The following is a 54,714-nucleotide window of genomic DNA, read 5'->3' on the forward strand; positions in this document are numbered from 1 at the left end:
GCCTGCCGTTCATCCTCGCGCGCAGCGATCTCGTCGCGACCGTGCCGCACGCGATCGGCTTCGCCTACGTATCGGAACACGCGTCGATCACGCTGGTCGAACCGCCTTTGCCGTTGCCACGCTTCGACTTGCGCCAGCACTGGCATCGCAAGTTCCACAACGATCCGCGCGCGAGCTGGCTGCGCAGCGTCGTCGCGGAACTGTTCAACGATGCGAAGGACGAGTGGCCGAAGTAGCGCGTCGAAGCGGCTCCCCGATCGCACGCATATCCATGTCGGGCGTGGGGTCGCGAAACATGGAACAATGCCCCAAAGTGCGATGCGCGTTTTACTGGAACTGGAGCGAGGGATGACTACGAAGACAAATACACCCGCCGACACACCCACCCGTCCGACCCGCGAGGAAGCCGAAGACGCCGTGCGCGTGCTGCTGCGCTGGGCCGGCGACGATCCTCGGCGCGAAGGGCTGATCGATACGCCCTCGCGCGTCGTGCGTGCGTATGAGGAATTTTTCGCGGGCTATGACGTGGAGCCGCGCGACATTCTGGCCCGCACGTTTTCCGAAGTGGACGGCTACGACGAAATGATCGTGCTGAAGGACATCCGCTTCGAGAGCTATTGCGAGCATCACATGGTGCCCATCATCGGGCGCGCGCATGTCGCCTATTTGCCTGAACATCGCGTGGTCGGCATTTCGAAGCTGGCGCGGCTCGTCGATGCATTCGCCAAGCGTCTGCAGATTCAGGAAAAGATGACCGTGCAGATCGCCGATACGCTCAACGAAGTATTGCAGCCGAAGGGCGTCGGCGTGATTCTCGAAGCGTCGCATCAATGCATGTCGACGCGCGGCGTGCACAAGGCGGGCGTCGAGATGGTCACGTCGCGCATGCTCGGCACGTTCCGCTCGGACCCGTCGACGCGCCGCGAGTTTCTGTCGATCGTCAACAGCCCGACTTCGATGAGCGTCGCGAATACCTGAGCGGCTTGCAGAGCCTGTTCGTTCCAGCTTGCGTTCGGACGCGCCACTGGGGCGAAACATCGTAACGCTGAAAAGTCGAAACGCCGAAACAGCGTAACGTCGCGACGCGCGCCCTAACCCGCCGCGCGTCGCGCGCTCATCGGCCGGCCTTGCCCGAACGTCGCGAGCAACATGGCCACGAGCACGCACGCGACGCCCATCAACTGCGCGCGGCTGATCGGCTCGTGCAGCACGCCGGCCGCGAGCGCAAGCGTCGAGACGGGCACGAGCGCCGTCACGAGCCCCGCCTCCGCGCCGCTCACGCGCGCCGCGCCCGCGTACCACAGCACGAAGCCCAGCACCGTCGGCACCAGCGCGTAATAGACGACGCCCGCGAGCGCCGCCGTCAGGCTCGCGTCGAGCGGCAGACGCCACGGCGCTTCGAAGCATGCGGGCACGATGGCGACGAAAAATCCGATTCCGCTCATCAGCGCCGACAGCGGCAACGCGGCGACAGGCGTGCGCAGCTTGCGGTTGAGCAGAATGAAAAGCGCCTCGCAGACGACGGCCGCGAACACCAGCGCGTTGCCCGCGAGAGAATGCGCGCCGCGCGCCGCCGTCAGATCGTCGAGCCGCACGGTGCAGGCGAGCACGCCGCCCGTAGCGAGCACGATCGCGCCGAGCAGCGCGGGCGACGGCCGCTCGCCGAGCGCCAGCGCGGCCACGACCGCCGACACGGCCGGCAGCGTGCCGGCGATCACGCCCGCATCGGCGGCCGAAGCGAGCCGCATCCCGCCGATCAGGCAAACCGTATAGCCGACGCTTCCGGCTCCCGCCTGTGCAATCGCGAGCCATCTGTCGTGCGCATCGAGCCTCGGCCACGGTAGATTCCGCACGCGCATCATCGCGATGAAAATCGGAAACGCGATCGCAAAGCGCAGCGCAGTCGCCGAGAACGGCGGCAAGCCGCCCGCGATCGCCTTGCTGACGACGACCGTGCTGCCCACGCCGATCATCGCCAGCGCGCAAAAGAAGTAACCGACATAACGCGCATGCATGCCGCGTCTCCTCATATCGAATGATGCGAGGAGCGTATGGCGCACGCGAATGCGCGGTCTTGAACGTTATTGCAGAACCGTATGCAGAGCGATCTCGCGAGTCAGCGGACAGCGGCCGCGTAGCTCGCGGGCGTGATGCCGAGGAGCCGCACGAATGCGCGCGTCATGTGGCTCTGGTCCGAGAAACCGGCGCAGACCGCGGCATCCGCGAGCGCCGTTCCGCAGGCGATGAGCCGCCGCGCGAGCGCGACGCGCCGCTGCATCCGGTATGCGTGCGGCGGCAAGCCGACTTCATGCGCGAAGCTGCGCAGCAACTGGAAACGGCTCATGCCCGCTTCGGCGGCGAGGTCGGCGAGCGTCGCGGACGACGCCGGGTCGTCGTCGATGCGGCTTCTTGCCCGCGAGATCGGGCCGATGTGTTTGCGTTCAGGTGCGAGCGGCGTCGCGTGATAGCGGCCCACATGTGTGAACAGCGCGAGCAGCGCTTCTTCGCATGCGAAGTCGTCGAAGCCCGCGCGTTCGTTCGCCGCGCTCACAGCAATCGAGTACAGGCGAGTAAAGCACGCGGACAGTTGCGGATCGTTGAGCACTGGACGCGTCAGTTCCACTTCGCGCACGGGCGCATGCGCGCATTCGGCGAGCGTCGCGTACACGAGCGACGGCTCGAAGTACAGCATGCGCCACGCGCGTCCGTGTTCATCGAGCGGGCTGCCGTCGTGCACTTCGCCCGGATTGACCGTGATGACATCGTTCGTGCGCGCTTCGACGGGCCCGCGCCCGCTTGCCGAACGCTGCCCGCCCGCGACCACGACACCGATGCCAAAGCGATCGTGCGAGTGACGCGCGAACGCGTGCGTCGTGTGCGCGGCCGTCGCTTCGACACCGTCGAGCGCACAACGCAGCATCTGGACGCGTCCACGCGGCTTCATCGTTTCATTCGCTCATATCAAACGGACGCGGTTCGAATGGCTCGATCGATCGCGCGATCGAACATTCATCCATCAGCGGCGCCCTTCGTCGTTGCGCACGCGCTCGCCTTCGCGGATCTTGCCTTGCGACACGCTGCTGCCAGGCGGCACGCTATGCGTGAGCCACACGTTGCCGCCGATCACCGAGCCGCGCCCGATCGTCACGCGGCCGAGAATCGTCGCGCCCGCATAAATGACGACGTCGTCTTCGACGATCGGGTGGCGCGCGTTGCCCTTCACGAGCGTGCCGTCTTCATCTGCGGCAAAGCTTTTCGCGCCGAGCGTGACCGCCTGGTAGACACGCACACGCTCGCCGATGATCGCCGTTTCGCCGATCACGACGCCCGTGCCGTGGTCGATGAAAAAGCTCGGGCCGATTTGCGCGCCGGGGTGTATGTCGATGCCCGTCGCCGAATGCGCGATCTCGTTGATGAAGCGCGCGAGCAGCGGCACGCCGAGCCGATGCAGCGCATGCGCGAGCCGGTGATGCGTCATCGCCCAGACGCCCGGATAGCACAGCAGGATTTCCGTGATGTGCTGCGCGGCGGGGTCGCCAATGTAGGCGGCCTGAATATCGCTGACGAGCAGCGCTCGGATGGCGGGCAACTGCTTGCCGAAATCGCGCGCGACATTGAAGGCGCGCGCGCTCAATTCGGCGTCCGTGGTCTCGGCGTGCTCGGGCAGAAAGCGAAGCGCGCGGCGGATCTGTTCGGCGAGCAGGCGCAACGTGCTTTCGAGCGTATGGCCGACGTAGTAGTCGACGCTCTCGTCGGTCAGATCGGGCGCGCCGTAGTGCGTCGGGAAAAGCGCGGCGCGCAATCCGCCGACGATGTTGATTACGGCATCGCGTGAAGGCAGCTCGCGAATGCCGCGCGGATGGCGCGTGCGATGCAGCTCTTCACGCGACGCCCGCAAATCGGCGACGATCTGTTCGAGGCCCCAGTTATGAGAAGAAACATTTGACATGGCGAGGACATCGTTCGCGCACGAGGCGCGTTGAGAGTGAACTGTCCCCAGAGATTACCGCGTTTCGCCGCGTGCCGTGTGGCGCTGGTGCGCGTTGCATAAGGCATGCGTGATGCAGCACGGCTTGCGTCATGCGCGGCATCGCGCATCAAGTGATGTGCTGAACGGCGTGCAATGCAGTGTTAGACGGTCAGGCTGCTCGCGTCGATCCAGCGCACGGCCCAGTCACGCGCGTGCGCAATGGCAGCGGCTTCGTCGGTGAAACGGAGGTCAGTGGGGAAGAAACGGTTCGCGACCAGTTCGCCATCGCTGGAACGCGATACGACGACATACGGTTGCCATGTTCCATCGCCCGCGCGCGCCGGCGCGCAGTTAAGCAAGTAGCCACGATGTGTGAATGCAGCATCAACGTGCATGAGTCACCCGCCCCTGACTGCCCCATAGATGGTCCTTATGGTTCTCTCGCGAGTGCAGTGCCGTGGGCTGAAACAGTCCGCGAGGTCGCCGCGGTCATGCTGGGTGTTGCTGCGCTCGTCGAACAAGAATCATACTCTGTAGAAAATGGACGTCCACGAAAAAAATTAGCAAAAATTTGCCGGTCGCCCGAAACGCCGTCACGCGTGGTTCAACAGATAATCGTACGCTTACGCGGAACGGGTTTTGCTCCTATCCTATGTTTGGGACCACAAGCAAAGGAGGACACAACATGAGCCTCAATACACGCCCGGTGCCCGCGACGCAGTCCGGAACCGCAGCGGCGCGCAGCGCCGAAATGCATAACGACCGCACGCACGACAGCACCGTCGACACCGACAGCAAGAACCACGAAGCCGCGCGCATCGCGGGCGAGGCGCCCATCGGCCCCGACGAGATCACGACGAGCAACGCAACGCTCGTCAACAGCGTGCCCGATGATCCGTTCGCTGAACTGGCGGGGTTCGATAGCCGCATCGGCGGCAATCATCTGCTGCTCGCGCTGGAGCCGGGGTATCACGTGATCGACAAGGGCATGATCGCGCCCGAAACGGTCGAGCGCTTCGACGATCGCTTCCATCGGTCGTATTCGCATACGGGCGATCAGTTGCGCGGACGCATGCACTTCGCGCTCAACCATCAGCGGCCGACGCGGGTCATCGAACTCGAACGCGACGAGTAAGCGTCGTTCCGGGTGACGCGTCAACGCGTTGATGCGTCACCACCGTTTGCAAGCGTTCGCGTGGCTGGCGCGGCGCGCGTTTTTCTCGCGTTGGCGTTTCATTGGCGTTTCATTGCGTTTCAATCGCGCGTTAGCCGCTCACGCGGCGCTGGTCTGTGCGATGGCGTTTGCATGCTCTTGTGTAATCATCGCGCTTCGTTTCGCCATGCATTCGCGCACGCGCGATTCGAAACCGCTGGTTTCATGACCTCGTCGCTTAGACGCCTTTTTCGACGGCGTTTCGGTCCGCATAATCGGCGCATCTCTTTGACCTCACGGAGCAGCACATGGGCAAAGTCGTTGTGATCGGCGCAACGGGCACGCTGGGCCAGGCCGTCGCCGCCGCATTGAAGGCGCGTCACGAAGTGATCGAAGTGGGCGCGACGCGCGGCGCGCATCAAGTCGACGGCACGGACCCGGCGAGCATCGAACGTCTGTTTCAGAAGATCGGCAACGTCGATGCCGTGGTCACGGCGACGGGCAAAGTCCATTTCGGGCCGTTGACCGAGATGACGATCGAGCAGTTCTGGATCGGCCTGCGCGACAAGCTGATGGGACAGATCAATTTCGTGCTCGCCGCGCAAAAGTACGTGAACGACGGCGGCTCGTTCACGCTGACGAGCGGCATTCTCGCCGACGAGCCGATCAGCCAGGGCGTCAGCGCGACCACCGTGAACCTCGCGCTCGAAGGCTTCGTGCGCGGAGCGGCGATCGAGCTGCCGCGCGGCATCCGCATCAACGTCGTCAGTCCGACCGTGCTGACGGAATCGATGGAAAGTTACGCGCCGTTCTTCCGCGGATTCGAACCCGTCGACGCAAGCAAGGCCGCGCTGGGCTATCTGCGCAGCGTCGAAGGCGCGCAGACGGGGCGGGTTTATCGCGTCGGCTGTTGAGCCTGGGCTTGTTGAGCCTGGGCTGTTGAGCCTGGGCTGTTGAGCGTCGGCTATCGGACGCGGGCCGTCGCGTCCGGGCCGTCAAAGCTCGGCCAACGCGTGCCAGCCGACGCGTACAAACAAGCGGACGCGCCTACGCCCGCTGCTCCTTGACGCGCGACACGATCTGCGTCGGGCTCACGAACTGCAACGCGATCAACACCCAGATCAACGTGATCGCCATGTAGATCATCGCCATTGCGTCGATCGATTGCGGCGCGCGCACGCCCGTCGAAAACACCGCGTAGTACAACGCGACGACGAGCGTTTGCGTCGACGGCCCCGCTGTGAAGAACGTCAGCTCGAACATGCCGATCGTGCGCACCAGCACGAGCAGGCCCGCGGCGAGCATGCCGGGCACCAGCAACGGCAGCAGCACGTAGCGGAAATAGCGGAACGTATTCGCGCCGAAAATGCGCGCCGCCGATTCCAGATTCGGATCGATCTGTTCGATGAACGGCGTCATCACGAGAATGACGAACGGCAGCGCGGGCACGAGGTTCGCGAGTGTCACGCCGGCAAGCGTGCCCGCGAGCCCGATCTTGTACATCACGGTCGCCATCGGGATGCCGTATGTGACGGGCGGCACCATCAGCGGCAGCAGGAACACGAGCATCGCGAAACGCTTGCCGCGAAACTGCACGCGCGCAAGCGCGTATGCGGCGGGCACGCCGAGCAGGATCGACAACAGCACCACCGCGCCGACCACTTCGACCGTCACCCACAGCACGGCCGCGAGCTGAAAGTCGCTCCACGCCTGCGCATACCAATGCAGCGTGAAGCCCTGCGGCAGCAGCGTGCCGAACCAGCGCGTCGCGATCGAGTTGACGGCGACAGTCGCGATCAGCAGCACGATGTTCAGCAGAAAGAAAATCATCGCGCCCCAGACGAGCGCCTTGTACACGCGGTCGCGCAGACTGACGTGCGGTTTCATCGCTTTCACCGTTTGCCCCTGCGGCGCGGCGGGCCACGGATGCGCGACTTGACGATCGGTTGCCATCAGCCCTTACCTCCCGTCGCCGGTCCGCTGTAGAAGAAGCGGCGCGCGCCCAGCATCGCGGCGACGATCACGAGTTGCACGAATCCCATCACGATCGCAATCGCCGAAGCCAGCGAGTAATCGTAGTTTTCGAACGCGGCCTCGGCGGCGGCGATCGACATCACACGCGTCGGCCCGGCCGGTGCGCCGAGCAGCACCGCCGACGGAAACACCGAAAACGCCTGCACGAACGACAGACACGCCGCCATCGTCAGCCCCGGCACCAGCAGCGGCAGATAGATCTGCCGGAACTGTTGCCACGGATTCGCGCCGAGCGTCGCCGCAGCGCTCGCGAGTGTCGGATCGATGCCCGTCACGTACGACAATGTGAGCAGAAACGCGAATGGAAAGCCCGACACGATCAGCGAGATCAGCACGCCCCAGAAGTTGTGCGTGAGGCGCACTTCATCGGTATAGAGATGCAGCCCTTGCAGCGCCTGCGGAAACCAGCCGTTCGGGCCGAAGTACGTGAGCATGCCGTCGGCGATCAGCACGGTGCCGAGCGTGATGGGAATCACGAGCAGCGTGGTCACGAACTTCTGATACGGCGACGGACGGCGCAGCGCGAACGCGACAGGCACCGACACGCCGACATTGATCAGCGTCGCGGGCACGGCGAGCTTCAGCGTGACGAGGATCGTCGGCCACATCGACGTGTCGCTGAAGAACTTCGCGTAGTTCGCCCACATGCCGCCGCCTTCCATCGGACTGAACGACAGCGCGAGCCCATAGACGAACGGATAGACGAAGAGCGCAAGGATGAACAGCAAGGCGGGCGACACGAGCCACGCCTTGCCGTCGCGCGGCGCTACAAGCGCTCGCGAAGCGGCGGACGTCACCGTGCTCATGTCGGCTCTCCATCGTAGACCAGCGTGCGCGCCGGCGGCACGCGCAGCGTGATGCGCTCGCCCTCGGTGAATTCGCCCGCGACGCGCGCCCACAGTTCGCCGAATGCGCTCTTCACGCGAATGAGCGAATCGCGGCCGCCGTACTCGACGGTCGTGACCTGCGCATCGAACGCGTTCTGCGAACCGGGCGCGGCACGTTCCATGTCCTCGGGGCGCAGCGCAACGGAAACACGCTTGCTGCTGAAGCCGTCCATCGCCGTGCCGATGAGGCGCACGCCGTTTGCCTCGACGGCCACGCCTTCGCCCTGCGTGCCTTCGAGCGCGAACGGCAGCACGTTGCGATAGCCCATGAAGCGCGCGACGTGCAGATTCTTCGGACGTCCGTAGACTTCCTTCGGCGTCGCGACCTGCTGCACGACGCCCTCTCTCATCACGACGATGCGATCGGCCATCGACAGCGCTTCGTCCTGGTCGTGCGTCACGTAAATCGTCGCGCGATCCAGTTGCGTGTGAATGCGGCGAATCTCGGCGCGCATTTCGATGCGCAGCTTCGTGTCGAGATTCGACAACGGCTCGTCCATCAAAATGAGCGGCGGCTCGATCACGATCGCGCGCGCAATCGCGACGCGCTGCTGCTGGCCGCCCGACAGCTGGCCCGGCAGCTTCTTCTCGTGGCCGACCAGTTGCACGAGCTGAAGCGCTTCTCGCGCGCGCTTCGCCGTTTCCGCCTTCGCGACGCCGCGCATCTTGAGGCCGAAGCCGACGTTGTCGAGCACCGACATGTGAGGAAACAGCGCGTAGTTCTGGAACACCATGCCGAAGCCGCGCTTTTCGGGCGGCAGCACGTCGATACGTTTTTCGTCGAGCCAGATGCCGCCGCCCGACAGCGGTTGCAAGCCCGCGATGCAGTTGAGCGCCGTCGACTTGCCGCAGCCCGACGGCCCCAGCAACGCGATGAATTCGCCACGGCGGATATTCAGATCGAGACCCTGCAACGCGGCTACCGGCTGCCCTTCGGCATTGACGAAATTGCGGCAGACGGACTCGAGGCGCAACTGCTCAAATTGATGCTTCATGGTCGCTTCCCTACGATGTTGCATGGCAGTGCCGCGAAGCACGATCTGCTCGCGGCCTGCCGTCACAATCGTCACAATCGCCGATGCGCGCACTACATGCACTACATGCACTACATGCACCACATGCACCACATGCACGATACGCGCGCGCTGGCTGCTCCGCCTGGCGCGGTGACGGATACGCTATCGGGTCTTATTTCGTCTTCTGCGCGCCGACTTCGCGGTCCCACTTCTGGAACGCCGCCACCATCGCCGCCGCGCTCAACGGCAGCACGTGCGGACGTTCGGCGAGCAGTTTCGCGTATTCCGGACGGCCGAATTTCTTCAGCACTTCCTGGCTGTGCTCCGGCGCCTGCGCTTCCGTCACGCCCTTGATGGCCGGGCCCGGATAGAAGTAGCCGTCGTCATAGGTCATCGCCTGCTGCGCGGGCTCCAGCATGAAGTTCATCAGCTTGTAGAGCACGTCGAGCTTTTCCTTCGGCACGCCCTTCGGGATCACCATGTAGTGCGCGTCGTTCACCCACGTCATGTTGTCGAACGCCTGCACCTTGAATTCGGCCGGCACGATGCCGAGCGCGCGCGGATTGATGTCCCAGCCTGTCACCGTCACGGTCATGTCGCGCGTGCCTTCGCCCAGCTCCTTCATCACAGCCGACGTGCCGCCCGGATAGTAAGGAATGCAGTCGTTCAGCTGCTTGAGGAACGCCCACGTCTTGTCCCAGCCGTTGACGGGATCTTTCGGGTCTTTATCGCCGAGCACATACGGCAGACCCATCAGGAACGTGCGGCCCGGGCCGGAATTCGCAGGGCGCGCGTAGATCAGCTTGTTCGGATGCGCCTTGCACCACTGGAGCAGTTGCTCGGGCGTCTTCGGCGGATCGCTGACCTTCGCGGGGTTGTATTCGATCAGCGGACCGGCCGGCATGTACGCGACTTCGATACCGAAGCCTTGCGCGATGTCCTGCATCTTGCGCGGACCCGGCGCGTATTTGTCGAGCACGCCAGGCAGCGCGGCGTTCTGGTCGGGCAGCAGCTTGATCCACAGGTTCTGTTCGATGCCGGCGGCGAGCGCGTCGGTGCCCGTCAGCACAAGATCGATGTCCGAGCGGCCGGCCGCCTGCATCGCCTTGATCTTGCCGGGCAATTGCGGCGCGGGCGCGTTCGTGTACGTGATGTTGGAGACGAGATTCGGGTATCTGGCCTTGAAGGCCTCGAACCCTTTTTGCGTCAATTGAAGGTCGCCGGCCACGTCGACGATGTTGAGCGTGACAGCATCGGCCGCCCGCGCCGTTTGTGTGAACCCTGCGGCTGCGGCGCCGACAGCCACGCATAGACCTGCCAACCTCACTGACACCCTGCCAGAAAAAGTCATTTCGTCTCCTCGCCTCTTGGTATGGAACGTCCGCCGACCGGGAGGCGGCGGTGACGCGCTAAGGGCTGCTAGTCAATGAAACATAACGAAGGCGCGGGCATGATGTCAAGCAAATTCTGCCCGGCATCCTTCCTGACAAGACAGGCCTACAGAATCTTCAAATCCTTTTGTGACAACGATTTCAGGCGAATTGGCAAGCCTGGCCGTTCGTTATAGGGAGAACACTGACACACGACTTGTTAGGCAACTTTGAACAATCGGCCCGTTGTCGCGCAGTACGCCCGGTTGCGTCAGCCGCCGCGCACGCCTTGCGTGTTCACGTACAGCGAATAGAGTCCGTGGCTCGCGGCCATGAAAAGCCGGTTGCGATGCCGCCCGCCGAAGCACACGTTCGCGCAGCGCTCGGGCAACGCGATGTGCCCGAGCGCTTCGCCTTGCGGCGAGAACACGCGCACGCCGTCGAGTTCGTCGGTGCCCATGCCCCAGCCGCACCACAGGTTGCCGTGGATGTCGACGCGAAAGCCGTCCGGCGTGCCTTGCTGCGCGTCGATCAGCACGCGGTTGTTCGCGAGCGAGCGGCCGTCGCTGGCGACATCGAACGCGCGGATCGTGCGCGGCTTCGAGCGCGACTCGACGATGTACAGCACCGATTCGTCCGGCGAGAACGCGAGCCCGTTCGGCCCGATCACTTCGTCGCAGACCATCGTCACTTCGACCGTCTGGCCATCGACGCGATAGACGTTCTGCGGCAACTCGGCTTCCTGTTTTTCGCCCTCGTAGAAGCTGTCGATGCCGAACGACGGATCGGTAAACCAGATCGAGCCGTCCGACTTCACGACCACGTCGTTCGGCGAATTGAAGCGCTTGCCCTGGTAACGCTCGGCGATCACCGTGATCGAGCCGTCGTATTCGGTGCGCGTGACGCGCCGCGTCAGATGCTCGCAGGTGACGAGCCGCCCCTCGCGGTCGCGCGTATTGCCGTTCGCGTTGTTCGACGGCCGGCGAAACGGCGTGACCGCGCCCGTCTCTTCGTCCCAGCGGAGGATGCGGTTGTTCGGAATGTCGCTCCACAGCACGTAGCGGCCATCACCGAACCACACAGGCCCCTCCGACCAGCGCGCGCCCTGGTACAGGCACTCGACGGAAGCCGATGCGAGGCGTAACGCGTCGAAGCGGGGATCGAAACTGCGGATGGAAGGATCGGGATAGCGTCGGTGATTGGCGGGTTCGGTCATGGCGCTGTCGGTACGAAAGCCGGGCGTCGAATGCGATCGACGCCCGGTGTTCGGCGGTCTTTATGAGTTGATTGTTATTGGATGTGGCCGCGCGCTTACGCTTGCGCAGGCTTGCCGTCTTGCAAACGCCAGAGCTTCAGCGGATTCTCATCGCGCAGCGATTTCGGCAGCAGATCGGCGGGCAAATCCTGGTAGCAGACGGGACGCAGGAAGCGCTCGATGGCCGTCGCGCCGACCGACGTCGCGCGAGAATCGGACGTTGCCGGATACGGGCCGCCGTGCACCATCGCGTACGACACCTCGACGCCCGTCGGGAAGCCGTTTGCCAGAATGCGGCCGGCCTTGCGCTCGAGCGTCGGCAGCAGTTGCCGCGCGATGTCATAGTCGTCGGCTTCGAGGTGCAGCGTCGCCGTCAACTGGCCTTCAAGGTATTCCGCGACCTTCACCATTTCTTCGATGTCCGTGCAGGTCACGATCAGCGACGTCGGCCCGAAAATCTCGTCCTCCAGTTCCGTGGACGCGAGGAAGTGCATCGCTTCCGTCTGGAACAACGCAGGCAACGCCGCGCATGTCGCATCCGACGACGTGCCGCGCGCGATGCTCTGCACGCCGCGCTGCTCGGTGCGATGCGTGACGCCGTCCTGATACGCGTTCGCGATGCCCGGCGTCAGCATGGTCTGCGCGCTCTTCTGCGCAAGCGCCTTCGCGGCGGCGTCGATGAATACCTTCTTGTGCGGGCCTTCGAGAAGCAGCACGAGACCGGGGTTCGTGCAGAACTGGCCGACGCCGAGCGTCACCGATTCGACGAAGCCCGTCGCAATCTGCTCCGCGCGCTTCGCGAGCGCGCCGGGCAGCACGAACATCGGATTGATGCTGCTCATCTCTGCGAACACGGGGATCGGCTCGCGGCGCTTCTGCGCGAGATTCACGAGCGCGAGGCCGCCGCTGCGCGAGCCCGTGAAGCCGACCGCCCTGATCGCCGGATGCTGGACGAGCGCCTCGCCGATCTCGTTGCCCGCGCCGATCACGAGCGAGAAAACGCCTTCGTGCAGGCCGCAATCGGCGACAGCTTTCTGGATCGCGCGGCCAACCAGCTCGGACGTGCCGAGATGCGCCGGATGCGCCTTCACGACGACGGGGCAACCCGCCGCGAACGCCGACGCCGTGTCGCCGCCCGCGACCGAAAACGCGAGCGGAAAATTGCTCGCGCCGAATACGGCGACAGGGCCCACGGGAATCTTCTGCATGCGCAAGTCGGGGCGCGGCAGCGGCTTGCGATCCGGCTGCGCGGAATCGAGCGTCGCGGCCAGCAAGCGGCCTTCGCGCACCAGCGATGCGAACAGCTTCAGTTGCCCGACCGTGCGCGCGCGCTCGCCTTCGAGCCGCGCCTTCGGCAGCGCGGATTCGGCCTGCGCGCGCTCGATCAGCGCGTCGCCGAGCCCGAGAATGTTTTCCGCGATCGTCTCGATGAAATGCGCGCGCACTTCGAGCGACGTTTGACGATACGGGTCGAACGCGAGCGCGGCCAGCGCGCACGCGCGGTCCACCTCGACCGTGCCGCCCGCGCCGAACTCGGGTTCGATTTCCATGTTGCGCGCCGGGTCGAACGCGCGCAGCGTGCCTTTGGTGCCGCGCACCGCCGACCCGCCGATCAGCATGTCACCGGTAATCTGCATGTCCAGCTCCTGTCGATGGCCGCGCGACGCGGATCATGTCGCATCGCGCGGCCTGGAATCCAAATAGTGGGTGTGCGACGTCATGAATGGGCGGACGATTCCGCGAGTCGCCGCTCGAAGTCGAGCAAGGCCAGCGTCGCAGCTTCGATCTTCGCATGATGTTCGGACGGCGTCGAACTCAGCAACGGCAAAACAGGACCCATGTCCGCGAGCTTGGACAACGTGACCGCGTCGTGCAGCACGCGGATCAGCGAGATCTCGTCGCGCAGGGTTTCGAGCGGCATGAAGGCGTCGTAAAGACGCTGTGCTTCGCCGTCATCTATCGCTGTATTGGCGTTTTTCGCCTTCGCCGCGCGCAGCAAAGCCATCACCGAACGCGGCGCGATGCAGCCCGAGCCCGTCGTCCATGCGGCGAGACCGAACTGCCGCACATGCGCGAGCGCCGGCCGCTCGCCCATTCCTGAAATCACCTTCGACGGACTCACGTTTTGCAGCAGCCGGCGAAGGTAGTCGTCACGTGATGGATCGTCGCGCACGATCGCGTACTTCACAGCAATGAGCGTGCCGCGGTCGACGAGCCGCGCGAGGGTATCGACGCTCACGTAGCTCTCGCTCTTGATGTAGAGCGTGAGCGGAATGCCTGCGGTGTCGGCGATGCGCGTGAGCCCCGCCTCGACGCCTTCGGACGTCGTGAAACCCGTCAAGGGCAGGACCATCGCGGTTTGGTACGGCGTCTGCGCGAGAATGCGCGCCTGGTCGAGCATCTTCCCGTAGTCGGCGCCGATGGCGGGAATTACACGCGTCGCGGGACCGGCGAGCGCCGCGAGCATGTCCAGCAACTCCCGATACTCGCTGACGGCAACGTGATACAGGTTCGCGTTGCCGCCATAAAGCAGCGTGCGCACGCCGCCCGCCTCGATATGACGGATCAGCTTCTGGTTTTCGCCCGGATCGAGCGTCAGGTCGGCGCGGCGCGCAAGCGGCGGAACCGCCATCACGCTGGCGGAGAACTCGCTTTCGAGAATTGGGGACACGTTCATGGGGCGGCTCGCAGCAAAGACGATCACCCGAGCAAGTTAGCATTGTGCCGCCAATGTTGTCAAACAACTTGGGCCGCGCCGTGTTCCTGCGCATTGCGCCTGTAAACGAGTTTCATCCTACGAATAAGCGCCCGCATGCCGCGATCCAGACGCCGATTTCGAAAAATTCTGGTATGACAACGCGTCTGAAATAACGGCATGTTTGATTCAAACGTTTTGTAATCCATTCCGATTTAGACGTGTTCCGTATTTAATACCGACTCAACAATGTGCAAGCGTCTTTCAAATGACGCGCTTTAAAGAACGGCTGTTTGCCACGCCAGGAGCGGATTCCGCCACTTAATGCACTATTTCGCCAAGCCGGTTTAATTGGCTATCCCGGCAGGCTTCTTTTTGGAGCAAGAATGAAGAAAACACGAAATCGGCTATCGCCATTTCGCATTAAAAAGCTAATAATGGTGATAAATTGATGTGCCACGAGATGATGAGTATCCGCAGCATCGGCATGGCCAAAGCCCGCTCCGCTGCGAACCTCGAGAGATAGCACCTTGCCGCAACATTTCATTGAGCAGATGTCGCCTTTGCTGCAAGCGGAGAACGACGTCACCTGGTTCCGCGAAGTCGCCCGTCTCTCCGACGGGTGGGGCTTCGATCGCGTGCTGGTCGGGATCCTTCCGCGCCCGGGCATCCGGCTGGAGGACGCGTTCATTCGCAGCACGTATTCGCCGACCTGGCGGCAGTTCTACAACGCGCATGGTTTCGCGCACATCGATCCAACCGTTGCGCACTGCATGACGCGCTCGTCACCGCTGGTCTGGTCGCCTGACCTCTTTTCGACCTATCCGCAGCAGACGATGTACGAGGAAGCCCGGGCATATGGTCTGCGCGCGGGTGTAAGTCTGCCCATTCATGGGCCTAGACAGGAATCGGGCTTGATCTGCTTCGTGAACGATCGGAACCCGACCGACGAATTCTGGAGCCATCTCGATGTCGTGCTGCCGAATCTGGTGCTATTGCGCGACCTGATTATCGATACGAGCCAGCCCCATCTGGATGCTCACACGCAGGCGCTGGTGCCGAAGCTCACGCCGCGCGAGCAAGAATGCCTGAAATGGACGGCGCGCGGTAAGTCCACTTGGGAAATTTCGCACATTCTCAATTGCTCGGAAGCAGTGGTGAACTTCCACCTCAAGAACATTCGCGCGAAATTCGGCGTGAACTCACGGCGCGCAGCCGCCGTGATTGCGACGCAACTCGGCCTTATTGATCCAGGTTGATCAACTCACGGGCTTCCGGGTTGTGGAGCACCTTCTCCGCCCTGCCCAGATCGCCGTCCGTGACCGTTTTCGTGAAGTACAGGCCCAGCAGGATCGATACGGGAGCCGGAATTTCCGCGCCCGATTCGAAGCGGCTGCCGCGCGACTGTGTCACGCCGAAGCGCGCCCAGAACTGACGCTGGCTCTCTTTCTTTTTCTTGCGGTACGCGATGATAAGCACGCGATCCACAGTGGACGACGGCTCTGAACTACGGCTCTGGACGGTCGGTTGAACGTTTGCGTGAACACCCGATTGCCAATGATTGTGAAGTTCCATGATGTTTCCCCTGATGATTGGCTGCCTCGTCTCAATTTTGTGATCCCCGTGCCCACTTAACACCTATCCAGGTGAGTAGGTGTTTTTTTTATCCGAAATGCATACGTTTCCTGCGTACCGCGACCACGTAAGGAGCACACCATGCATACCGCGATTCGGATTGGCACACGGCAAGAGTTCGACAACGACAACATCAACGAGATGTACCGGCTGCGCGCCCGCGTCTTCCGGGACAGGATGGGGTGGGATGTTCCGACCATCGCGGGCATGGAGATCGACGGCTATGACGCGCTCGGCCCGTACTACATGCTCATCCAGAACGGCGACCGGCACGTCTGCGGCTGCTGGCGGCTGATGCCGACGGAAGGGCCGAACATGCTGAAGGACACGTTCCCGCAATTACTGGATGGTCAGGCAGCTCCAGTCGGACGGCATATATGGGAATTGAGCCGCTTTGCTATTGAAACGGACAGCGCGCAAACGTTTGGCTTCGCAGATTTGACGATGCACGCGATCCACGAACTGGTGACTTTCGCGGACCGGATGAGCATCACCCGTTACGTGACCGTGACGACCACGGCGATCGAGCGGCTGCTGCGCCGGGCAGGCATCGAAGTCACGCGGCTCGGGCCGCCGGTGAAGATCGGTGTCGAACGGACGATCGCGCTCGACATCACCGTCGACGCGATTCGCGCCGCCGTCTGCAAGCCGATGCCCGTCGCGGCCTGACGCACCAAACGGCGCTTTGCCCTCGCGCCGGCTCCGTATCGAGCCTGAGGCGACGGCGGGGCGGTTGCGATGCGCGCGGGCTCACGGTACGCCCCGCGCATCGCGACGCGTTCGGCCGCTTCGCTCGAGCCCGTCGCATAGCACGCGGCGTGCCGGGCGGGCTTGGCTAGCCGCGTCGGAAGGGAATTCACTTCTTTGCGATACGGAGCGAGGCGCGAGGCGCGCCGCGTTCTTCAGGTAGGGCAAACAGGGCCGCGCTTCACACGGCCGGTCAAGACCGAAAAGTCAGGAGCCGAACATCCGGTCGCGCGCATGCTCCAGATGCAGGCGCATCGCGTGGCCGGCGCCCGCCGCGTCCTTGCGGCGGACCGCGTCGAGCACGGCGAGATGTTCAGTCTGCACGAGCCGCTGCCGCTCCAGCGTCTTCACCAGCGACAGATTGCGCGACAGATTCATGCTGAACACGATCTGCTCTTCGATGAATCCCATCATCGTGATGAAGAACTGATTCTTCGAAGCACGCGCAACGGCCAGGTGAAACGCAAAATCGTCCTTTGCGCCGATGCCCTGCGTCTCGATCACGCGCTCCAGTTCATCCCACGCGTGCTGGATTGCGGCGATGTCGTCGGCGTCGGCCATCTGCGCAGCAAGCTCGGCCGCGCCCGATTCCGTCACGATGCGAAATTCGTAGCAGCGCCGAATATCGGACAGCGTTTCCAGCGGCGCGAAGCGGCGCACATCGGGATCGGGCCGGCGCGCGACCGTCGTGCCGGAGCCGTGGCGCGTCACGATGATGCCGTCCGCGCGCAAACGGGCCAGCGCCTCGCGCACCGTCGGCCGCGACGTTTCGAAACGCTCCGCGAGCGCGTGCTCGGTCGGCAGACGCTCGCCTTCCTTGTATTCCCCTTCGAGAATCCGGTTGAGAATGTCGCTGTAGATCTTGTCCGGCAGACCTGTCGATTTACGCTCGTTCATCGTCGAAGGGTGTGGCTTGTCAGAGTAGATTTGAGTTGTAAGGCAAATAGTACGCGCCGCCTGATGAAATCGAGGGGCGACCGCGCTGCAAAGCGTGTCTTGGCGCGCATGCCGCCAGTATGAACGACCCCGCGCCCGACGGCAAAATTTGACAAACAGTTGATTAACATCTGCGTTTTCCAGCGACGAAAACGCGCATTTTTCGGTGATCGTTTAAGCTGCAAACGCAATCGGGGCACCATTCCCACTCGCGGCGGGCGCCTGCGGAACATGGCGGTGCGCCGCTTTCCACGGCACGGAGGCTTCATGTACACACGCATCCTCGTTGCAGTCGACGGCAGCAATACGTCGCGCCGCGCGTTCGACAACGCGCTGAATCTGGCGAGCAAGCTGGGCGCGACGCTGCGCGCGTTTTACGCGGTCGAAAACACGCCGATGTACTTCGACGCGCCCGGCTACGATCCGTCGATCCTGCGCAACCGGCTCGTCGAGCAGGGCAAGGAACTGACGGCGGAACTGTCGGCGGCGATGCACGAGCGCGGCGTGTCCGGCGATATTCTCGTCGGCGAAGCCTCGTCGCTGGACGACGTGCCGACGCTCGTGCTGCGCGCCGCCGCCGACTTCAACGCCGATCTGATCGTAATGGGCACGCACGGCCGGCGCGGCATGCAGCGGCTGATTCTGGGCAGCGTGGCCGAGCGCTGCGTGCGCCAGTCGACCTTCCCTGTGCTGCTGATTCCGTCGGCCGCGGGCGGCGACGACGCGGACAAGCCGACGCCGGCCTGAGCAACCGGCGGCGCTCCGGCTTCGGCGCACGTCTTCGCGAGCGTGACCTCGCTCAACAGCAAAGCGCGCTATGACGCGTCATTTTGCCGCCTCGTTGCGCGCGCATCGAGTGGGACAATCAGCTATCACTCTTTTTTAGCCGGTTGGTCCCATGCTCACCCCTACCGCTCCCGCTTCCACTCGCGCAGTCCGCGTCCGTCATACCGCTCCGGCGACGCGCACCAGCGCGCGCTGCTCGTCGTGCGCGATGCGGCAGCTCTGCATGCCGCAAGGCGTCGCCGCCAACGAACTGCCGCAACTCGAAGCCGTGATCTGCACGGCGCGTTCCGTCCGGCGCGGTGAATCGCTCTATCGCGCGGGCGATTCTTTCGACAACCTGTACGCGGTGCGCTCGGGTTCGCTCAAAACAGTGATGGCGCATCGCGACGGCCGCGAGCAGGTCACGGGCTTGAGGCTCGCGGGCGAAGCGCTGGGGCTCGACGGCATCAGCAGCGACCGGCATGCGTGCAGCGCGGTCGCGCTCGAAGACAGCTCCGTGTGCATCATTCCGTACCCGGAACTCAAGCATCTGTGCCGCGAGATCAGTTCGATGCAGGAGCGGCTGCACAAGCTGATGGGCGAGCAGATCGTCCGCGAAGCCGCGCAGATGATGGTGCTCGGTTCGCTGAGCGCCGACGAGCGCGTCGCGGCGTTCCTGCTCGACATTTCCGAACGCAACGCGCAGCGCGGCTACTCATCTGCTGAATTCAATCTGCGGATGACGCGCGAAGACATGGGCAGCTATCTCGGCATGACGCTCGAAACCGTGAGCCGCACCCTGTCAAGATTTCAAAAGCGCGGACTGATCGACGCACAAGGCCGCTTCATTCACATTGTCGATCCCGAAGGCCTGCGCCGCGTCGGCGCGCCGAGCGCCTGATAGCACAGCGGTTCACGCGCATGGCGACCCATCGAGCGTCGTCATGTGCACTCGCCTGGCACGTCTCCTGCACCTGCGGTACAGTTCAAGACTCTCCCTTGCGACCCGGGTCGGCATTTGAGTGCCTCGCTCGGGTCCCATGCAAATCTCCCCAACAAGGAGACCCGGCGAAATGAATCGCGAGCCTGTCCTGCAGCACCCGCTTGTCCAACGTCTCATCGATGCCCGCAGCGTCACCGACGCCCTCTTCGCGGTCGTCAAACCCGAATACCTCTACGAACGTCCGATCCGCGAGCGTCATCGGATCGTGTTCTACATCGGCCATCTCGAAGCCTTCGACCGCAATCTGTTCGACGAGCGGTTAACCGCACTGCCCGCCTTTGCGCCGGAACTCGACAAGCTGTTCGCGTTCGGCATCGATCCCGTCGATGGCGGCTTTCCCACCGATCAGCCTTCCGACTGGCCTGCCATCGACGCCGTCAGCAGCTACGGAAACAAGGCGCGCGAGCAGATCGACGGCAAGCTCAACTCATTCGAGTTCGGCCACGGCGACATGTCGACGGGTTCGCCCGCACAACTGCTGCATGTCGCAATCGAACACCGGTTGATGCACGCGGAAACGCTCGCGTACATGCTGCATCAGTTGCCGCTCGAGATGAAGGCCGCGCCCGCGCGCGGCATGCAGGGCGCGCAACAGCTGCGCAATGTCGAATCGTCGCCGATGCTGCGCGTGCCCGCAGGCGAGACCGTGCTCGGCATGCCGAAAGAGGAAGGCCGCTTCGGTTGGGACAACGAATTCGGCGAGCGGCGCGTGCACGTCGATACGTTCGAGATCGACCGCTACATGGTGACGAACGCGCAGTACCGCGAGTTCATCGACGCGGGCGGCTATCGCGATCGCGCTTTGTGGAGCGACAAGGATTGGGCGTGGAAGGCAGCCGAGCACATCTCGCATCCCGCGACGTGGGCGCAAAACGGCGATGGCGAATGGACGCTGCGCACGATGTTCGAGGACGTTGCGCTGCCGCCCGACTGGCCCGTCTACGTGAGCCACGCGGAAGCGAGCGCGTACGCGCGCTGGGCCGGCAAGTCGCTCCCGACGGAAGCGCAATGGCAGCGCGCGGCGCACGGCACGCCGCCCTCGTCCTCGGGCAACTTCGATTTCCGCAACTGGGACCCGCAAGCCGTCGATGCGTCGCCCGACAACGTCAGCGCGTTCGGCGTCGAAGGCCAGTATGGCAACGGATGGGAGTGGACGTCGTCGCTATTCGAGCCGCTGCCGGGCTTCGATGCGTTCCCGTTCTATCCCGGCTATTCGGCCAATTTCTTCGACGGCCAGCACTACGTGCTCAAAGGCGGCTCGGCCCGCACTGCGCAATGCATGGTGCGGCCCACTTTCCGCAACTGGTTTCAGCCGCGCTATCAGCATGTATATGCCGGGTTCAGGTGCGTGCGGAACTGACTGTCTTGTGAATCGTCGCGCGCATCGATCGCATATCGCCGCACCTCGCGGCTAGCGCGACGTGACGCTCACCCCATCGGCTTCACGCCGATCAGCCACCCGTGCAGGAAGAACGCGAACACGATCCAGGCGACGACGCCGACCACGACGGGAATCACATCGCGCGAAAGCTTCCCGCCCGGATAGACGATGCCTTCGACGCGATCCCGCTTTCGCGCGGCGGCGACATCGGCGAGCGCCCAGACGAGGAACGCGCCGAACAGGATGAGCGCGTTCAGCGTCCCGTTCGCCAGCAGATGCGCGAAGGCCCACAGCGCGACGCTGATCGTCATCGGATGCTTGACGAGCGCCTTGAAGTGATTGCCCGGCACATAAGCAGCCGGAAAGAGGATGAACGCGACGAGCGTGAGGATGCCTGCGAGATGCGGCGCCCACGCGGGCGGCGACCAGAGCACGACGGGCTCGCGCCGCGCGAGCCCGTACCCCCAGACGATCAGCACGAGCCCGATGATCGACACGACGGAATACGCGCCCTTCCACGGCTTCTCGCCCATCTGCGCGATCCGCGCCTTGCGCCAGTCGTCCGCGAAAATACGGACAGAATGCGCACCCAGGAACAACAGCAACCCCAAGATCAATACGAGCATGGCGGCTCCTCGCGTCGGATGTCGACAGGTTGCCGCGATTGTCCCGCATGATGTCGGCCGTGCCAATACGGACGCCGATTGAAAGCCAACTGTTCGTGCGTTTGCAACGGATTGCATGTCGGCAGCCGGCAGCACGCCGAGCCGCCGCTCACGTCGCTTGCGTGCGCATCGCCCGATATTCGCGCCTGACGATGTCCATCAGCTCGGCAACCGACGTGCTGACCGTCTCGCGCTGATACGTGACGCGGCCGCGCTGCATCAGCATCACGCGATCGGCGATGTCGAGCGTCTGCGCGTAGTTGTGCATGATCATGATGATCGACAGGCCGCCCTTCTCTTTCAACCGCAAGATCAGATCGATGATGAGCCCCGCTTCGCGCGCGCCCATCGCCGCGAGCGGTTCGTCGAGCAGCAGGATCTTCGCGTCCGAATTGACCGCGCGCGCCACCGCGATAGCTTGCCGTTGTCCGCCCGAAAGCTGTTCGACAGCGAGGTCGACCGACGGCACATGCACGCCTATTTCTTCGAGACATTCCGACGCGCGCTCGCGCATCGCGCGGTGGTTCAGCAAACGAAATGGCCCCGGCCGCAGGATCTCCCGGTTCAGGAACATGTTGTGATAGATGCTCAGCGAATTGGCGAGCGCGAGATCCTGATACACGCATTCGATGCCGAGCGAACGCGCGTGATCGACGGAACGCAGCATCGTCTCCTGACCGCCGAGAAACAGCTTGCCGCTCGTCTGCTGATGAAAGCCGGTGAGGATCTTGATGAGCGTCGATTTGCCCGCGCCGTTGTCGCCGAGGATGCCGAGGATTTCCCCTTGCTTGAGCGTCAGCGACACGCCGTCGAGCGCGGTCACGGCGCCGAAGCGCTTGACGATGTCTTCCCCGCGCAGCGCTTCTTCCGGCGACGACGACATCACAACTCTCCTTTGCGCGCGAGACGAACGACGTGGATGTTGAAGATCATCGCCGCGAGGATCGCCGCGCCGAGAATCATGTTGAACGTGAACGCGTTGATGCCGATCAGCGTGAAGCCGTCGCTCAGGATGCCGAGCACGGCCGCGCCGATCAGCCCGCCGATGATCGTGCCCGACCCGCCCGCGAGTGGCGTGCCGCCGATCACGGCAGCGGCGACGGCAAGGAACATGATCTGGTTGCCGCCCGCCTGCGGATCGATCGACGAAATGCGGAAGCATTCGAGCGTGCCCGTCAATCCCGCGAGCACCGCGGCAAGGACGAAGTTGCCGAGCTTCAGGCGCCTGACATGAATACCCGCCTCGCTCGCGCCGAGCAGATTCGCCCCGGACGCAATCGTATGCAGGCCCCATCGCGTGTGACGCAACAAGACGTGCATGATCGCCGCGAGCGCGATCGCCCAGATGATCTCGCTGTAACCCCACGCGCCCATGAACTCCGCAAAGAGGCCGTCCTCGGGCGGCGAAACGGGCGTGCCTCGCGATATCGTCAGAGTGAAGCCGTTGACGAAGAAGAGCGTGCCGAGCGTCGTGACAAACGACGGAATCCGCAAATAGACCGTGACCGCTCCGTTGACGAATCCGATCAGGCCCGCCGCGACCAGCCCCGCGATCACCGAGAGCCATGCCGGCAAGCCCGCTTCGTGCGTGAAATGCATGATGAACGGTGCGAACGCGAACACCATGCCGGCCGACAGATCGATCTCTCCGCCGATCATCAGCATGATTTCGCCGAACGCGATGATGGCGACGGGCGCGATGAATTGCGACAGGTTCTGCAGGCTCGCCGACGTCAGCAGAAAGTCGTGATTGGCCGTCTCGAAGTACGCGCAGAGAATGACGGCGACCGCGAGGATGCGAAGCTCGCTCGAACGCAGAAACGACCGCGACGAGCGTCGCGGCCGTTGCGCCTTCTTGATGTCCGCTACAGGAGACGTCACCCTTTGATCGCTCCCGTGTGCGGAACGATTTGCGGCTTCGTGCTCTTGCCTTCGTAGCGCGTCGACGTGTTGAGGTAAGGATCGACGGAGGCCTTCGTCACGAACTTCAAACCGGTGTTGACGTTGGCCGGTCCGACGAGCCCGCCCGATGCGAGATACACGAACGCCTGGACCACGGTATAAAAGCCTTGCACGTAAGGCTGCTGATCGATCGTGAAGTCGAGAAAGCCATCGTGAATCAGTTGCACGGTGCGCGGCAGCAGGTCGAAGCCGCCGCCGTGCACGGCCTTCGAGGGCAGGTTGTTCTCTTTCATCACTTCGGCGACGCCCTGCGTGCTGCCCGCGTCGACGGCGAACATGCCTTTCAGGTCCTGGTGGCCCAGATAGAACGACTTGATCTTCGACAGCTCTTCGTTGACGGTCGCGCCCGTCGCGATGGTCTGCACGTCGATCTTCTTGCCCGACTTCTTGATCGCGGCGACGGCGCCGTCCAGACGCGGCTGAATGTTCAGCTGGCCGGGCGTCGCGATGAAGAGCCCGACCAGACCGCTGTCGATCAGGCTCGCGATGCGCTCGCCCATCTGATAGCCGGACAGATACAGGTCCTGGCCGATATACGACAGACGCGGATTCGACGAGCCCTGGGGCGCGTCGGCGTTATACGCGAACACGGGAATGCCTGCGTCGAGCGCTGCCTGGATTGGCTTGTCGAACGCCTTCGGATCGACGATCGGCACGGCAATTGCATCGGCCTTTCCGGCGATCGCCGCGTTGACGGCATTCACCATCTCGGCGATGTCGGCGTTGGCCGAGCCCGTCCACTGAAAGTCCATGCCGAGCAAAGCGGTGGAGTCCTGAATGCCGTACTGCGTCGGCACAAAGAACGGGTTTGTCGTCACGTGATTGACGAAGACGATCTTCCAGCGCTTGTGCGCCGGAAACGGCGCTGCTTCGGCAGCCTGCGCCGGCGTGATCGCGCCACCAAGCGCGCCGCCGAGCAATGCCAACGCCGCGCCGAGGCCGGCGCCCTGCAGCATTCCACGACGCATGCTCTGGACTTCGTCCTTGGGTTCCTGCTTACCGGCCATGTCATCCTCCAGACTTTGAGTTATTGAATAACTTGCTGTGCATGACGGCGCAGGCGAGGGAAGGCGCCGGTGCCGGGAGGCACCACACTTCACGAACCCCGTGTGCATGCGTGTGCCCCTGACGACCCTGCCGAAAATCCTATATCACGTACTTTTGCCGATTAATCAACGTATACCCTAAAGTAGTCGGACTATTTAAAGGCTGGCATAGCGTATCGTTCCCAAGGCCATTTAAAGCGTGCACCACAACGACGAAAAGACCGCCTATGCGGTCTTTTCAGTGTGCGCCGTGCCAGATAGTGGGCTATGAGCAAATGCAGTCAAGTCATGCAGCGAAGTCGTCTCGCCGATACGCGTGGCCTTGCGTTGTAGGCTTTTAGTATGACTTGCGACCCGCGCGGATCACGCCGGAATCTTCCCGCCGAGTTCGTCGTCGACAAACGCGCGGACGATATCGTTGAATGATGCGTCGCCGGCAAAGCCGAGCTGTTGCGCGCGCGACGTGTCCCACTGCGCGGGCCAGCTGCCGACGATTTTCTCGACGCGCTCATCCGCCTTCCATTCGATCCGGGCCGCAACGGCATCGCCGGCCACGTCGCGCAGCGCCGCGATCATCTCGTCGACGCTCACCGACACGCCCGGCAGATTCACCGTGCGCCGGTTGCCGAACGCGGCTCCGTCGATCTCGCATCCGGCCACGAGGCATTCGATCGCCTTGCGCGGCGACAGCAGCCACAAGCGCGTCGCGCCGTTCACGGGACATACTGCCTTTTCGCCCGTCAGCGGCTCGCGGATGATGCCGCTCGCAAACGACGACGCCGCCGCGTTCGGCTTGCCCGGCCGCACGCTGATCGTCGGCAGGCGCAGCACGCGGCCATCGACGAAACCGCGCCGCGAATAGTCGTTCAGCAGCAGCTCGGCGCCCGCCTTCTGCGCGCCATACGACGATTGCGGATTCAGCGCGGTATCGTCGAGCACGACCTCGGGCAGGTCGCCGCCATAGACCGCGACCGAACTCGTGAACACGACACGCGGTTTGTGTCCGCGCATCCGGCATACGTCGAGCAGCAGCCGCGACGCATCGAGATTGATGCGCATGCCCAGATCGAAATCGCTTTCGGCCTGGCCGCTGACGATGGCGGCGAGATGGAATATCGCCAAAGTCTTTTCGTCGATCAGCCTTTCGAGCACGCCGCGCTCTGCGATATCGCCGCTTTCGATCCGCACGCGCGCGTCGTTCGGACCCGGCGCGGCCACGACGTCGAGCAACACCAGTTCGGTGATCGGCTGACGCCGGCCGTCTGCGCCCTTCAACTCGCCGCGCGCAAGCAGTTCGCGCGCGAGACGCTGCCCCAGAAAACCCGCGCCGCCTGTGATCAGTACTTTCATGTGCCGTCGTTCCTCAATATGTGGGTCTGTCGTATGCGCCTGTCGATCAGCCGCGTGGCTTCACATACGGCCTGATCCATCCGAGTCCCGCCGACGTGCCCGCGCGCGGCCGGTACTCGCAACCGATCCAGCCGTCGTAGCCGAGTTCGTCGATCAGCGAGAACAGATACGGATAGTTCACTTCGCCGATATCCGGCTCGTGCCGCTCGGGCACGCCCGCAATCTGGATGTGGCCGATGCCCGCCATGTCGCGTTTGAGCTTGACAGCGAGATCGCCTTCGACGATCTGGCAGTGGTAAAGATCGAATTGCACCTTCAGGTTCGCCGCGCCGATTTCCGCGCAGATCGCCTGCGCGTCGTCCTGGCGGTTCAGAAAGAAGCCGGGAATGTCGCGCGTGTTGATCGGCTCGATGACGACGGTGATACCGTCCGCTTGCGCGGTCTTCGCGGCATACGCGAGATTCTTCAGATACACGTCGCGATGCGCGGCACGCGACTGCTCCGGCCTGATCAGACCGGCCATCACGTGCAGCTTGTCGTTGCCGAGCACGCGCGCGTACTCGAGCGCCGTATCGACGCTGCGGCGGAACTCGTCCTCGCGGCCCGGCAACGACGCGATGCCGCGCTCGCTCGCTGCCCAGTCGCCGGGCGGCGCGTTGAAGAGCGCTTGCGTGAGGCCGTGTTCGTCGAGACGCGCTTTCAGATCGGCGGCGGCGTATTCGTAAGGGAACAGAAACTCGACGGCCTCGAAGCCATCGCGCGCGGCAGCGGCGAAGCGGTCGAGGAACGCGTGTTCGTTGTACATCATCGTCAGATTGGCGGCGAAGCGAGGCATCGAAGCAACTCCTTTATCGATCAAACGAAAACCGGATACGCGACGCATCCGGCCTTCGCGCAATGGTGCGTTTAGCGGTTCACAAGCCGCGCGGGCGTCAGCCATACGGCGATCGCGCCGAGCACGAGCATCGCGGCGAGCACGTACATGCCGGACTGCGTGCTGTGCGTGACATCCTTAAGATAGCCGATCATGTACGGGCTCGCGAAGCCCGCGAGATTGCCGACCGAATTGATGATCGCGATGCCCGCCGCAGCCGTCGCGCCCGACATGAATGCTGTCGGCAGCGACCAGAAGAGCGGCGCGCAAGTCAGCACGCCCGCTGCAGCGATCGACAGGAACGTAATCGACACGGCCGTATTGTTCGCAAACGATGCCGCAATCGTAAAGCCGACTGCGCCCGCGAGCGCCGGGCCGATCAGATGCCAGCGTCGTTCGCGGTACTTGTCCGCGCTGCGGCCCATCACGTTCATCACGATGATCGCGGCGAGAAACGGAATCGCGCTCAGGAGACCGATTTCGAATGCGCCCGTCACGCCCGTCGATTTGACGAGCGTCGGCATCCAGAACGTGAGTCCGTATTGGCCCGTGACGAACGCGAAGTAGATCAGCGACATCCACCACGTGCGCGGATCGCGGAACACCGCGCCGAGCGAATGTGACTTCGCTTTTTCCTGCGGCTGCGCGGCGATTTCATCGGCGAGCAGTTTCTTCTCGTGCGCAGTCAGCCACTTCGCGCTGGCGATGCCATTGTCGAGATAGAGAATCGTCGCGATGCCGACCGCAATCGCGGGCACCGCTTCGATCACGAACATCCATTGCCAGCCGGCAAAGCCGTGATGCGAATCGAAGGTCTGCATGATCCAGCCCGACAGCGGATTGCCGAAGATGCCCGACACCGGAATCGCCGACATGAACACCGCGATGATCTTCGCGCGTCGGTGCGACGGGAACCAGTAGGTCAGGTACAGGATCACGCCAGGGTAGAAACCGGCTTCGGCAAGACCGAGCAAAAAGCGCAGCGTGTAGAACTGCGTCGGCGTCTTCACGAACACGAACAGTGCGGAAAGCACGCCCCATGTGATCATGATCCGCGCGATCCAGATACGCGCGCCGAGCTTGTGCATCAGGATATTGCTCGGCAGCTCGAACAGAAAGTAGCCGAGGAAGAACACGCCCGCGCCGAGTCCGAACACGGTCTCGCTGAACGCGAGGTCCTGCGACATCTGCAGCTTCGCGAAGCCCACGTTGACGCGGTCCAGATACGCGACCACATAGCACAGCATCAAAAACGGCACGATGCGCCAGAACACCTTGCCAAAGGTGCGTTCGATTTCAGCGGCGCCGGGCTGGTTGGCGGCGTCGGCGGGTGAAGCGGGGCGAACGGATGCCGCCTGATAACCAGTCATGTGTTGTCTCCTTCGGAATGGCGCCGGTTTCGGACCGCTCGCGTCACGTCGGGCGGTCTCCGGCTTTTTTGCCAGGGTTGATCGATACGGACGGTTCGCGTCGTTTTGCGGACCTTTTTGCGGACCCTTTTGCGGACCAGTTGAATATCGCCGCGTTACCAGCGCGCACCGAACACATCGCGCAACTCGTCGAGCGCGGCTTCGTCGAGCGGCGCGGGGCGCGGGTTCGTCATCAGCCACAGGCGCGCCGTCTCTTCCAGCTCTTCGAGCGCATACGAAGCCTGCGATACCGAGCGCTCCCACACGACAGGCCCGAGCCGATCGAGCAACACGCCGCGCACGCTGTCGGCGAGCGCGGCGATCTGCTGCGCGACTTGCGGATCGCCGGGACGTTTGTAGCGGATCAACGGAATGTGGCCGACCTTCATCACGTAGTACGGCGTGATGGGCGGCAGCACGTCGGTGTCGCTCCATACGCCCGCGAGCGTCAGCGCGACGAGATGCGTCGAATGCGTGTGGACGATGCCGCGCGCGTCGCGATTGCGCTCGTAGACGCCGCGATGCAGCGCGAGCGTCTTCGACGGCTTGCCGCCCGATACCGCGTTGCCCGCAAGATCGACCTTCGCGATCTGCGCGGGGTCGAGCCGACCGAGACAGGCGTCCGTCGGCGTGATGAGCCAGCCATCGTCGAGGCGCGCGCTGATATTGCCCGCGCTGCCGACGGTGTAGCCGCGCTCGTACAGGCTCGCGCCCGTCACGCAGATTTCTTCGCGGATTTTCGTCTCGTCGCCAGTGTGAACGGCGGGCGTCATTGCGCGCCTCCATCGAGTTGACGCAGCGCCTTCGCGAAGAAATCGACGGCGCCGAAGTTGCCGGACTTCAATGCGAGCGCGAGCGGCGCGGCGCCGATGCTCGCCGTCGCGGGCACGCCCGGATCGATCTGCCTGCCGATGCGCAGCATCTCGACGCCGAGCGCCTGCACGACGGCCCCCGAAGTCTCGCCGCCCGCGACGACGAACTTGCGCACGCCGATGTCATGCAGGCCGCGCGCGATCGAAGCCAGCGTGCGTTCGACGAGATGCCCCGCTTCCGTCACGCCGAGTTCGCGTTGCGTGGCCTTCACTTCTTCGGGCGTTGCTGTCGCGTAGATCAGCACGGGCTGCGGCTGCGCGGCGTTCATGTGCTCGCGCGCGAAGGCCAGCGCCTGTTCGACGACAGGCTCGCCGCGCGCCGCCGCGAGCGGATCGATGCGGAACGCGGGACGCGTCTCGCGCCACGCGGCCACCTGCGCGTTCGTCGCCTTCGATGCACTGCCCGCCAGCACCGCCGACGCGCCCTCGATGCGCGGCAACTCGCCCGCATCGTCCGTATCGCCGCCGAGCAAGCCCGCGCGGCGGAAATTCGCCGGCAAGCCGAGCGCGACGCCCGAGCCGCCCGTGATCAGCGGCAGGTCCGCGCACGCTTCGCCGAGCGTGTAGAGATCGGAATCCGAAATCGCATCCGCGATGAGCATGCGCACGCCGTCGCGCTTCAACGCATCGATCGATGCGCGCACCGCTTCAGCACCTTGCGCGACCGCGTCATAGTGCACGAGCCCGACCTTCGATTGCGTCTGCCGCTGCAGCACGCGCACGAGGTTCGCGTCCGTCATCGGCGTGAGCGGATGATGCTCCATGCCCGACTCGTTCAGCAGCACGTCACCGACGAACAGATGCCCGCGATACACCGTGCGGCCGTTCTCCGGAAACGCCGGGCACGCGATCGTGATCGGCGCATCGGCGCTCGACGCATGCAGCGCATCGAGCAACGCATCGGCGACCGGGCCGATGTTGCCCGCGTCGGTCGAATCGAACGTCGAGCAGTATTTGAAAAAGAACTGCCGGCAGCCTTGCGCACGCAGCCACTCGAACGCGGCCAGCGATTGCGCGACGGCATCGCCGGCGGGTATCGTGCGCGACTTCAGCGCGACCACCAGCGCGTCGGCTTCGATGCGCGTGTCGGCGGCTGGCACGCCGATGGTCTGCACGGTGCGCATGCCGCCGCGCACCAGCATGTTCGCGAGATCGGTGGCGCCCGTGAAGTCATCGGCGATGCAGCCGAGCAGCGGCTTGTTGGCGGAGATCGTCATGTCGTGCAGTCCCTTCGTTTAGCGCTTCGCCGGCACATCGATGCCCGGGAAAATCTTGATCACGGCGGAATCGTCTTCGCCGCCGTGGCCCGCCGTCGACGCCATCATGAACATCTGATGCGCCGCCGCCGACAACGGCAGCGGAAACTTCGAACGCCGCGCGGTATCGAGCACGAGGCCAAGGTCCTTCACGAAGATATCGACAGCCGACAGCGGCGTGTAGTCGCCGTCGAGGATATGCGGCACGCGGTTCTCGAACATCCACGAATTGCCCGCGCTGTGCGTGATCACGTCGTAGAGCGCGGCGGGGTCCACGCCTTCGCGCAGACCGAGCGCCATCGCCTCGGCGGCGGCCGCGATGTGCACGCCCGCGAGCAGCTGGTTGATGATCTTCACCTTCGAGCCCGCGCCATGCTGATCGCCCAGCCGATACACCTTGCCCGCCATCGCGGCGAGCACGTCTTCGCAGGCGGCATAGGCGGCTGCGGGGCCTGAGGTCATCATCGTCATTTCGCCGGATGCCGCGCGCGCCGCGCCGCCGGAAACAGGCGCGTCGAGCATCAGCAGGCCGGCCGCTTCGACGCGGCGTCCGAGGTCGATTGCGAAGTCGGGCGCGACGGTCGCGCAGGCGATCACGACGCTGCCTGGCTTCATCGACTTCACGGCGCCCTGTTCGCCGAACAGCACGGCATCCGTTTGCGCCGCGTTGACGACGAGCGTAATGACGACGTCGCATTGCGCGCCGAGTTCGGCGGGACTTGCGCAGCGCGTGCCGCCATCGGCGGCGAACGCGTCGAGCACTTCGCTGCGGACGTCGCATGCGTGGACATCGAACCCGCCGCGCAGCAGCGAGCGCGCGACGCCCATGCCCATTGCGCCAAGACCAATCACTCCGACTTTTCTGGCCATCACTTTCCTCTACGAACGATGCTTCGGATTACGGCTTGCGCGGCTTTCGACCAGCCGCCAGCCGCGCATTTGGATCAGCAGATGCCTGCTTCGGCGAGCCGGCGCGCCGCGTTGTACATGTGCGTCTGCGCGGCGTTGCGCGCGGCCATCGGGTCGCCCGCGCGAATCGCCGCGACGATCGCCGCGTGCTCGTCGCGCACCTGACGCGAAAAGTCCTCGCGCAGCGCCTCGTTGCGGCGCGTGACGACGGTGCCCGCTTCGAGGTACTGGTTGAGAAACGCGAGGGTCTTCATGAAGTACGGATTACCCGTGACGGCCGCGATCGCGCGATGAAACGCGACGTCTTCGGCCACGCCGTCGCGCCCGTCGGCGACGGCTTCGTCGATCCTCGCGAGCGCGGCGTCGATGGTGGCCATGTCGGCGTCCGTGCGGCGCATCGCGGCCTCGGATGCGACCTCGGCTTCGATCGCGCGCCGCACCGCGAGAATGTGCAAGACGGAGCCGCCTTCGATCGCCTCGGCGTAGTCGATCCGCAGCGGCCGGATCGCGCCATGCACGGACACATAGACGCCGCTGCCCTGGCGCGGCTCGACCACGCCTTCGTTCTTCAGACGCGAGATGGCTTCGCGGATCACCGTGCGGCTCACGCCGAACTCCTGCGCGAGCACGGCTTCCGTCGGCAGCTTGCCGCCGCGCGCAAAGGCGCCCTTGTCGATCTGCGCGAGCAGTTGCTGCGCGACCGTATCGCTCAGCGCCTTGTTGGGGATTTTCTCGAACATGTTCCACAAATTCGCGATGTCATAAGGTCATCATACAAATTTGCGAAAAGGAAGGGCCATCGGGATGAACCCTTAGCCCAACGCGCCGCGAGGCATCGCCCGCGGCGCGGCACGTCGAAATCAGACGGCCTTCATCTGCTCCCGCGCCCAGGCCACGGCCGCACGCGCCGGCGCGATGCCCGTCGCCTTCACGCGTTCCGCCAGCTCGAACACGCGGGGACCGATCTGCGCGACTTCTGCCAGCACGGCTTGCTCGTCGGACGAGCCCAGATACTCGCGCACGCAACTGATGATGCCGCCCGCGTTCACGAGGAAATCGGGCGCGTAGAAGATGCCGCGCTTGTGCAGCGTGTCGCCCTCGGCGAGCGACATTAGCTGATTGTTCGCGCCGCCCGCGATCACCTTGAACTCGCATTGCGCGGCTACGGCTTCCGTGATCGAGCCGCCGAGCGCGCACGGCGCGAACACGTCCGCGTTGACGCTCGCGATGCGCGCCGTGTCCGCGACCTGCGCGCCGAACAGATGCTTCGCGCGCCCGGTCTTGCCCGCGTCGATATCAGAGACGATCAGCTCCGCGCCTGCGGCATGCAGCCGCTCGCACAGGTCCCAGCCCACCGAGCCGAGCCCCTGCACCGCGACCGACACGCCGTCCAGCGTGTCGCGCCCGAGCGCGACCTGCACGGCCGCCTTGAGACCGACGAACACGCCATACGCGGTGCGCGGCGACGGGTTGCCGCCGTACACGTCGTTGTCGCGCGGAATGCCGCTCACGTAGGGCGTTTCGCTTTGCACGGCGCGCATGTCGTCGGCTGTCGTGCCCACGTCTTCCGCCGTCAGATAGACGCCGCCGAGCGATTGCACGAGCCGGCCGAACGCCTTGAACATCGCGGTGCGATCCATCTGCTCGGGACGCTTCAGGATCACGGCCTTGCCGCCGCCGAACGGAAGGCGGGCCAACGCGTTCTTGAACGCCATGCCTTGCGACAGACGCAGCGCATCGTGATACGCCTCGTACTCCGACGCGTACTGCCAGTAGCGGCAACCGCCGAACGCGGGGCCGCGCGCCGTGCTGTAGACGGCGATCACGGCTTGCAGGCCGGATTGCGCGTCGCTGGCCACGACAATGCGTTCGTGGGCGGGTTCGCCGTGAAGCCCGAAAAGCGTTCCAGCGAAATTCGTCGTCAGTCGGTCCATCTGTGTTCCTTCCTTGTGGGCAGGCGGTTGAGCCGGCGCGAAGCGATGACGTCGCGGCGGCGGGCCGCATGTCGTGCGGGTTGCGAACGCATGCGTGCGAATCGCGAGGGCAGCGGGTCCGCCGATCCCCCGATCGAAAAAGTGTAGGCGGCCAAATTCGGAGATTTGTTCTGTTTATCTGGAAATCGGCGCGCCGTGGCAGAATAATCGCCTATGCAAAACCGACCGTGAAGACGATTCGTCTTCCGATTCATCAGCAAGCCTCGGCCGCACACATGAAACTCGACTCCACCGATCAGCGGATACTGCGCGAACTGCGCAACGACGGGCGTCTTTCCAACGCGAAGCTCGCCGAGCGCGTCGGCCTGTCGGCGACGCCATGCTGGAACCGCGTGCGCGCGCTCGAGGAAGCGGGCGTGATCGAAGGCTATGCGGCGTTGCTGAACCAGAAGGCGCTCGGCCTGCCCGACACGGTGATCATCGAAGTGAAGCTCGCGAAGCACGACGAGCGCACGCTGGAGCGCTTCGGCGAAGCGCTCGCCGATCTGCCCGAAGTGGTCGAGGCGTTTCTGGTGTCGGGGGAATACGACTATCTGATCAAGGTCGCGGTCGCGGGCACGGAAGGCTACGAGTCGTTCCTGCGACGCAAGCTGTATCGGCTGCCCGGGTTTCAGGACAGCCGCTCGATCTTCGCGTTGCGGTGCCTCAAGCGCTCGGTATCGGTCGAGCCGTGACGCGCGTCATGCCGACTTCGCAGATGCCGCTGCAAACGTGACGCGCGCCGTCAGGCCGCGCGCGTCGCCGATCGCGCCCGCTGCCTTCTCCCCCGCGTTTCCCCCAGTTTCGAGCGCGATCTCGCCGCGATGCGCCTGCACGATCTCGCGCACGATGGCGAGACCAAGGCCCGTGCCTTCCGTATCGGCGGAGGCGCGGTAGAAGGGCTCGAACACGCGGCTGCGCGCTTCGGCGGGAATGCCCGGGCCGTTGTCGGAGACCGTCAACGTGACGCGCGCCGCGTCGCCATGCACGGCGACCGTCACGTGTCCGCCGGGCTGCGTATAGCGAATCGCGTTTTCGGCGAGATTCGACACGAGCGCCGAGAGCAGGCCCTCGTGTCCGATCATCCACGCAGACGCGTCGAGTTCCGCGCCGAGATCGATGCCGCGATTCTGCGCGAAGAGCGCAAGGTCTTCGACGACTTCTTTGGCGATCGCGGCGAGATCGACGGGCTCGTTCGCGAGCCGCGTGTAGTCGGCGGCTTCCGCTTGCGCGAGCAACAACAGCTTGTTCGTGAGGCCGACCATCGAGCGGTTGCTTCGCTGCATCGCGGCCAGCGCTTCGCCCAGCGACGGCTCCAGTTCGCGATGCTGCCGCGCGTACTGCAACTGCGTGTCGAGCAGCGTGAGCGGCGTGCGCAACTGATGCGCGGCATCCGCGATGAAGCGCCGCTGCGCGGCCACCTGCAAGCCGAGTCGCGCGATGCACTGATTGATCGCATCGACGATGGGCCGCAGCTCCGTGTGCAGTCGATCGACACGCAACGGTTCGAGCTGCATCGGATCGCGGTCCATTACTTCGTCCTTCACCTTCAGCAGCGGCCACAGCTCGAACGTCAGGCCGATGCACGCGAGCGCCACGGCGAGCAGCATCATCTCGATCTGGCGCACCAGCTGCGGCCGCCACAGTTCGCGCACCATCGCATCGCGCGAAGCCTGCGTCTTGCCGACCGACACGAGCACGCGCCGCGTCGCGCCGTTGTCGTACATGCGACGCACGTAGCCGATCGCGCGTATCGACGCGCCGTGCAGCTCGGCGTCGTAGTAGGTAGGCGTATCGTGCGTGGCGGATGCAGATGACGGCGCGGATGCACCGAGCGGAAAATCTGGCATGCCCGCGAGCAACCGATCGTCGTCGACGCTCACGTTGTAGAACACCTGATCGCCATACGGCGACGCGAAGATTTCCAGCGCCGCGGGCGGGATATCGACGCGCAGCATGCCGTCCGCCCATTCGACTTCGCCCGCGATCATCCGCGCCGACGACAGCAGCGTGTTGTCCTGCACGAGATCGGCAGTGCGGCGCGCGTTGTCGTATTCGGCCTTGCCCGTCACGAACACGTAGATCGCGAGCGGCACGAGCAGCCACCACAGCAGACGGATGCGCAGGCTGCTGGTCATCGCGCGTTGCGCCCTGGGTCGCGCTTCGGATCGCGCCTTGAATGGTGCTTCATTCGACGTCGTCCTTCTTGCGCAGCAGATAGCCGAGCCCGCGCAGCGTGACGATCGCGGCCGAGCTGCCGTCGAGCTTCTTACGCAGCCGCGATACGTAGATTTCGAGCGCGTCCTCGCTGGGCTGATCGTCGTGCGTGAAGATCGAGTCCATCAGCGCGGCCTTCGACACCGTCTTGCCCATGCGCAGGATCAACGTTTCGAGCACACTGCGCTCGCGCGGCGTGACGTTGAGCGGCGCACCCTTCAACGCGAACTGCCGCGTGTCGATGTCGAACATGAGATCGCCGCACGACACCTCGTTCGCGGTCGAAGCCGTCTGCCGGCGAATCATCACCTTCACGCGCGCGACCAGTTCGCGCACTTCGAACGGCTTCACCAGATAGTCGTCGGCGCCCGCGCCCAGCAGCTCGACTTTTTCGTCGATCGAGCCGCTCGCCGTCAGGATCATCACGGGCGTCGCATCGCCGCGCTGACGCAGACGCCGCAACACGTTCTTGCCCGACAGCCTCGGCAAATTAAGGTCCAGCAGCACGACGTCGTAACGGTTCGTGCGCAGCAGTTGATCGGCGGCTTCGCCGTCCTGCACGGCATCGAGCGCGAACGCCTCCTGCTCGAGCATGCGCGCGAGCCAGTGCGAGAGCGTCGGATTGTCTTCGATCAACAGCAGTTTCATCGGTCAACGGAATGCATGTAAAGCAGCGCCGGGTTCGCCATCGCGTGTGTGCGGCACTGCCGCGCGATTGTATGTCGACTGTTTGTCGGCGCTTGCATCGGGTTAACACCCATATTTCGGCGCGGCTCCCGAAAGCTGACAGAAGGTTTGAGCTTTCTATAATCGCCCCACTCATTCAAAAAGGCGCGATGCCGCGATGCCAAAGCGGCCGGCGCCTCACCACAAGGAGACTGATGATGCGTACCTTCCGCCAGATCGCAGCCGTGTCCGGCCTCGCCTTCGCCCTCGCCGCGGCTTCCGCCAGCGCTCACGCCGAGAAGATCTCGATCATGGTCGGCGGCGCCGCCAAGATCATCTATTTGCCCGCGAAGCTGACGGAACAGCTCGGCTACTTCAAGGACGAAGGGCTCGACGTCGAGATCCTTTCGCAACCGGCGGGCGTCGATGCCGAAAACGAACTGCTCGCGGGGGCCGTGCAAGGCGTGGTCGGCTTCTACGATCACACGATCGACCTGCAGAGCAAGGGCAAGGAAGTGCAGGCGCTCGTGATCTTCGGCCAGGTGCCGGGCGAAGTCGAGATGGTATCGACGAAGGCAGCGGGCGAGATCAAGAGCATGGCGGACGTGAAGGGCAAGACGCTCGGCGTGACGGGCCTCGGTTCGTCGACGAGCTTCCTCACGCAATACCTCGCGCAGCGCGCGGGCATCCCGTCGACGCAATACACGCTGCTGCCCGTCGGCGCCGACAACAGCTTCATCGCAGCGATCAAGCAGGACCGCATCCAGGCCGGCATGACGACCGAGCCGACCGTCTCGCAACTGCTGAAGATGGGCGATGCGAAGGTGCTGGTCGACATGCGCACGATCGAAGGCACGCGCGCGGCGCTCGGCGGCACGTATCCGGCTTCGAGCTTCTACGTGCAGCGCGCGTGGGCCGAATCGCACAAGGCCGAGGCGACGAAGCTCTCGCATGCGTTCGCGAAGACGCTGAACTTCATCGCGACGCATAGCGCCGACGACATCGCCGCGAAGATGCCGAAGGACTACTACGGCTCGAACAAGGACCTGTACGTGGCCGCGCTGAAGGCCTCGCTGCCGATGTTCACGAAGGACGGCAAGATGCCCGCCGATGGTCCCGAGACGGTGCTGAAGGTGTTGTCGGCGTTCAATCCGTCGGTGAAGGGCAAGCACATCGATCTCGCGAAGACCTATTCGAACGACTACGTCTCGACGGTCGCGACGGCCTCGAAGTAAGCCGTATCGTCGTCCATCACCACTCGCAAGGAAAGAGGCAGCACGCGATGAATCAATCCAGGCCACACGGCGCACCGGCTATCGAGTTGCGCAACGTATCGTGCCGGTTCATTTCACCGGACGGCAAGGCGACGGTCGCATTGCGCGATTTCAGCATGTCGGTGGCGAAGGGCGAGTTCGTCGCCGTCGTTGGACCGACGGGCTGCGGCAAGTCCACGACGCTCAGCATGATCACGGGGCTGCTCAAGCCGACGACGGGCGAAGTGTGCGTGATGGGCGCGCCCGTCGACGGCATCGATCCGCGCATCGGCTTCGTGTTCCAGGCCGATGCCGTGTTTCCGTGGCGCTCGGTGCTCGATAACGTGGCGGCCGGTCCGCTCTATCGCGGCCGCTCGAAATCGGCCGCATATGACGAGGCGAACGAATGGCTGCGCCGCGTCGGGCTCGACAAGTTCGGCAAGCACTATCCGCATCAGTTGTCGGGCGGCATGAGGAAGCGCGTCGCGCTCGCGCAGACGTTCATCAACAAGCCGGAAATCCTGTTGATGGACGAGCCGTTTTCCGCGCTCGACATGCAGACGCGCACGCTGATGCAGGACGAGCTGCTGCAGTTGTGGTCGGCGAATGCGGGCTCGGTCGTGTTCGTCACGCACGATCTCGAAGAAGCAATCGCGCTCGCGGACCGCGTGTTCGTGCTGACGGCGCGGCCCGCGACGCTGAAGAAGGTCTACGAGATCGATCTGCCGCGTCCGCGCATCACGTCGGAAGTCCGCTATGACCCGCGCTTCATCGAAATCTCGCGCGACATCTGGCACGACCTGCGCGAAGAAGTGCAGATCGGTTAATTCAATCAGGCTGGAGCTCGCTCAATGTCTACTACGCCTCAACAAATGATACCTGCCGGCCTCGACGCCAGTTCGCTCGCGCAGGTCGAACGCATCGCGCAAAAGCGCATCCGTCAACGCAACGCGCTCGTGATCGGGCTTCGCATCGCCGTCCTTGTGATCGTGCTCGGCGGTTGGGAACTGTCGGCGCGCCTCAAGTGGATCGATCCGTTCTTCTTCTCGATGCCTTCGGCGATCTTCGAGCAGATCGTCGACTGGTTCGTGAACGGCACGTCGCAAGGGCCGCTGCTCACGCAGGTATGGGTCACGCTCGAAGAGACGGGGCTCGGCTTCATCATCGGCTCGGTCGCGGGCGTGTTCTGCGGCATCGTGCTGGGACGCAACAAGCTGCTCTCCGATGTGTTCAGCCTCTACATCAAGATCGCCAACTCGATTCCGCGCGTGGTGCTCGGCTCGGTGTTCGTGATTGCGCTCGGTCTCGGGATGGCGTCGAAAGTGGCGCTCGCCGTCGTGATGGTGTTCTTCGTCGTGTTCGCGAATGCGTTCCAGGGCGTGCGTGAAGCGGACCGCTACATGATCGCGAACGCGCAGATTCTGGGCGCGTCGCGCCGCCAGGTGACGACTTCCGTGGTGATTCCGTCGGCGCTGAGCTGGATTCTCGCGAGCCTGCACGTGAGCTTCGGCTTCGCGCTGGTCGGTGCCGTCGTCGGCGAATTTCTTGGCTCGAAGCAGGGCATCGGCCTGCTGATCTCGACGGCGCAAGGCGCGTTCAATGCAAGCGGCGTGTTCGCGGCGATGATCGTGCTGGCCGTCGTCGCATTGGCCGCCGATTATCTGCTGACGGCCGTCGAGCAGCGCTTGCTGAAATGGCGGCCGAATATCAGCTGATTGAATTTCTCGCAGTGGTTGTGTTGTTGCAATTGAGCGCCTCCTTTGGGAGGCGCTTTTTTTATTCGCACGGCTTGTCCACGCACGGGCATCCGCACATTACCGAAATGTAATCAGCCCTCGTCCCCATGCCGGTATGATTAAAAATCAATCTGCAGCGGAGCATGGCGATGCGCATCCTCGTGATCGAAGACGAGCCGAAAACGGCCGCCTATTTGAAGAAAGGGCTGGAAGAATCCGGCTATTCGGTCGAAGTGGCGAACGACGGTTCACACGGGCTGATCCTCGCGCAAGAGGAGGACTACGACGTCATCATTCTCGACGTGATGCTGCCGTGGATGGACGGCTGGACCGTCGTGAAGACGCTGCGCGCGACGCGCACCACGCCTGTGCTCTTTCTCACCGCGCGCGATGACGTCGACGACCGCGTGCGTGGACTCGAACTCGGCGCCGACGATTATCTCGTCAAGCCCTTTGCATTCGTCGAACTGCTCGCGCGCGTGCGCACGCTCGCGCGACGCGGCCCGCCGCGCGAGAGCGAGCTGATCAGAATCGGCGACCTCGAAATGGATGTGAACCGGCGGCGCGTCAAGCGCGGCGGACTGCGCATCGATCTCACGCCGCGCGAGTTCTCGCTGCTGCAACTGCTCGCGCGCCGCCACGGCGAAGTGTTGAGCCGCACGCAGATTGCGTCGTACGTGTGGGACATGAATTTCGACAGCGACACGAACGTCGTCGAAGTCGCGATTCGCCGTTTGCGCAGCAAGGTCGACGACAACTTCCCCGTCAAGCTGATTCACACGGTGCGCGGCGTCGGCTATGTACTCGAAATCAAGGAACCGGCCTGATGCGCGGCCGCTCGATCACCGCCACGCTCGCGCTCGCATTCGGCGCGACGACGCTCGCGGTGTTCGTGCTGGTCGGCAACTTTCTCTATCGCGCGCTGGAACGTGAAGTCAGCTCGCAGGATGACATGAGCATCGTGCTCGCCGCGCGCCACGCTCGCCGCCTCGCGACAGAGATCGATACGACGGCGGGCATTCGCGAGCATGGCGACCGTATCACGAGCATCGTGCTGGGCAATCCGGGTATGTCGATGGAAGTGTTCGATCCCGACGGGCAACTCGCGATCGAACACAATGTGGTGAGCACGATCGGCACGGCGATGCCCGTCGGCGACAACTCGATTCTGTCCGCCGGGCGCTCCATTGCGCGAGTGCCCGAAACGGCGCGCATCACGGAGGCATCGATTGCCGGCTGGACGAACAGGACGGGCTCGCCGATACGCGGCATCGCCACGGATGCGAAGCTTCGCGACGGCGAGATGGTCAGCATCGTGATCGCGCGCAACATGAGCGACCGCTATGCGCTGCTCGATCACTATCGCGATACGCTGAAAATCTGCGGCATCATCGGCGTGATTCTGACGACGGTGCTGAGCTATCTGCTGATACGCGCGGCGATGCGGCCCGTGCGCGATATCGCGGCGAGCGCGAGCGAAGTCACCGTCAACCGCCTGAACACGCGTATCGCCGTCACGAGCGTGCCGCGCGAACTCGAAACGCTGGTGACGACGCTCAACGCGATGCTCGAACGCATGGACCACGGCTTCAAGCAGATGTCGCGCTTCACGGCGGACCTCGCGCACGACATGCGCACGCCGCTCGCCAACATGCGCGGCGCAACGGAAGTCGCGCTCGCGCGTCCGCGTTCCGCCGACGAGTACGAAGCGCTGCTCGCATCCAACCTGGAGGAATGCGAGCGGCTGTCGCGAATGATCGAGAATGTGTTGTTCCTCGCGCGCGCGGAGCATCCGCAGTTCGTCAAGCACATGCGTGTATTCGATGCCGTGCAGGAGCTGACGCATATCGGCGAATACTTCGAGGGCGTCGCCGAAGATGCCGACGTGCGCATACGCGTGACGGGCTCGGCGATGCTCACCGCCGATCTCGAACTGTTCCGCCGCGCGGTCAGCAATCTGCTCGCCAACGCGTTGCGCTACACACCGCGCGGCAAGGAGGTCGTGCTCGACGCGCATCGGATAGACGATCGCGTGCGCGTGACGGTGTCGAACGAAGGCGAGCCGATTGCGCCCGAACACCTGGAGCGGATTTTCGATCGCTTCTATCGCATCGATCCGTCGCGCAGTTCGTTGAGTTCATCGCGCTCGTCGCAGGGATCGACGGGATCGACAGGCCTCGGGCTCGCGATCGTGCGCACGATCATGGATCTGCATGGCGGCACGGTGCATGCGGAAAGCGATGCGAGCGGGACGCGGTTTGTGTTGGGGTTTCCGTGATCATCCAGAAAGCGATGCAAGCAAACCCAAACCCCTACTCCCCCCGCAACCCCGCCAACGTAACCCGCAGCCCCGACCGCTCTTCATCGTTCTCCATCCGAAGCACCGCGTGATGCCGCTGCGCGATCTTCAGCGCAATCGCGAGCCCGAGTCCGCTGCCATGCTCCTTGGTCCCCGCGCTGCGATAGAAGCGGTCGAACACACGCTCGCGCTCGGCCTCCGGAATGCCCGGGCCGCTGTCCGACACGCCGACGCTGATGTCCGCGCTGTTGCGCGACAGGATCACGTCGACCTTGCCGCCTGGCGGCGTATAGCGAATCGCGTTGTCGATCAGATTGTTGAGCAGCACCTCGATGCCTTGCGCTTCCGCGCGAACCTTGTAGGCGTCGTCGGCATCACGAGCGTGATGGCATTCCAGACCGAGATCGATTTGCCTCGCCTCCGCAAGCAGCGAAAAATCGCCGACCGTGCGCTCACACAGTCGGCGCAGGCTCACCGGCTCGAACCGCGCGCTGCGCTGCGCGTCCTCGCGCGCGAGCGTCAGCAACTGATGCACGAGATGAATCAGCCGGTTCAGGCGCCCTTCGATGCGCGCGAATGTCTGCTTGCTGCCGACCAGCGAACCGTCGCGCTCCGCCGCCTGCAACTGCAATTTCAGCGCGGCAAGCGGCGACCGCAACTCGTGCGCGGCATCGGCGACGAACGTGCGCTGCGACTGCGAGGCGATGTTCAGGCGATTCAGCAAGTCATTGAGCGCATCGACGAGCGGCTTCATTTCGACGGGCATGCGCCCATCGAGACGCAACGGTTCCAGTGAATCGAACGAACGCGTCGCGAGCGCGCGCGAAATGCTGCCGAGCGGCGCAAGCCCACGTCCCACGACGAACAGCACGATCAGAATGATCGCGGGAATGAGCAATGCCAATGGCCATAGCGTGCGCAATGCGAGCCGCAGCGCAAGGTCGTCGCGCACGGACACAGGCTGCGCAACCTGCACGAAGCGGTCGCCCTCCTGAACGCCGAACACGCGCCAGTGATACTCATCGCGCTCGATCGTGCGAAGGCCCGCGGGAAAGCGCTGAAGGTCGATACCGTCCAGCGACTTGTAGATGCTCTTGCCCGCCTGGTCCCAGACCTCGATGAAGAGACGATCGTCGGAAAGGCCTTCGAAGTCCGGCGTACTGTGCGTCAGCGTATCGACACTGCTGATGTTCGCGGGCACGGAAAGCGCGACCGTGCGCAACTCGTAATCGAAGAGTTCGCTCGCCTCGACGCGCGCGGTATAGAAGATGCCGTAACCCGCGATCAGCGCCGCCGCGGCCAGCCCGGCAATCAGCCAGCCCAGCAGCCAGCGCCGGATCGATGTCACTCGCACCTCTTCAGCCGATAGCCGACGCCGCGCACCGTCACGATCTGATCCGCGCCGATCTTGCGACGCAAGCTGTGCACATGTACTTCGATCGTGTTGCTGCCCACTTCCTCGCCCCAGCCGTACAGTTTCTCTTCGAGCTCGGGGCGCGTGAAGACACGCATCGGTTCTTCGATTAGCGCCTGCAACAGGCTGAATTCGCGCGGCACGAGCGAAAGCAGTTCGCCGTTGAGCGTGGCTTCATGCGTGGCGGGGTTCAGCGTCAGATCGCCGTGCGCATAGACAGGATTGGTGTGCCCCGTGCGGCGGCGTAGCAGCGCGCGCACGCGTGCTGCAAGCTCGTCGAGATCGAATGGCTTGACGAGGTAATCGTCGGCGCCCGCGTCGAGTCCGACGATGCGGCTTTCGACGGCATCGCGCGCCGTCAGGATGATCACGGGCGCGCTGCCGCCGCGCCGCCGGTAGCGGTTGAGCACATCGATGCCATCGGCCTTCGGCAAGCCGAGATCGAGCAGAACCAGATCGTAGACGTCGTGGTCCAGCGACAGCTCGGCTTCGCGTCCGTCGTGCGCCCAATCGATCGCATAGCCGGCGCGCCGCATCGTCTCCACGACAGGCTCGCCGATCATCTCGTCATCTTCCACCAGCAGCAAACGCATCGCGCTGTTTCTCCTGAATAGCCGCCATTGTCGGCGCCATTAGCTTAACGCGCCCTTAGCGATCCGGGCGGCGCGCCATGCCGACGCAACGATCGGAGCAATCCGCGTGCAGATGCCGGTCGTGCTGCTTCAGTCGTCGATAAAGACGCGTCGCCATGACGGCGACGCGACGTGAAAGATGGTTCGAAACGAATGCGTCAGCTAGCGCCCGCCCGCCGCGCCGATTCGACGGGCAAGCCCACGCATTCGTCGCAGCGGCCGAAGATCACCAGATTGGAACTGGCGTAGTGAAAGTGATGCTCGGCTGCGATCTTGGCCTGCTGCTCTTCGAGGCCCGGATCGTACGCGTCCTGGATGCGCCCGCAACGATTGCAGACGAGGTGATAGTGGCGCTTCCCGCGATTCAGTTCATAGACGATGCGCGCGTCGCCAAGGGACGCACTGGAGATGAGATCGGCCTCATGCAATTGCGCGAGCGCACGATAAACGCTCGCGAGACTGCACGCTTCCGTATCCTGCGACAGCTTGCGGAACACCTGGTCCGCGCCGAAGTGCTCATTCGGAAAATCGTGGAAGAGCTTGAGTACGGCAGCCCGGCTCGACGTCGGACGCAAGCCAGCCGTTTTCAACGCCGCGTAGATCGCAATCATGTATGTGCCCCGTCATGATGGGCAAAGCCTCGTAGCGGGCTTCGCGACGCGACATTGTCGCTGTGCGAACCTTAAGAATCGCTTATCGGCGCTGATGCGATGACGGGTGCGCAACGATGCTGCGCGGGCTGATCCGCGCAATGGACGCGGCTTCGCGCGCGAGACGCAAGCCGCGTCGAATCACGTTCAGATGAGCCGCAGTGTCCGCTCGTCCGGCTCGCCATCGAAGTACTTCGCCAATGCATTCGCGAATACCGGGTCGCCTGGCGCCGCCTTCGAAAACAAGGTCATCGACGAACGGAACTTCAAATAGTCCGGGTAGCCGAAGATGCTCTCGATCGTCGCCCCTTCGACTTCATTGACCGCTTGTGCCGCCTCCCTCAACCGGGGACCGAGCACCGGATGTTGCAAATATGCGACAGCTTCGGCCAATGAGGTAATCGCAAATTTTTGGGCCATTTGGCTCTCGCCGAGCCCCTGAATCTGCGGAAACACGTACCACATCCAATGGCTTTGCTTGCGTCCGGCGCGCAATTCCGCTAGCGCCTGCGCATAAATCGGGGCCTGAGCGTCGACAAAACGCCGAAGGTCGAACTGATCGTCCATCGCGTCCTCCGTAGTTCTCTCACATGCCGCTCGCGATGCATCCGGCATGTCCGTCAATTCCCTACAAACAACTTTCAAACCCATTTTTCCGGCCGCGCAAATGCCCCGGAAATCCCAAAAATGCGGCATTGCGACACTATGTCTCACCGCTTATCACGCAATAGTTCGTTCGCATCAAAGTGCTGTACTGCAACACGTGTTCTTCGTATTATGCGAGCGCTTATAAAAGGAGCAAGGAAATGCAAGCGTTCGTTTGTTTGATTTTGTAGAGAGGGCCGCGACGATGAAAAAAATCGCGGGCCGGTTAGTCGGTCTCGTTTCAATTGCCCCGGCGTTCCTGCTATCGGGGTGCAACCTTGAAGTGCTCATGCCGAAAGGCCCCATCGGCGCCGCCGAGAAGTCGCTGATCGCAACTTCGACGTGGACGATGCTGATCGTCGTGATTCCCGTCATCCTCCTGACGCTGCTGTTCGCCTGGCGCTATCGCGCTTCGAACAAGTCGGCCGAATACCGTCCGGACTGGGCGCATTCGACCGCGATCGAAGTGGCCGTGTGGACGATCCCCGCGCTGATCATTCTGTTCCTCGCCGTCCTGACGTGGAAGAGCACGCACGAGCTCGACCCGTACAAGCCGCTGGAATCGAACGTGAAGCCGATCACCGTCGAAGTCGTCGCGCTCGACTGGAAGTGGCTCTTCATCTATCCGGATCTGGGCATCGCTTCCGTGAACCAGCTGGCGATTCCCGTCGGTACGCCGGTGAATTTCCGCATCACGTCCGACACGGTGATGAACTCGTTCTTCATCCCGCAACTGGGCGGCCAGATCTACGCGATGGCAGGCATGCAGACGCGTCTGCACCTTCAGGCGAACGAAGTCGGCGACTATGCCGGCGCGTCGGCCAACTTCAGCGGCAAGGGCTTCTCGGACATGAAGTTCCGCACGCTCGCCGAAACGCCTGAAGACTTCAACGCATGGGTCGCGAAGGTTCGCGCATCGACGGATCACCTCAACATGGACCGCTACTACAAGGTGGCGCAGCCTGAAGAGAAGGCGCCTGTGTCGTACTTCTCGTCGGTCGATCCCAAGCTCTTCAACAACATCGTCGCCCGCTACAACAACGGTCACGTCGTCGACAACATGAAGGACGCGAACTGTGGGCCTAACGGGACCAAGGGGTAAGCATGTTCGGTAAATTAACCCTCGCGGACATTCCGTATCACGAGCCGATCATCATGGTCGCCGGCGCGGGCATGATCCTCGGCGCGCTCGCCGTGCTCGGCGCAATCACGTATTTCGGCAAGTGGCGCTATCTGTGGACCGAATGGCTCACGTCCGTCGACCACAAGAAGCTCGGCGTGATGTACATCATCGTCGCCCTCATCATGCTGCTGCGCGGTTTCGCCGACGCGATCATGATGCGCACGCAACTTGCGCTCGCGTATCACGCGCCCGGCTATCTGCCGCCGCATCACTACGACCAGATCTTCACGGCGCACGGCGTGATCATGATCTTCTTCATGGCGATGGCCTTCATGGTCGGCCTGATGAACATCATCGTTCCGCTGCAGATCGGCGCGCGCGACGTCGCGTTTCCGTTCCTGAACTCGCTGTCGTTCTGGATGACGGCGATCAGCGCGGTCCTGATCAACATCTCGCTGCTGATCGGCGAATTCGCGCAAGTCGGCTGGCTCGCGTATCCGCCGCTGTCCGAGTTGCAGTTCAGTCCCGGCGTCGGCGTCGACTACTACCTGTGGAGCATTCAGCTCTCGGGTATCGGTACGCTGCTGACAGGCGTGAACTTCTTCGTGACCATCATCAAGATGCGCGCCCCCGGCATGACGCTGATGAAGATGCCCGTGTTCACGTGGACTTCGCTCTGCGCGAACGTGCTGATCATGGCTTCGTTCCCGATCCTGACCGTCGCGCTCGCGCTGCTCGGCCTGGACCGTTACCTCGGCATGCACTTCTTCACGAACGAAGCCGGCGGCAACGCGATGCTGTACCTGAACCTGATCTGGGCATGGGGCCACCCCGAGGTCTACATCCTGATCCTGCCGGCGTTCGGCATCTTCTCGGAAGTCATCGCGACGTTCGCGAAGAAGCCGCTGTTCGGCTACAAGACGATGGTGTGGGCGACATGCGCGATCATGGTCCTGTCGTTCCTCGTGTGGCTGCACCACTTCTTCACGATGGGCTCGGGTGCTGACGTCAACGCGTTCTTCGGCATTGCGACGATGATCATCGCGGTCCCGACGGGCGTGAAGGTGTTCAACTGGCTGTTCACGATGTACAAGGGCCGCATCGAGTTCACGACGCCTGTGCTGTGGACGGTCGGCTTCATGGTCACGTTCACGATCGGCGGCATGACGGGTGTGATGCTGGCGATTCCGGGCGCGGACTTCATGCTGCACAACAGCCTGTTCCTGATCGCTCACTTCCACAACGTGATCATCGGCGGCGTGCTGTTCGGCTACGTCGCGGGCATGAACTACTGGTTCCCGAAAGCCTTCGGCTTCAAGCTCAACGAGAAACTCGGCAAGGCAGCATTCTGGTTCTGGCAGATCGGCTTCTGGGTCGCGTTCACGCCGCTGTACGTGCTCGGCTTCATGGGCATGACGCGTCGTCTGAACCACTACGACAACCCGGCATGGCATCCGTGGCTGCTCGTCGCCGAAGTGGGCGCCGTGCTCGTCGCAATCGGTATCGCATGCCAGCTGCTGCAACTCGTCGTGTCGATCCGCGATCGCAACAAGCCGGAAAACCGTGACCTGACGGGCGATCCGTGGGGTGGCCGCACGCTCGAATGGGCGACGACCTCGCCGCCGCAGATCTACAACTTCGCGACGCTGCCCATCGTGCGCGAGCTCGACGCATTCGTCGAGATCAAGGCACGCCGCAAGGTCGAGCGCAGCGAGCCCGTGTACCGCGACATCCATATGCCGTCGAACACGAGCGCCGGTGTGTGGATCGGCGGGTTCAGCCTCGTGCTGGGCTTCGCGCTGACGTGGCACATCTGGTGGCTCGCGATCGCGAGCTTCATCGGTGCGATTGCAACCGTGATCGCCCGCAGCTTCGATAACGACACCGACTACTACATCCCGGCCGATACGGTTCAACTGATCGAAGAGCGCCACGGCGCCGGATCGGGTGCAGGTGCAGGCGCGGCCAAGCGCATGCCCGAGCCTGAGGAGATTGCCTGATGCTTCAAAAAGCTATTCTTGCGGAGCCGCATCACGACGCGGAACACGCGCCGTCCCATTCGGTGTTTGGCTTCTGGCTGTATCTGATGACCGACTGCATTCTGTTCGCGGCGCTGTTCGCGACGTTTGCAGTGATGAGCCATCAGTTCGCCGGCGGTCCGAGCGGCAAAGACCTGTTCGAGATTCCGGGCGTCGCGATCGAGACGGCAATCCTGCTGTTCTCGAGCATCACGTACGGCTTCGCGATGCTGGGCGCGCACAAGAACAACAAGAGCGCGACGCTCTTGTGGCTCGCGGTGACGTTCGTGCTCGGCGCGGCGTTTGTCGTGCTCGAAGTGCGCGAGTTCTCGCATCTGATCGCGGAAGGCGCAGGCCCGGACCGCAGCGCGTTCCTGTCGGCGTTCTTCACGCTGGTCGGCACGCACGGCCTGCACGTCTCGGCCGGTCTGCTGTGGATGATCGTGATGATGGTCCAGGTGGTGCGCGCGCACGATCTCGGCGAACGCGAACTGCGCCGCCTGACGTGCCTGAGCCTCTTCTGGCACTTCCTGGACATCGTGTGGATTGGTGTCTTTTCGTTTGTCTATCTTGCGAGCGTGATCTAAATGAGCAGCCATTCTCACTCGTCACATTCGGAAGAAAACCACGGCAGCTTCGGCAGCTACATGATCGGCTTCGTGCTGGCCGTCATCCTGACGGCAGCCGCGTTCGGCGTGGTGCTGACGGGCGCGTTGACGGGCACGCAGGCGATCTACGCGATCGCGGGCCTCGGCCTCGTGCAGATCATCGTGCACGTGATTTTCTTCCTGCACATGAACGGCTCGTCGAGCCAGCGCTGGAACCTGACGGCGTTCGCATACACCGTGCTGACCGCCGTGATCGTGATCGGCGGCACGCTGTGGGTCATGCATAACGTCAGCATGAACATGATGTCGCGTTAAGCGCGCACATCGCCCGATGCCGGTTGCACACGCCGTATCGTGCAGCCGGCACGTTCCCCTGCTCTTCCGCGTTATCTCTGCATCAGCCGGCGCATTGATCAGTTGCGCGCCAGCATCTCCGTTGGACGGCCGCGTCCCGTCACTAGACACCCCGACCTGAACGCCTCGCCCTGGCTGCTCGCGGCAGCATCGTCGAATCCCCGCCCTAGCGCATCCAGCTTCACCTGCTCCGCGCCCTGAGCGCAAGCAAACGTGCTGGCTTCGCGAGCCTGCGCGTGCAGAAGCGCCCGGTCCGCAACCAGCCAGGCTAAAACGGCAATAACAGCGATGTGAAAAGCCTTTCTCATGTTTCGTCTCCTCGCGACTTAAGCGTATCGCGAACAACAGCCGCTTCAATCTAGGGCAAGCCCTGTAAGCAGACGTTGAGTTCGATCGCGTGGAAGCGCTTCCACGGCCGGTTTTTTGTGCATCGCAAACTGCCTGTTCAGGCCAGCAGATCAATGTCAATAGCGAGTTCTGCAACAAATTAAATTGGCTCTTGTGGCAGCGCAACATTATTGTTTTGATGTATGCTCGTTAACCCTGACCGCCTCATGCGTTTTGGTTAAGCGCGTGCGCAAGTCTGCGCATCGTCCCGCTCCGCTCAGGGGCCGACCGTCGAAATGTCCATGTAAGGTTTTTTCTCCCTTCGCCTTTTCAGGCGAGGGCCTGCTATTCGCGTCGATCGAGTAAATGCACTTCCCATCCGTCCTCGACCTCCTGATCTGGGTCCCGATCCTTGCCGGCCTCGTCGTGCTGGCCACCGGCTCCGAAAGCGCACCGAACCGCACGCGCTGGCTCGCGCTCGTGGGCGCGGCCGTGAGCATCCTGCCCGTCATCCCGCTCGTGTCGGGCTTCGATTCGTCGCTGGCGACGATGCAGTTCTCCGAACAGCTGCGCTGGCTGCCCGACTTCGGCATCTCGTATCACCTCGGCGTCGACGGCATCTCGCTGTGGTTCACGGTGCTGACGTCGGTGACGACGCTGATCATCGTGATCGCGTCGTGGGAAACGGTCACTAAGCGCGTCGCGCAGTACTACGGCGCGTTCCTGCTGCTGTCGGGCTGCATGCAGGGCGTGTTCGCGTCGCTCGACGGCATGCTGTTCTTCGTCTTCTTCGAAGCCTCGCTGATTCCGCTCTATCTGCTGATCGGCACGTGGGGCGAAAAGCGCCGCGTCTATGCGGCCGTGCGTTTCTTCTTCTTTTCGCTGGTCGGCTCGCTCGCGATGCTCGCCGCGCTGATCTATCTGTGGGCGCAGTCGCACACATTCGACATCGCCGCGTGGCGCGCGCTGAAGCTCGACTTCACGCCGCAGCTGCTGGTGTTCATCGGCTTCCTCGCTGCGTTCTCGGTGAAGGTGCCGATGTGGCCCGTCCACACGTGGCTGCCCGACGTGCACTCGGACGGCCCGACTGGCGCGGCCGTGCTGCTCGGCATGCTGAAGATGGGCGGCTACGGCCTGCTGCGTTTCGCGCTGCCCATCGTGCCGGACGCGTGTCACTTCTTCGCGCCCGCGATGATCGCGCTGTCGCTCGTCGCCGTGATCTACGGCAGCCTGCTCGCGCTCGCGCAAACCGACATGCGCAAACTGCTCGCTTACTCCGCCGTCGCGCACATGGGCCTCGTCACGCTGGGCCTCTTCACGTTCGACCGTATGGGCACAGAAGGCGCGGTCGTGCAGATGCTGTCTTATGGCGTCGTGGCGGGCGCGATGCTGCTGTGCACGGGCATGCTGTTCGACCGCACGAAGAGCGGCGCGATCGATGCCTATGGCGGCGTCGCCAACTCGATGCCGAAGCTCGCGACGTTCGCGATGCTGTTCTCGATGGCGAACGTCGGCCTGCCGGGCACGTCGGGCTTCGTCGGCGAATTTCTCGTGCTGATGGGCGCGATCCGCTTCAACTTCTGGATCGGCGCGACGGCTGCGCTGACGCTGATCCTGAGCGCCGCGTACACGCTGTGGATGTACAAGCGCGTGATGTTCGGCGCGATCCGCAACACGCGCGTCGCGAACCTGCGCGATCTGTGCAAGCGCGAGTTCGTGCTGCTCGGCGCAATGGCCGTGCTGGTGCTCGCGATCGGCGTGCATCCGAAGACGTTCACCGACGCGATCGGCCCGTCCGCGGAAAATCTCGTCGCGCAGGCGCAAGGCTCCGCGCTGCCGACGGGCACGGGCGTCGCATCGAACAATCACGCGACGGTGGCCGTTGCGAATCGCCTGCCGGGTTGAGCGCGATTGCCTGCATTGGTTGCCTGAACGAAACGTGAAACGGCCTCGCATTGCGAGGCCGTTTTGCTTTTGAGCGTCGCGCGTCGTTCAGGCTGTCACGCGCGTCACGCCGCCGCTCGACAGCAGCCGGACGCGCTCGCCCGCATGGAACACCGCACCGTCGACGCTTTGCGTCACGGCGCGCAGCGAGCCGTCGTCGAGCCGCACAGTGATGTCGACGCCGTGCTTCTGCGCGAAATGGTTCTGCACCTGATCGCCCGCCACCGCGCCCGCGATGCCTCCGATGACGCCCGACAGCAGCGAGCCGTGTCCTTCGCCGATCGCGCTTCCCGCGACTGCGCCAAGGAGCCCGCCGCCCAGCGCGCCGAGTACGCCGGGCTGTCCGTTGCTCGCATCGATGGTGACGCCGCGCACGCTTTCGACGGTGCCGAAGCGCACCGTCTCTTCACGCTGCGCCTGCGACGCCGAATAGACATTGGCCGCCCCGTCGAATGTCGCACAGCCGCTCAGCGCGACCGAAACGACGAGTACCGATGCACATGCCTTGACCCATGACCTGTTCATGATTTTCCCCTCTCATCACAACACGCCGGATAGTGCGGCGCGCTGCGCGTTGAATCGATGGGTGCATCGTAGGCTTGAAGAATGAGCGAAGAATGAGGAAGGTTACTGCGTGCATGCGTGTCCATTCGTGCCCGTCCGTCATTTCGCTTGGCTCTGAAACATCATCGCAGCCGATGGCGTTACGATGGCTCCGACATCACGCACGAGGAGCACCGCAATGAAACGCGCGATCATACGGGTCGAACCGCTGTCGAGCTGGCTCGAACGATTCAAGGCGCCGACGTCCGTCGTCACGCGGCACGGCGACACGATCTATGTGTCGGGCTTGCCGCCGTTCGATCCGGCAACGGGCGAAGTTGTCGATGCGCCGCTCGAACGTCAAACGGAACTCGTGCTCGAACAGTTGAAGCTGTGCGTCGAGACAGCGGGCTCGTCGCTCGATAATGTGTTGAAGTGCAATGTCTACTGCACTTCCGTCGAGCAGTTCGCGACCGTCAATGCCATCTATGCGCGCTATTTCCCGAAAGATCCGCCCGCGCGCATTTTCGTTTGCGTGCCCGCGTGGCCGGGGCACTTCGACATCGAAATCGATTGCATTGCGGCCATCTGAATACGGGGGAACACGATGTTTTCAGTGCTGTTCGAAGTGCGTCCGCACGCCGATCAATGGGACGCGTATCTCGCCTATGCGAAAAGGCTGAAGCCGGAACTGGAGCAGATCGATGGTTTCATCGACAACATTCGCTATCGCAGTCTCACGCGCGAAGGGTGGCTGCTGTCGCTATCGGGTTGGCGCGATGAAAAAGCGCTCGTGCGCTGGCGCACGCAAGCGCTGCATCATGGGATGCAGGAGAAGGGCCGCGCGCAGACGCTTCGTGACTATCATCTGCGCGTCGGCCAGGTGACACGCGACACACATCCGCCCGAAGGCTACGCGATAGAGGAACAGCGGCTCGACGAAACGCAAGCCGGCGACGCGACGACAATCGTGCTGATCGACGCGCGCCGCGAAGCCGAATGGGTGAAGCAGGCGAGCGCGCTCGACGCGGCGATCGCATTGGGCCTGCATGCCGATGCAGCAGGCCTCGTTTCGTGGGACGTATTCGATGCAGTGCTGACACCTGGAGACGTCATTCTTCTCACGGCATGGCGCGACGAGCAGGCTGCCAGACGCTACGCGAAAACGCTCGCGCTGCCCGACAGCGCCCGGCTGCGCAGCGTGCGCGTGATACGCGACTACGGCATGTACGACCGGCGCGAAGCGCCGCAATACTATCCTGACGCGCCGCAGCCTGAATGATTACTTCGCGCCATCGGGAAAGTCCGCGCCGAGGCTCGTGTCGCGCCATGTGTCGATATCGGCGAGCGCCGCATGCAGACGCTTCGACACCGCATCGACGCCGAACGCGCCCAGCACGAGGTGACGCGGCGGCTCGTCCGTTTCGGTGATGCGGATCATTGCTTGGGCTGCGCGCGCCGGATCGCCGGGCTGATGGCCGCTGATCTGCGCCGTCGCCTGCATGCGCTTGCCTGCCGTCTCCACGTAGTCGTCGATGCGGTTCGGCGTCTGCTTGAGCGAGCGGCCCGCCCAGTCTGTGCGAAACGGCCCCGGCTCGATGCAGGTCACGCGGATGCCGAGCGGCGCCGCTTCCGTTGCGAGCGCATCGGACCAGCCTTCGACCGCGTGCTTCGTCGCCGCGTAATAACCCGAGCCCGGAAAGCCCACGAGCCCCGCGACCGACGTGATGTTCAGCACATGCCCGTTGCGGCGCGCCCGCATGCCGGGCAGCACCGCGCGCGTCATCGCGAAGAGGCCGAACACGTTGACGTCGAACTGCGCGCGTATCTCTTCCTCATCGCCCTCCTCGACCGACGACTGATAGCCATAGCCCGCATTGTTCACGAGCACGTCGATCGCGCCGAAACGCTCTTGCGCGGCGTCGACGGAAGCCGCGATCTGCGCGTCGTCCGTCACGTCGAGCTTCACGCGCAGCAGACGCGCATCGGCATCGCTGCCGGGCTCGGCCAGATCCGCAAGCGACGCGACATGCCGTGCCGTCGCCACGCAGCGCCAGCCGCGCGCAAGCACCGCGCGGGCCAGTTCCTTGCCGAAGCCGGTTGAACAGCCAGTGATGAACCAGACGGGCGTCGTCGTCATTCAGGGCCTCCTCGAAAGTGAAGTGATCGGTAACGCGCACGCGCATCGCGCGTCGATGCGCGGTCCAAAAAATATTAACGGCTCGACGCGGACCTTGCAGCGAGGCTGCCACGACCGCCGCGGACTCCCACTGCCTTCACTTGCGGCCGACCAGATACTGAACACCGTCTGGCCCGAAACGTTCCGAATGGTTTTCGTTTGCGTGCAAATGAAATACGTCGCCCGTCCGATAGACGCGCTCTGTATCGCCGGTTCGCAACGTCAACTCGCCGTGCAGGATCAGCGCTTTCGCTTCGAAAGGATGAGCGTGATCGTCGAGCGTGTCGCGCGCATCGCGCGTCACGGTCACGATTTCGGCGAAGCCTTCGCGCTTCAGCGCGTCGATGAATTCGTCGCGTTCCATGCCGGCCTCCTTTCAGTTGCCGTTCGACGGCGAGCGATTCGGCAACGCCAGCATAGTCCCTTTTTCGAGGCGAAAGCGGCTGCGCGAAACGCACAGCAATCGCTGTGCCGCGACTCGTCCAGCCGCAGAAGATGAAACGCGAAGCGCGCGGTAAACTCGTCGACAGGCATTGCATTTCGCAACGACACCACATAATGGGCACAACGGAGAACGATTCATGCGCCAGGCTATTCGACATCTGAACGTGCGGGCGCGCGCTCGCGGGCTATTCGATTTCACGGCGGAGGTCGCCGCGTTCGTGCGCGACGAGTCGATGCAGACGGGCATGCTGTCCGTGTTTTGCAGGCACACGTCGGCGTCCCTGTTGATTCAGGAGAACGCGGACCCTTCGGTGCAACGCGATCTCGAACGGCACTTCGCAATGCTCGCGCCCGAAGACCCCGGCCGATACGAGCACGACACGGAAGGCCCCGACGACATGCCCGCACATCTGCGCACCGCAATGACGCAAGTGCAACTCTCGATTCCCGTCGAACGCGGCCGCATGGTGCTCGGCACGTGGCAGGGCATTTATCTGTT

58 protein-coding genes (2 of these 58 cut by a window edge) are annotated in these 54,714 nt (G+C 63.6%); 23 read left to right on the forward strand and 35 right to left on the reverse strand.

The features are described from left to right. Positions 1-236, forward strand: partial view of a LysR family transcriptional regulator gene (locus VSR68_RS08090; protein ID WP_342939313.1) — the end only. Its footprint begins 688 nt before the window's first position; 236 of the gene's 924 nt are visible here — the last part of the coding sequence; its start codon lies beyond the left edge, outside the window; it ends in the stop codon at positions 234-236. Positions 237-348: 112 nt separating this feature from the next. After that, the gene (gene folE, locus VSR68_RS08095) at positions 349-978 is read left to right on the forward strand and encodes a GTP cyclohydrolase I FolE (protein WP_342939314.1); all 630 of its coding nucleotides are present in this window, start codon (positions 349-351) and stop codon (positions 976-978) included. A gap of 113 nt (positions 979-1,091) precedes the next feature. On the opposite strand, the gene VSR68_RS08100 is transcribed toward folE, so the two are convergent. The 4 genes from VSR68_RS08100 to VSR68_RS08115 form a co-directional block, all read right to left on the reverse strand. Then, entirely contained in the window at positions 1,092-2,015 is a 924-nt protein-coding gene (locus VSR68_RS08100; protein WP_342939315.1) for a DMT family transporter, read from the reverse strand. Positions 2,016-2,116: 101 nt separating this feature from the next. Beyond that, a complete protein-coding gene (locus tag VSR68_RS08105; protein ID WP_342939316.1) occupies positions 2,117-2,944 on the reverse strand; it encodes an AraC family transcriptional regulator in 828 nt (275 codons plus the stop codon). Between the two features lie 72 nt (positions 2,945-3,016). After that, entirely contained in the window at positions 3,017-3,949 is a 933-nt protein-coding gene (epsC, locus tag VSR68_RS08110; protein ID WP_342939317.1) for a serine O-acetyltransferase EpsC, read from the reverse strand. Between the two features lie 182 nt (positions 3,950-4,131). Then, positions 4,132-4,365 (reverse strand): hypothetical protein, encoded by a 234-nt coding sequence (locus VSR68_RS08115; protein ID WP_090864124.1) that lies wholly within the window; start codon positions 4,363-4,365, stop codon positions 4,132-4,134. A 290-nt stretch (positions 4,366-4,655) separates the two neighbouring features. Here VSR68_RS08115 and VSR68_RS08120 point away from each other — a divergent pair, with 290 nt between their 5' ends. Continuing rightward, positions 4,656-5,105: a DUF3005 domain-containing protein gene (locus VSR68_RS08120; RefSeq protein WP_342939318.1), complete on the forward strand. Its 450-nt coding sequence runs from the start codon at positions 4,656-4,658 to the stop codon at positions 5,103-5,105. A gap of 326 nt (positions 5,106-5,431) precedes the next feature. Then, positions 5,432-6,037, forward strand: a complete 606-nt coding sequence (locus tag VSR68_RS08125; protein ID WP_342939319.1) for a short chain dehydrogenase — start codon at positions 5,432-5,434, stop codon at positions 6,035-6,037. A 133-nt stretch (positions 6,038-6,170) separates the two neighbouring features. Here the strand turns inward: VSR68_RS08125 and VSR68_RS08130 are convergent, their stop codons facing one another. The 7 genes from VSR68_RS08130 to VSR68_RS08160 all read right to left on the reverse strand — a co-directional run bounded on the left by VSR68_RS08130 (position 6,171) and on the right by VSR68_RS08160 (position 14,362). After that, complete coding sequence (locus VSR68_RS08130) at positions 6,171-7,076, reverse strand: ABC transporter permease (RefSeq protein WP_342939320.1); 906 nt, start codon at positions 7,074-7,076, stop codon at positions 6,171-6,173. After that, positions 7,076-7,963, reverse strand: a complete 888-nt coding sequence (locus VSR68_RS08135; protein ID WP_342939321.1) for a sugar ABC transporter permease — start codon at positions 7,961-7,963, stop codon at positions 7,076-7,078. The genes VSR68_RS08130 and VSR68_RS08135 overlap by 1 nt, the downstream gene beginning before the upstream one ends. Next, on the reverse strand, positions 7,960-9,039 hold the full coding sequence (locus tag VSR68_RS08140; RefSeq protein ID WP_342939322.1) for an ABC transporter ATP-binding protein: 1,080 nt from the start codon (positions 9,037-9,039) through the stop codon (positions 7,960-7,962). Before VSR68_RS08140 ends, VSR68_RS08135 begins: the two co-directional genes overlap by 4 nt. A 193-nt stretch (positions 9,040-9,232) precedes the next feature. Then, positions 9,233-10,411: an ABC transporter substrate-binding protein gene (locus VSR68_RS08145; RefSeq protein ID WP_342939323.1), complete on the reverse strand. Its 1,179-nt coding sequence runs from the start codon at positions 10,409-10,411 to the stop codon at positions 9,233-9,235. 290 nt (positions 10,412-10,701) lie between these two features. After that, positions 10,702-11,646, reverse strand: coding sequence for an SMP-30/gluconolactonase/LRE family protein (locus VSR68_RS08150; RefSeq protein ID WP_342939324.1), 945 nt, complete (start codon positions 11,644-11,646; stop codon positions 10,702-10,704). 95 nt (positions 11,647-11,741) lie between these two features. After that, a complete protein-coding gene (locus VSR68_RS08155) occupies positions 11,742-13,322 on the reverse strand; it encodes an aldehyde dehydrogenase (NADP(+)) (RefSeq protein WP_342939325.1) in 1,581 nt (526 codons plus the stop codon). 80 nt (positions 13,323-13,402) lie between these two features. After that, entirely contained in the window at positions 13,403-14,362 is a 960-nt protein-coding gene (locus VSR68_RS08160) for a dihydrodipicolinate synthase family protein (protein WP_342939326.1), read from the reverse strand. A 572-nt stretch (positions 14,363-14,934) separates the two neighbouring features. Between VSR68_RS08160 and VSR68_RS08165 the strand changes: the two genes are divergently transcribed. After that, entirely contained in the window at positions 14,935-15,639 is a 705-nt protein-coding gene (locus tag VSR68_RS08165; RefSeq protein WP_342939439.1) for a LuxR family transcriptional regulator, read from the forward strand. Here VSR68_RS08165 and VSR68_RS08170 read toward each other — a convergent pair. Then, positions 15,623-15,955: a helix-turn-helix transcriptional regulator gene (locus VSR68_RS08170; RefSeq protein ID WP_342939327.1), complete on the reverse strand. Its 333-nt coding sequence runs from the start codon at positions 15,953-15,955 to the stop codon at positions 15,623-15,625. The genes VSR68_RS08165 and VSR68_RS08170 overlap by 17 nt on opposite strands. A 141-nt stretch (positions 15,956-16,096) precedes the next feature. On the opposite strand from VSR68_RS08170, the gene VSR68_RS08175 reads away from it, so the two are divergent. Next, positions 16,097-16,684, forward strand: coding sequence for an acyl-homoserine-lactone synthase (locus VSR68_RS08175; RefSeq protein WP_342939328.1), 588 nt, complete (start codon positions 16,097-16,099; stop codon positions 16,682-16,684). A gap of 285 nt (positions 16,685-16,969) precedes the next feature. Here VSR68_RS08175 and VSR68_RS08180 read toward each other — a convergent pair whose 3' ends face one another. After that, positions 16,970-17,659: a FadR/GntR family transcriptional regulator gene (locus VSR68_RS08180; RefSeq protein ID WP_342939329.1), complete on the reverse strand. Its 690-nt coding sequence runs from the start codon at positions 17,657-17,659 to the stop codon at positions 16,970-16,972. A gap of 306 nt (positions 17,660-17,965) precedes the next feature. On the opposite strand from VSR68_RS08180, the gene VSR68_RS08185 reads away from it, so the two are divergent. From VSR68_RS08185 to VSR68_RS08195, 3 genes are all read left to right on the forward strand, one after another. Then, complete coding sequence (locus tag VSR68_RS08185) at positions 17,966-18,445, forward strand: universal stress protein (protein WP_342939330.1); 480 nt, start codon at positions 17,966-17,968, stop codon at positions 18,443-18,445. A 151-nt stretch (positions 18,446-18,596) separates the two neighbouring features. Continuing rightward, positions 18,597-19,364 carry a fumarate/nitrate reduction transcriptional regulator Fnr gene (gene fnr, locus VSR68_RS08190; RefSeq protein ID WP_342939331.1) on the forward strand — a complete coding sequence of 256 codons (768 nt, stop codon included), beginning with the start codon at positions 18,597-18,599 and terminating at the stop codon, positions 19,362-19,364. Between the two features lie 172 nt (positions 19,365-19,536). After that, complete coding sequence (locus VSR68_RS08195) at positions 19,537-20,826, forward strand: SUMF1/EgtB/PvdO family nonheme iron enzyme (protein WP_342939332.1); 1,290 nt, start codon at positions 19,537-19,539, stop codon at positions 20,824-20,826. Between the two features lie 68 nt (positions 20,827-20,894). On the opposite strand, the gene VSR68_RS08200 is transcribed toward VSR68_RS08195, so the two are convergent. The 12 genes from VSR68_RS08200 to VSR68_RS08255 form a co-directional block, all read right to left on the reverse strand. Then, on the reverse strand, positions 20,895-21,473 hold the full coding sequence (locus VSR68_RS08200) for an NnrU family protein (protein WP_342939333.1): 579 nt from the start codon (positions 21,471-21,473) through the stop codon (positions 20,895-20,897). A gap of 148 nt (positions 21,474-21,621) precedes the next feature. Further along, positions 21,622-22,395 (reverse strand): ATP-binding cassette domain-containing protein, encoded by a 774-nt coding sequence (locus VSR68_RS08205; protein ID WP_342939334.1) that lies wholly within the window; start codon positions 22,393-22,395, stop codon positions 21,622-21,624. Then, a complete protein-coding gene (locus tag VSR68_RS08210; RefSeq protein WP_342939335.1) occupies positions 22,395-23,393 on the reverse strand; it encodes an ABC transporter permease in 999 nt (332 codons plus the stop codon). Before VSR68_RS08210 ends, VSR68_RS08205 begins: the two co-directional genes overlap by 1 nt. After that, entirely contained in the window at positions 23,390-24,481 is a 1,092-nt protein-coding gene (locus VSR68_RS08215; protein WP_342939336.1) for a sugar ABC transporter substrate-binding protein, read from the reverse strand. Before VSR68_RS08215 ends, VSR68_RS08210 begins: the two co-directional genes overlap by 4 nt. A 402-nt stretch (positions 24,482-24,883) precedes the next feature. Next, positions 24,884-25,870: a D-erythronate dehydrogenase gene (gene denD / locus VSR68_RS08220; protein WP_342939337.1), complete on the reverse strand. Its 987-nt coding sequence runs from the start codon at positions 25,868-25,870 to the stop codon at positions 24,884-24,886. Positions 25,871-25,916: 46 nt separating this feature from the next. After that, positions 25,917-26,705, reverse strand: coding sequence for a 2-oxo-tetronate isomerase (gene otnI, locus VSR68_RS08225; protein WP_342939338.1), 789 nt, complete (start codon positions 26,703-26,705; stop codon positions 25,917-25,919). Positions 26,706-26,776: 71 nt separating this feature from the next. Beyond that, on the reverse strand, positions 26,777-28,114 hold the full coding sequence (locus VSR68_RS08230) for an MFS transporter (protein WP_342939339.1): 1,338 nt from the start codon (positions 28,112-28,114) through the stop codon (positions 26,777-26,779). 155 nt (positions 28,115-28,269) lie between these two features. Continuing rightward, a complete protein-coding gene (locus VSR68_RS08235; protein ID WP_342939340.1) occupies positions 28,270-28,926 on the reverse strand; it encodes an aldolase in 657 nt (218 codons plus the stop codon). Further along, a complete protein-coding gene (otnK, locus tag VSR68_RS08240) occupies positions 28,923-30,242 on the reverse strand; it encodes a 3-oxo-tetronate kinase (protein WP_342939341.1) in 1,320 nt (439 codons plus the stop codon). The genes VSR68_RS08235 and otnK overlap by 4 nt, the downstream gene beginning before the upstream one ends. A gap of 18 nt (positions 30,243-30,260) precedes the next feature. Then, complete coding sequence (gene ltnD / locus VSR68_RS08245) at positions 30,261-31,151, reverse strand: L-threonate dehydrogenase (RefSeq protein WP_342939342.1); 891 nt, start codon at positions 31,149-31,151, stop codon at positions 30,261-30,263. A gap of 74 nt (positions 31,152-31,225) precedes the next feature. Continuing rightward, positions 31,226-31,930 carry a FadR/GntR family transcriptional regulator gene (locus VSR68_RS08250; protein WP_342939343.1) on the reverse strand — a complete coding sequence of 235 codons (705 nt, stop codon included), beginning with the start codon at positions 31,928-31,930 and terminating at the stop codon, positions 31,226-31,228. Positions 31,931-32,050: 120 nt separating this feature from the next. Next, on the reverse strand, positions 32,051-33,124 hold the full coding sequence (locus VSR68_RS08255; protein ID WP_342939344.1) for a Leu/Phe/Val dehydrogenase: 1,074 nt from the start codon (positions 33,122-33,124) through the stop codon (positions 32,051-32,053). Between the two features lie 275 nt (positions 33,125-33,399). Here VSR68_RS08255 and VSR68_RS08260 point away from each other — a divergent pair, with 275 nt between their 5' ends. Then, positions 33,400-33,858, forward strand: a complete 459-nt coding sequence (locus VSR68_RS08260) for an Lrp/AsnC family transcriptional regulator (protein WP_087732959.1) — start codon at positions 33,400-33,402, stop codon at positions 33,856-33,858. Positions 33,859-33,864: 6 nt separating this feature from the next. Here VSR68_RS08260 and VSR68_RS08265 read toward each other — a convergent pair whose 3' ends face one another. Further along, on the reverse strand, positions 33,865-35,301 hold the full coding sequence (locus tag VSR68_RS08265) for a sensor histidine kinase (protein ID WP_342939345.1): 1,437 nt from the start codon (positions 35,299-35,301) through the stop codon (positions 33,865-33,867). Positions 35,302-35,350: 49 nt separating this feature from the next. Beyond that, positions 35,351-36,028, reverse strand: a complete 678-nt coding sequence (locus tag VSR68_RS08270) for a response regulator (RefSeq protein WP_342939346.1) — start codon at positions 36,026-36,028, stop codon at positions 35,351-35,353. Positions 36,029-36,264: 236 nt separating this feature from the next. Here VSR68_RS08270 and VSR68_RS08275 point away from each other — a divergent pair, with 236 nt between their 5' ends. The 5 genes from VSR68_RS08275 to VSR68_RS08295 all read left to right on the forward strand — a co-directional run bounded on the left by VSR68_RS08275 (position 36,265) and on the right by VSR68_RS08295 (position 41,313). Then, positions 36,265-37,281 carry an ABC transporter substrate-binding protein gene (locus VSR68_RS08275; protein WP_342939440.1) on the forward strand — a complete coding sequence of 339 codons (1,017 nt, stop codon included), beginning with the start codon at positions 36,265-36,267 and terminating at the stop codon, positions 37,279-37,281. A 47-nt stretch (positions 37,282-37,328) separates the two neighbouring features. Beyond that, a complete protein-coding gene (locus tag VSR68_RS08280; protein WP_342939347.1) occupies positions 37,329-38,126 on the forward strand; it encodes an ABC transporter ATP-binding protein in 798 nt (265 codons plus the stop codon). Positions 38,127-38,150: 24 nt separating this feature from the next. Next, complete coding sequence (locus VSR68_RS08285) at positions 38,151-39,014, forward strand: ABC transporter permease (protein WP_342939348.1); 864 nt, start codon at positions 38,151-38,153, stop codon at positions 39,012-39,014. A 170-nt stretch (positions 39,015-39,184) separates the two neighbouring features. After that, on the forward strand, positions 39,185-39,862 hold the full coding sequence (locus VSR68_RS08290) for a heavy metal response regulator transcription factor (protein ID WP_342939441.1): 678 nt from the start codon (positions 39,185-39,187) through the stop codon (positions 39,860-39,862). Further along, positions 39,862-41,313, forward strand: a complete 1,452-nt coding sequence (locus tag VSR68_RS08295; protein ID WP_342939349.1) for a heavy metal sensor histidine kinase — start codon at positions 39,862-39,864, stop codon at positions 41,311-41,313. The genes VSR68_RS08290 and VSR68_RS08295 overlap by 1 nt, the downstream gene beginning before the upstream one ends. Before the next feature lie 34 nt (positions 41,314-41,347). On the opposite strand, the gene VSR68_RS08300 is transcribed toward VSR68_RS08295, so the two are convergent. The 4 genes from VSR68_RS08300 to VSR68_RS08315 form a co-directional block, all read right to left on the reverse strand. Continuing rightward, positions 41,348-42,682, reverse strand: a complete 1,335-nt coding sequence (locus VSR68_RS08300) for an ATP-binding protein (protein ID WP_342939350.1) — start codon at positions 42,680-42,682, stop codon at positions 41,348-41,350. Continuing rightward, on the reverse strand, positions 42,679-43,341 hold the full coding sequence (locus VSR68_RS08305) for a response regulator (protein ID WP_342939351.1): 663 nt from the start codon (positions 43,339-43,341) through the stop codon (positions 42,679-42,681). The genes VSR68_RS08300 and VSR68_RS08305 overlap by 4 nt, the downstream gene beginning before the upstream one ends. A gap of 197 nt (positions 43,342-43,538) precedes the next feature. After that, on the reverse strand, positions 43,539-43,991 hold the full coding sequence (locus VSR68_RS08310) for a transcriptional repressor (protein WP_342939352.1): 453 nt from the start codon (positions 43,989-43,991) through the stop codon (positions 43,539-43,541). 186 nt (positions 43,992-44,177) lie between these two features. Next, positions 44,178-44,597: a DUF1810 domain-containing protein gene (locus tag VSR68_RS08315; protein ID WP_342939353.1), complete on the reverse strand. Its 420-nt coding sequence runs from the start codon at positions 44,595-44,597 to the stop codon at positions 44,178-44,180. A 283-nt stretch (positions 44,598-44,880) separates the two neighbouring features. On the opposite strand from VSR68_RS08315, the gene cyoA reads away from it, so the two are divergent. Genes cyoA through cyoD form a run of 4 tightly spaced genes read left to right on the forward strand, consistent with a single transcriptional unit; the run spans position 44,881 to position 48,739 of the window. Then, entirely contained in the window at positions 44,881-45,777 is an 897-nt protein-coding gene (cyoA, locus tag VSR68_RS08320; protein ID WP_342939354.1) for a ubiquinol oxidase subunit II, read from the forward strand. 2 nt (positions 45,778-45,779) lie between these two features. After that, complete coding sequence (gene cyoB, locus VSR68_RS08325; RefSeq protein WP_342939355.1) at positions 45,780-47,798, forward strand: cytochrome o ubiquinol oxidase subunit I; 2,019 nt, start codon at positions 45,780-45,782, stop codon at positions 47,796-47,798. Beyond that, positions 47,798-48,403, forward strand: a complete 606-nt coding sequence (gene cyoC, locus VSR68_RS08330; RefSeq protein WP_152768199.1) for a cytochrome o ubiquinol oxidase subunit III — start codon at positions 47,798-47,800, stop codon at positions 48,401-48,403. Before cyoB ends, cyoC begins: the two co-directional genes overlap by 1 nt. Beyond that, positions 48,404-48,739 (forward strand): cytochrome o ubiquinol oxidase subunit IV, encoded by a 336-nt coding sequence (gene cyoD, locus VSR68_RS08335; protein ID WP_342931486.1) that lies wholly within the window; start codon positions 48,404-48,406, stop codon positions 48,737-48,739. It begins immediately after the preceding gene. Between the two features lie 98 nt (positions 48,740-48,837). Here the strand turns inward: cyoD and VSR68_RS08340 are convergent, their stop codons facing one another. After that, the gene (locus VSR68_RS08340; protein WP_342939356.1) at positions 48,838-49,086 is read right to left on the reverse strand and encodes a hypothetical protein; all 249 of its coding nucleotides are present in this window, start codon (positions 49,084-49,086) and stop codon (positions 48,838-48,840) included. Positions 49,087-49,471: 385 nt separating this feature from the next. Between VSR68_RS08340 and VSR68_RS08345 the strand changes: the two genes are divergently transcribed. Beyond that, positions 49,472-51,010: an NADH-quinone oxidoreductase subunit M gene (locus VSR68_RS08345; protein WP_342939357.1), complete on the forward strand. Its 1,539-nt coding sequence runs from the start codon at positions 49,472-49,474 to the stop codon at positions 51,008-51,010. 87 nt (positions 51,011-51,097) lie between these two features. Here VSR68_RS08345 and VSR68_RS08350 read toward each other — a convergent pair whose 3' ends face one another. Next, entirely contained in the window at positions 51,098-51,574 is a 477-nt protein-coding gene (locus VSR68_RS08350) for a glycine zipper 2TM domain-containing protein (RefSeq protein WP_342939358.1), read from the reverse strand. A 217-nt stretch (positions 51,575-51,791) separates the two neighbouring features. Here VSR68_RS08350 and VSR68_RS08355 point away from each other — a divergent pair, with 217 nt between their 5' ends. Both VSR68_RS08355 and VSR68_RS08360 read left to right on the forward strand, forming a co-directional pair. Continuing rightward, the gene (locus tag VSR68_RS08355; protein ID WP_342939359.1) at positions 51,792-52,184 is read left to right on the forward strand and encodes a RidA family protein; all 393 of its coding nucleotides are present in this window, start codon (positions 51,792-51,794) and stop codon (positions 52,182-52,184) included. A gap of 15 nt (positions 52,185-52,199) precedes the next feature. Then, on the forward strand, positions 52,200-52,874 hold the full coding sequence (locus tag VSR68_RS08360; RefSeq protein ID WP_342939360.1) for an antibiotic biosynthesis monooxygenase: 675 nt from the start codon (positions 52,200-52,202) through the stop codon (positions 52,872-52,874). Here the strand turns inward: VSR68_RS08360 and VSR68_RS08365 are convergent, their stop codons facing one another. Both VSR68_RS08365 and VSR68_RS08370 read right to left on the reverse strand, forming a co-directional pair. After that, positions 52,875-53,732 carry an oxidoreductase gene (locus tag VSR68_RS08365; RefSeq protein ID WP_342939361.1) on the reverse strand — a complete coding sequence of 286 codons (858 nt, stop codon included), beginning with the start codon at positions 53,730-53,732 and terminating at the stop codon, positions 52,875-52,877. 136 nt (positions 53,733-53,868) lie between these two features. Beyond that, positions 53,869-54,135 (reverse strand): cupin domain-containing protein, encoded by a 267-nt coding sequence (locus VSR68_RS08370; RefSeq protein ID WP_342939362.1) that lies wholly within the window; start codon positions 54,133-54,135, stop codon positions 53,869-53,871. Between the two features lie 217 nt (positions 54,136-54,352). Between VSR68_RS08370 and VSR68_RS08375 the strand changes: the two genes are divergently transcribed. Beyond that, a protein-coding gene (locus VSR68_RS08375; protein ID WP_342939363.1) for a secondary thiamine-phosphate synthase enzyme YjbQ crosses the window boundary here: on the forward strand, positions 54,353-54,714 show its 5' portion. 58 nt of this gene lie beyond the right edge of the window; only the first 362 of its 420 coding nucleotides appear in the window; its start codon is at positions 54,353-54,355; its stop codon lies beyond the right edge, outside the window.

This window comes from Paraburkholderia phymatum (assembly GCF_038900715.1).
GTDB lineage: Bacteria > Pseudomonadota > Gammaproteobacteria > Burkholderiales > Burkholderiaceae > Paraburkholderia > Paraburkholderia phymatum_A.

Bases quoted from the DNA above. Each gene is read 5' to 3' on its own strand.
- VSR68_RS08275 (WP_342939440.1), top strand. From the start codon at position 36,265: ATGCGTACCTTCCGCCAGATCGCAGCCGTGTCCGGCCTCGCCTTCGCC.
- VSR68_RS08215 (WP_342939336.1), bottom strand. From the start codon at position 24,481: ATGGCCGGTAAGCAGGAACCCAAGGACGAAGTCCAGAGCATGCGTCGT.
- VSR68_RS08295 (WP_342939349.1), top strand. From the start codon at position 39,862: ATGCGCGGCCGCTCGATCACCGCCACGCTCGCGCTCGCATTCGGCGCG.
- VSR68_RS08260 (WP_087732959.1), top strand. From the start codon at position 33,400: ATGAAACTCGACTCCACCGATCAGCGGATACTGCGCGAACTGCGCAAC.
- denD (WP_342939337.1), bottom strand. From the start codon at position 25,870: ATGAAAGTACTGATCACAGGCGGCGCGGGTTTTCTGGGGCAGCGTCTC.
- VSR68_RS08235 (WP_342939340.1), bottom strand. From the start codon at position 28,926: ATGACGCCCGCCGTTCACACTGGCGACGAGACGAAAATCCGCGAAGAA.
- cyoC (WP_152768199.1), top strand. From the start codon at position 47,798: ATGCTTCAAAAAGCTATTCTTGCGGAGCCGCATCACGACGCGGAACAC.
- VSR68_RS08180 (WP_342939329.1), bottom strand. From the start codon at position 17,659: ATGAACGAGCGTAAATCGACAGGTCTGCCGGACAAGATCTACAGCGAC.
- VSR68_RS08230 (WP_342939339.1), bottom strand. From the start codon at position 28,114: ATGACTGGTTATCAGGCGGCATCCGTTCGCCCCGCTTCACCCGCCGAC.
- VSR68_RS08365 (WP_342939361.1), bottom strand. From the start codon at position 53,732: ATGACGACGACGCCCGTCTGGTTCATCACTGGCTGTTCAACCGGCTTC.
- VSR68_RS08200 (WP_342939333.1), bottom strand. From the start codon at position 21,473: ATGCTCGTATTGATCTTGGGGTTGCTGTTGTTCCTGGGTGCGCATTCT.
- VSR68_RS08150 (WP_342939324.1), bottom strand. From the start codon at position 11,646: ATGACCGAACCCGCCAATCACCGACGCTATCCCGATCCTTCCATCCGC.
- VSR68_RS08175 (WP_342939328.1), top strand. From the start codon at position 16,097: ATGCATACCGCGATTCGGATTGGCACACGGCAAGAGTTCGACAACGAC.
- folE (WP_342939314.1), top strand. From the start codon at position 349: ATGACTACGAAGACAAATACACCCGCCGACACACCCACCCGTCCGACC.
- VSR68_RS08155 (WP_342939325.1), bottom strand. From the start codon at position 13,322: ATGCAGATTACCGGTGACATGCTGATCGGCGGGTCGGCGGTGCGCGGC.
- VSR68_RS08370 (WP_342939362.1), bottom strand. From the start codon at position 54,135: ATGGAACGCGACGAATTCATCGACGCGCTGAAGCGCGAAGGCTTCGCC.
- VSR68_RS08280 (WP_342939347.1), top strand. From the start codon at position 37,329: ATGAATCAATCCAGGCCACACGGCGCACCGGCTATCGAGTTGCGCAAC.
- VSR68_RS08130 (WP_342939320.1), bottom strand. From the start codon at position 7,076: ATGGCAACCGATCGTCAAGTCGCGCATCCGTGGCCCGCCGCGCCGCAG.
- VSR68_RS08160 (WP_342939326.1), bottom strand. From the start codon at position 14,362: ATGAACGTGTCCCCAATTCTCGAAAGCGAGTTCTCCGCCAGCGTGATG.
- VSR68_RS08250 (WP_342939343.1), bottom strand. From the start codon at position 31,930: ATGTTCGAGAAAATCCCCAACAAGGCGCTGAGCGATACGGTCGCGCAG.
- VSR68_RS08355 (WP_342939359.1), top strand. From the start codon at position 51,792: ATGAAACGCGCGATCATACGGGTCGAACCGCTGTCGAGCTGGCTCGAA.
- VSR68_RS08100 (WP_342939315.1), bottom strand. From the start codon at position 2,015: ATGCATGCGCGTTATGTCGGTTACTTCTTTTGCGCGCTGGCGATGATC.
- VSR68_RS08315 (WP_342939353.1), bottom strand. From the start codon at position 44,597: ATGGACGATCAGTTCGACCTTCGGCGTTTTGTCGACGCTCAGGCCCCG.
- VSR68_RS08285 (WP_342939348.1), top strand. From the start codon at position 38,151: ATGTCTACTACGCCTCAACAAATGATACCTGCCGGCCTCGACGCCAGT.
- otnI (WP_342939338.1), bottom strand. From the start codon at position 26,705: ATGCCTCGCTTCGCCGCCAATCTGACGATGATGTACAACGAACACGCG.
- VSR68_RS08135 (WP_342939321.1), bottom strand. From the start codon at position 7,963: ATGAGCACGGTGACGTCCGCCGCTTCGCGAGCGCTTGTAGCGCCGCGC.
- VSR68_RS08165 (WP_342939439.1), top strand. From the start codon at position 14,935: ATGTCGCCTTTGCTGCAAGCGGAGAACGACGTCACCTGGTTCCGCGAA.
- epsC (WP_342939317.1), bottom strand. From the start codon at position 3,949: ATGTCAAATGTTTCTTCTCATAACTGGGGCCTCGAACAGATCGTCGCC.
- ltnD (WP_342939342.1), bottom strand. From the start codon at position 31,151: ATGGCCAGAAAAGTCGGAGTGATTGGTCTTGGCGCAATGGGCATGGGC.
- VSR68_RS08105 (WP_342939316.1), bottom strand. From the start codon at position 2,944: ATGAAGCCGCGTGGACGCGTCCAGATGCTGCGTTGTGCGCTCGACGGT.
- VSR68_RS08205 (WP_342939334.1), bottom strand. From the start codon at position 22,395: ATGTCGTCGTCGCCGGAAGAAGCGCTGCGCGGGGAAGACATCGTCAAG.
- VSR68_RS08305 (WP_342939351.1), bottom strand. From the start codon at position 43,341: ATGCGTTTGCTGCTGGTGGAAGATGACGAGATGATCGGCGAGCCTGTC.
- VSR68_RS08255 (WP_342939344.1), bottom strand. From the start codon at position 33,124: ATGGACCGACTGACGACGAATTTCGCTGGAACGCTTTTCGGGCTTCAC.
- VSR68_RS08125 (WP_342939319.1), top strand. From the start codon at position 5,432: ATGGGCAAAGTCGTTGTGATCGGCGCAACGGGCACGCTGGGCCAGGCC.
- cyoD (WP_342931486.1), top strand. From the start codon at position 48,404: ATGAGCAGCCATTCTCACTCGTCACATTCGGAAGAAAACCACGGCAGC.
- VSR68_RS08340 (WP_342939356.1), bottom strand. From the start codon at position 49,086: ATGAGAAAGGCTTTTCACATCGCTGTTATTGCCGTTTTAGCCTGGCTG.
- cyoA (WP_342939354.1), top strand. From the start codon at position 44,881: ATGAAAAAAATCGCGGGCCGGTTAGTCGGTCTCGTTTCAATTGCCCCG.
- VSR68_RS08270 (WP_342939346.1), bottom strand. From the start codon at position 36,028: ATGAAACTGCTGTTGATCGAAGACAATCCGACGCTCTCGCACTGGCTC.
- VSR68_RS08310 (WP_342939352.1), bottom strand. From the start codon at position 43,991: ATGATTGCGATCTACGCGGCGTTGAAAACGGCTGGCTTGCGTCCGACG.
- VSR68_RS08345 (WP_342939357.1), top strand. From the start codon at position 49,472: ATGCACTTCCCATCCGTCCTCGACCTCCTGATCTGGGTCCCGATCCTT.
- VSR68_RS08360 (WP_342939360.1), top strand. From the start codon at position 52,200: ATGTTTTCAGTGCTGTTCGAAGTGCGTCCGCACGCCGATCAATGGGAC.
- VSR68_RS08115 (WP_090864124.1), bottom strand. From the start codon at position 4,365: ATGCACGTTGATGCTGCATTCACACATCGTGGCTACTTGCTTAACTGC.
- VSR68_RS08170 (WP_342939327.1), bottom strand. From the start codon at position 15,955: ATGGAACTTCACAATCATTGGCAATCGGGTGTTCACGCAAACGTTCAA.
- VSR68_RS08145 (WP_342939323.1), bottom strand. From the start codon at position 10,411: ATGACTTTTTCTGGCAGGGTGTCAGTGAGGTTGGCAGGTCTATGCGTG.
- fnr (WP_342939331.1), top strand. From the start codon at position 18,597: ATGCTCACCCCTACCGCTCCCGCTTCCACTCGCGCAGTCCGCGTCCGT.
- VSR68_RS08195 (WP_342939332.1), top strand. From the start codon at position 19,537: ATGAATCGCGAGCCTGTCCTGCAGCACCCGCTTGTCCAACGTCTCATC.
- cyoB (WP_342939355.1), top strand. From the start codon at position 45,780: ATGTTCGGTAAATTAACCCTCGCGGACATTCCGTATCACGAGCCGATC.
- otnK (WP_342939341.1), bottom strand. From the start codon at position 30,242: ATGACGATCTCCGCCAACAAGCCGCTGCTCGGCTGCATCGCCGATGAC.
- VSR68_RS08120 (WP_342939318.1), top strand. From the start codon at position 4,656: ATGAGCCTCAATACACGCCCGGTGCCCGCGACGCAGTCCGGAACCGCA.
- VSR68_RS08265 (WP_342939345.1), bottom strand. From the start codon at position 35,301: ATGACCAGCAGCCTGCGCATCCGTCTGCTGTGGTGGCTGCTCGTGCCG.
- VSR68_RS08140 (WP_342939322.1), bottom strand. From the start codon at position 9,039: ATGAAGCATCAATTTGAGCAGTTGCGCCTCGAGTCCGTCTGCCGCAAT.
- VSR68_RS08350 (WP_342939358.1), bottom strand. From the start codon at position 51,574: ATGAACAGGTCATGGGTCAAGGCATGTGCATCGGTACTCGTCGTTTCG.
- VSR68_RS08290 (WP_342939441.1), top strand. From the start codon at position 39,185: ATGCGCATCCTCGTGATCGAAGACGAGCCGAAAACGGCCGCCTATTTG.
- VSR68_RS08185 (WP_342939330.1), top strand. From the start codon at position 17,966: ATGTACACACGCATCCTCGTTGCAGTCGACGGCAGCAATACGTCGCGC.